Source organism: Stenotrophomonas sp. YJH_SMC_119 (assembly GCF_059368315.1).
Window position 1 is genome coordinate 164918 of record NZ_JCAFRP010000007.1, and the last position, 56738, is coordinate 221655.

50 protein-coding genes and 1 tRNA gene (2 of these 51 running past the window's edge) are annotated in these 56738 nt (G+C 67.0%); 27 read left to right on the forward strand and 24 right to left on the reverse strand.

Translation table 11 applies throughout. The features are described 5' to 3' along the window. Positions 1–186: the end of a nuclear transport factor 2 family protein gene (locus AC5P6S_RS12875; RefSeq protein ID WP_005411213.1), read on the forward strand. It extends 246 nt beyond the left edge of the window; 186 of the gene's 432 nt are visible here — the last part of the coding sequence; the start codon falls outside the window, past its left edge; its stop codon occupies positions 184–186. 5 nt (positions 187–191) lie between these two features. Continuing rightward, complete coding sequence (locus tag AC5P6S_RS12880; protein ID WP_012481379.1) at positions 192–647, forward strand: hypothetical protein; 456 nt, start codon at positions 192–194, stop codon at positions 645–647. Positions 648–738: 91 nt separating this feature from the next. Here AC5P6S_RS12880 and AC5P6S_RS12885 read toward each other — a convergent pair whose 3' ends face one another. Beyond that, positions 739–2019 carry an NAD(P)/FAD-dependent oxidoreductase gene (locus tag AC5P6S_RS12885; protein ID WP_012481378.1) on the reverse strand — a complete coding sequence of 427 codons (1281 nt, stop codon included), beginning with the start codon at positions 2017–2019 and terminating at the stop codon, positions 739–741. A gap of 123 nt (positions 2020–2142) precedes the next feature. On the opposite strand from AC5P6S_RS12885, the gene AC5P6S_RS12890 reads away from it, so the two are divergent. After that, positions 2143–2922 (forward strand): NYN domain-containing protein, encoded by a 780-nt coding sequence (locus tag AC5P6S_RS12890; protein ID WP_005411210.1) that lies wholly within the window; start codon positions 2143–2145, stop codon positions 2920–2922. A gap of 143 nt (positions 2923–3065) precedes the next feature. Beyond that, positions 3066–3686 carry a glutathione S-transferase family protein gene (locus AC5P6S_RS12895; protein ID WP_005414615.1) on the forward strand — a complete coding sequence of 207 codons (621 nt, stop codon included), beginning with the start codon at positions 3066–3068 and terminating at the stop codon, positions 3684–3686. A gap of 96 nt (positions 3687–3782) precedes the next feature. On the opposite strand, the gene AC5P6S_RS12900 is transcribed toward AC5P6S_RS12895, so the two are convergent. Then, a complete protein-coding gene (locus tag AC5P6S_RS12900; RefSeq protein WP_088611291.1) occupies positions 3783–5960 on the reverse strand; it encodes a primosomal protein N' in 2178 nt (725 codons plus the stop codon). Between the two features lie 413 nt (positions 5961–6373). Between AC5P6S_RS12900 and AC5P6S_RS12905 the strand changes: the two genes are divergently transcribed. The 4 genes from AC5P6S_RS12905 (at position 6374) to sppA (ending at position 11640) form a co-directional block, all read left to right on the forward strand. Beyond that, on the forward strand, positions 6374–7378 hold the full coding sequence (locus tag AC5P6S_RS12905; protein WP_099473979.1) for a hypothetical protein: 1005 nt from the start codon (positions 6374–6376) through the stop codon (positions 7376–7378). Further along, complete coding sequence (locus AC5P6S_RS12910; RefSeq protein WP_005414612.1) at positions 7371–7955, forward strand: DUF3106 domain-containing protein; 585 nt, start codon at positions 7371–7373, stop codon at positions 7953–7955. The genes AC5P6S_RS12905 and AC5P6S_RS12910 overlap by 8 nt, the downstream gene beginning before the upstream one ends. Positions 7956–8237: 282 nt before the next feature. Continuing rightward, the gene (locus AC5P6S_RS12915; RefSeq protein ID WP_005414611.1) at positions 8238–9602 is read left to right on the forward strand and encodes an MATE family efflux transporter; all 1365 of its coding nucleotides are present in this window, start codon (positions 8238–8240) and stop codon (positions 9600–9602) included. A 115-nt stretch (positions 9603–9717) separates the two neighbouring features. Next, a complete protein-coding gene (sppA, locus tag AC5P6S_RS12920; RefSeq protein ID WP_049450300.1) occupies positions 9718–11640 on the forward strand; it encodes a signal peptide peptidase SppA in 1923 nt (640 codons plus the stop codon). A gap of 98 nt (positions 11641–11738) precedes the next feature. On the opposite strand, the gene AC5P6S_RS12925 is transcribed toward sppA, so the two are convergent. Beyond that, complete coding sequence (locus AC5P6S_RS12925; RefSeq protein WP_005411203.1) at positions 11739–11951, reverse strand: hypothetical protein; 213 nt, start codon at positions 11949–11951, stop codon at positions 11739–11741. Between the two features lie 111 nt (positions 11952–12062). Between AC5P6S_RS12925 and AC5P6S_RS12930 the strand changes: the two genes are divergently transcribed. After that, on the forward strand, positions 12063–12839 hold the full coding sequence (locus AC5P6S_RS12930; RefSeq protein WP_005411202.1) for an SDR family oxidoreductase: 777 nt from the start codon (positions 12063–12065) through the stop codon (positions 12837–12839). 94 nt (positions 12840–12933) lie between these two features. Here the strand turns inward: AC5P6S_RS12930 and AC5P6S_RS12935 are convergent, their stop codons facing one another. From AC5P6S_RS12935 to AC5P6S_RS12975, 9 genes are all read right to left on the reverse strand, one after another. Then, entirely contained in the window at positions 12934–13680 is a 747-nt protein-coding gene (locus tag AC5P6S_RS12935; RefSeq protein ID WP_005411201.1) for a hypothetical protein, read from the reverse strand. Between the two features lie 22 nt (positions 13681–13702). Continuing rightward, positions 13703–14392, reverse strand: a complete 690-nt coding sequence (locus tag AC5P6S_RS12940; RefSeq protein WP_049396406.1) for a DUF4124 domain-containing protein — start codon at positions 14390–14392, stop codon at positions 13703–13705. Between the two features lie 43 nt (positions 14393–14435). Beyond that, entirely contained in the window at positions 14436–15026 is a 591-nt protein-coding gene (gene tsaC, locus AC5P6S_RS12945) for an L-threonylcarbamoyladenylate synthase type 1 TsaC (RefSeq protein WP_005411199.1), read from the reverse strand. A 129-nt stretch (positions 15027–15155) separates the two neighbouring features. Then, positions 15156–17648: a DNA topoisomerase I gene (locus AC5P6S_RS12950; RefSeq protein ID WP_005411198.1), complete on the reverse strand. Its 2493-nt coding sequence runs from the start codon at positions 17646–17648 to the stop codon at positions 15156–15158. Positions 17649–17841: 193 nt separating this feature from the next. Beyond that, the gene (locus tag AC5P6S_RS12955; protein WP_024957896.1) at positions 17842–18774 is read right to left on the reverse strand and encodes an RDD family protein; all 933 of its coding nucleotides are present in this window, start codon (positions 18772–18774) and stop codon (positions 17842–17844) included. A 49-nt stretch (positions 18775–18823) separates the two neighbouring features. Then, entirely contained in the window at positions 18824–19582 is a 759-nt protein-coding gene (locus AC5P6S_RS12960) for a pilin (protein WP_005414606.1), read from the reverse strand. 39 nt (positions 19583–19621) lie between these two features. Beyond that, complete coding sequence (locus tag AC5P6S_RS12965; RefSeq protein ID WP_005411195.1) at positions 19622–20095, reverse strand: DUF494 family protein; 474 nt, start codon at positions 20093–20095, stop codon at positions 19622–19624. Between the two features lie 43 nt (positions 20096–20138). Beyond that, the gene (gene dprA / locus AC5P6S_RS12970) at positions 20139–21266 is read right to left on the reverse strand and encodes a DNA-processing protein DprA (protein ID WP_241876354.1); all 1128 of its coding nucleotides are present in this window, start codon (positions 21264–21266) and stop codon (positions 20139–20141) included. Positions 21267–21433: 167 nt separating this feature from the next. Continuing rightward, a complete protein-coding gene (locus tag AC5P6S_RS12975) occupies positions 21434–22567 on the reverse strand; it encodes a LysM peptidoglycan-binding domain-containing protein (RefSeq protein WP_005414604.1) in 1134 nt (377 codons plus the stop codon). Positions 22568–22693: 126 nt separating this feature from the next. On the opposite strand from AC5P6S_RS12975, the gene def reads away from it, so the two are divergent. The 5 genes from def to AC5P6S_RS13000 all read left to right on the forward strand — a co-directional run bounded on the left by def (position 22694) and on the right by AC5P6S_RS13000 (position 28737). Next, the gene (gene def / locus AC5P6S_RS12980) at positions 22694–23206 is read left to right on the forward strand and encodes a peptide deformylase (protein ID WP_005411192.1); all 513 of its coding nucleotides are present in this window, start codon (positions 22694–22696) and stop codon (positions 23204–23206) included. 120 nt (positions 23207–23326) lie between these two features. Next, entirely contained in the window at positions 23327–24250 is a 924-nt protein-coding gene (gene fmt / locus AC5P6S_RS12985) for a methionyl-tRNA formyltransferase (RefSeq protein WP_049419093.1), read from the forward strand. 3 nt (positions 24251–24253) lie between these two features. After that, complete coding sequence (rsmB, locus tag AC5P6S_RS12990; RefSeq protein ID WP_049419095.1) at positions 24254–25585, forward strand: 16S rRNA (cytosine(967)-C(5))-methyltransferase RsmB; 1332 nt, start codon at positions 24254–24256, stop codon at positions 25583–25585. 23 nt (positions 25586–25608) lie between these two features. Beyond that, positions 25609–27330 (forward strand): ArnT family glycosyltransferase, encoded by a 1722-nt coding sequence (locus tag AC5P6S_RS12995; protein WP_495204631.1) that lies wholly within the window; start codon positions 25609–25611, stop codon positions 27328–27330. A 132-nt stretch (positions 27331–27462) separates the two neighbouring features. After that, positions 27463–28737, forward strand: a complete 1275-nt coding sequence (locus tag AC5P6S_RS13000; RefSeq protein ID WP_227843413.1) for an O-antigen ligase family protein — start codon at positions 27463–27465, stop codon at positions 28735–28737. Here AC5P6S_RS13000 and AC5P6S_RS13005 read toward each other — a convergent pair. Then, positions 28710–29831 carry a glycosyltransferase family 4 protein gene (locus tag AC5P6S_RS13005; RefSeq protein WP_227843412.1) on the reverse strand — a complete coding sequence of 374 codons (1122 nt, stop codon included), beginning with the start codon at positions 29829–29831 and terminating at the stop codon, positions 28710–28712. The two genes, AC5P6S_RS13000 and AC5P6S_RS13005, sit on opposite strands and share 28 nt — an antisense overlap. A 43-nt stretch (positions 29832–29874) precedes the next feature. Further along, on the reverse strand, positions 29875–30693 hold the full coding sequence (locus tag AC5P6S_RS13010; protein ID WP_088435846.1) for a glycosyltransferase family 2 protein: 819 nt from the start codon (positions 30691–30693) through the stop codon (positions 29875–29877). Here AC5P6S_RS13010 and AC5P6S_RS13015 point away from each other — a divergent pair. After that, positions 30692–31750, forward strand: coding sequence for a CDP-glycerol glycerophosphotransferase family protein (locus tag AC5P6S_RS13015; RefSeq protein WP_033834006.1), 1059 nt, complete (start codon positions 30692–30694; stop codon positions 31748–31750). The genes AC5P6S_RS13010 and AC5P6S_RS13015 overlap by 2 nt on opposite strands. 114 nt (positions 31751–31864) lie before the next feature. Here the strand turns inward: AC5P6S_RS13015 and AC5P6S_RS13020 are convergent, their stop codons facing one another. The 4 genes from AC5P6S_RS13020 to AC5P6S_RS13035 form a co-directional block, all read right to left on the reverse strand. Beyond that, on the reverse strand, positions 31865–33403 hold the full coding sequence (locus tag AC5P6S_RS13020; RefSeq protein WP_049402286.1) for a PH domain-containing protein: 1539 nt from the start codon (positions 33401–33403) through the stop codon (positions 31865–31867). After that, positions 33400–33900, reverse strand: coding sequence for a PH domain-containing protein (locus AC5P6S_RS13025; protein WP_005411183.1), 501 nt, complete (start codon positions 33898–33900; stop codon positions 33400–33402). The genes AC5P6S_RS13020 and AC5P6S_RS13025 overlap by 4 nt, the downstream gene beginning before the upstream one ends. 75 nt (positions 33901–33975) lie before the next feature. After that, the gene (ribA, locus tag AC5P6S_RS13030) at positions 33976–35112 is read right to left on the reverse strand and encodes a GTP cyclohydrolase II RibA (protein WP_099484463.1); all 1137 of its coding nucleotides are present in this window, start codon (positions 35110–35112) and stop codon (positions 33976–33978) included. 65 nt (positions 35113–35177) lie between these two features. After that, complete coding sequence (locus AC5P6S_RS13035; RefSeq protein ID WP_059035534.1) at positions 35178–36098, reverse strand: lauroyl acyltransferase; 921 nt, start codon at positions 36096–36098, stop codon at positions 35178–35180. Positions 36099–36159: 61 nt separating this feature from the next. On the opposite strand from AC5P6S_RS13035, the gene dtd reads away from it, so the two are divergent. From dtd to AC5P6S_RS13060, 5 genes are all read left to right on the forward strand, one after another. Further along, complete coding sequence (gene dtd, locus AC5P6S_RS13040; RefSeq protein WP_005411180.1) at positions 36160–36600, forward strand: D-aminoacyl-tRNA deacylase; 441 nt, start codon at positions 36160–36162, stop codon at positions 36598–36600. An 89-nt stretch (positions 36601–36689) separates the two neighbouring features. Beyond that, positions 36690–38543: an RNA polymerase sigma factor RpoD gene (gene rpoD, locus AC5P6S_RS13045; protein WP_005411179.1), complete on the forward strand. Its 1854-nt coding sequence runs from the start codon at positions 36690–36692 to the stop codon at positions 38541–38543. 448 nt (positions 38544–38991) lie between these two features. Next, positions 38992–39067, forward strand: a tRNA-Ile gene (locus AC5P6S_RS13050). Positions 39068–39157: 90 nt separating this feature from the next. Further along, complete coding sequence (locus tag AC5P6S_RS13055; RefSeq protein WP_049396420.1) at positions 39158–39799, forward strand: hypothetical protein; 642 nt, start codon at positions 39158–39160, stop codon at positions 39797–39799. Positions 39800–39860: 61 nt separating this feature from the next. Continuing rightward, positions 39861–41636, forward strand: coding sequence for a serine hydrolase domain-containing protein (locus AC5P6S_RS13060; RefSeq protein WP_495204632.1), 1776 nt, complete (start codon positions 39861–39863; stop codon positions 41634–41636). Positions 41637–41654: 18 nt separating this feature from the next. On the opposite strand, the gene AC5P6S_RS13065 is transcribed toward AC5P6S_RS13060, so the two are convergent. Further along, complete coding sequence (locus AC5P6S_RS13065; RefSeq protein WP_005411176.1) at positions 41655–42047, reverse strand: DoxX family protein; 393 nt, start codon at positions 42045–42047, stop codon at positions 41655–41657. A 118-nt stretch (positions 42048–42165) separates the two neighbouring features. Here AC5P6S_RS13065 and AC5P6S_RS13070 point away from each other — a divergent pair, with 118 nt between their 5' ends. Both AC5P6S_RS13070 and AC5P6S_RS13075 read left to right on the forward strand, forming a co-directional pair. Next, positions 42166–42585 carry an H-NS histone family protein gene (locus AC5P6S_RS13070; RefSeq protein WP_099561662.1) on the forward strand — a complete coding sequence of 140 codons (420 nt, stop codon included), beginning with the start codon at positions 42166–42168 and terminating at the stop codon, positions 42583–42585. A gap of 49 nt (positions 42586–42634) precedes the next feature. Then, positions 42635–43042, forward strand: a complete 408-nt coding sequence (locus AC5P6S_RS13075) for a hypothetical protein (protein WP_005411174.1) — start codon at positions 42635–42637, stop codon at positions 43040–43042. A gap of 23 nt (positions 43043–43065) precedes the next feature. Here the strand turns inward: AC5P6S_RS13075 and AC5P6S_RS13080 are convergent, their stop codons facing one another. After that, entirely contained in the window at positions 43066–43707 is a 642-nt protein-coding gene (locus tag AC5P6S_RS13080) for a glutathione S-transferase family protein (protein WP_024957910.1), read from the reverse strand. A gap of 85 nt (positions 43708–43792) precedes the next feature. Beyond that, positions 43793–44596: an AraC family transcriptional regulator gene (locus AC5P6S_RS13085; protein WP_043034601.1), complete on the reverse strand. Its 804-nt coding sequence runs from the start codon at positions 44594–44596 to the stop codon at positions 43793–43795. Between the two features lie 7 nt (positions 44597–44603). On the opposite strand from AC5P6S_RS13085, the gene AC5P6S_RS13090 reads away from it, so the two are divergent. Beyond that, complete coding sequence (locus AC5P6S_RS13090; RefSeq protein WP_171956622.1) at positions 44604–45554, forward strand: DMT family transporter; 951 nt, start codon at positions 44604–44606, stop codon at positions 45552–45554. Positions 45555–45581: 27 nt separating this feature from the next. Here the strand turns inward: AC5P6S_RS13090 and AC5P6S_RS13095 are convergent, their stop codons facing one another. Continuing rightward, entirely contained in the window at positions 45582–46610 is a 1029-nt protein-coding gene (locus AC5P6S_RS13095) for a hypothetical protein (protein ID WP_164172944.1), read from the reverse strand. A 260-nt stretch (positions 46611–46870) separates the two neighbouring features. Beyond that, positions 46871–49705, reverse strand: coding sequence for a TonB-dependent receptor (locus AC5P6S_RS13100; RefSeq protein WP_109337002.1), 2835 nt, complete (start codon positions 49703–49705; stop codon positions 46871–46873). 554 nt (positions 49706–50259) lie between these two features. Here AC5P6S_RS13100 and AC5P6S_RS13105 point away from each other — a divergent pair. From AC5P6S_RS13105 to AC5P6S_RS13120, 4 genes are all read left to right on the forward strand, one after another. Further along, positions 50260–50712, forward strand: a complete 453-nt coding sequence (locus AC5P6S_RS13105) for a PA2169 family four-helix-bundle protein (protein WP_005411167.1) — start codon at positions 50260–50262, stop codon at positions 50710–50712. A gap of 344 nt (positions 50713–51056) precedes the next feature. After that, positions 51057–53558, forward strand: a complete 2502-nt coding sequence (locus tag AC5P6S_RS13110; protein ID WP_227415272.1) for an RHS repeat domain-containing protein — start codon at positions 51057–51059, stop codon at positions 53556–53558. Between the two features lie 66 nt (positions 53559–53624). Then, positions 53625–54005, forward strand: a complete 381-nt coding sequence (locus AC5P6S_RS13115; protein ID WP_005411165.1) for a hypothetical protein — start codon at positions 53625–53627, stop codon at positions 54003–54005. Between the two features lie 30 nt (positions 54006–54035). After that, on the forward strand, positions 54036–54392 hold the full coding sequence (locus AC5P6S_RS13120; RefSeq protein WP_225792032.1) for a hypothetical protein: 357 nt from the start codon (positions 54036–54038) through the stop codon (positions 54390–54392). Positions 54393–54507: 115 nt separating this feature from the next. Here AC5P6S_RS13120 and AC5P6S_RS13125 read toward each other — a convergent pair whose 3' ends face one another. After that, on the reverse strand, positions 54508–56738 hold the 3' portion of the coding sequence (locus tag AC5P6S_RS13125; RefSeq protein WP_235643361.1) for an autotransporter domain-containing protein. It continues 1126 nt past the right edge of the window; the window shows 2231 of its 3357 coding nt (coding positions 1127–3357); its start codon lies off the right edge, out of view; the stop codon is at positions 54508–54510.

The window sequence follows — 56738 nt, forward strand, 5'->3', positions numbered from 1 at the left end:
CAGGGCGCGCTGAAAACCCCGAAGGATCAATGGGACCGCCGCTGCACGGTGCTGGACGTGACCGGCAATGCCGCCTCGGTGCGATTGGAAACGCCGTGGTTCGTCGATTACTTCCACATGGGGCGCTTCGACCAGCGCTGGGTCATCGTCAACGCGTTGTGGTACCCGAAACCGAAGGCGAAGTGAGCACGATGCGTGCCGCCGGTAAGGCATGGGTCTCCGTCGTCGTACTGGCCGCCGGCATCGCACTGCTGCCTGGCCTGCTGTACCTGCTCGGGCTTGCCCTGGTGGGCGGTTGGCCGAAGCCAGCAGACCGTGCGCCCAGTGGTGTGGCTGCGTGCAGCAGTGAACCGCGAACAGGATTTCAGCCGATGAATCCCTGGAGTTTCGCCGCGCAGTTCTTCGACGACGACGCGATGAAGAAGAAGGTGCCAGAGGTGGAACGGGAGGCGTTCTGGATTGCCCGCCGCCATCTTTGGCGGCAGCCACGGCACGACATGCTGCGCTGGCATCTGAGCAGCACGGCACTGACGATCTGGATTACCCGCAACTGGAGTGCCGCGCAGATTGCCGACACCGCAAGGAAGGAGGACTTCTGCCGCGCATGGTCGAAACGGCGGGCGCCCGGCGGCCCGATGAAGCGGTAGATCCACGCCATGCATGGATGATGTTGACGGAGTCAGAGCCCTTTCCTGCGGAAAGGGATCGGACCGCGTGGCAGCCGGCCAGCGGCGGGCACTACCGCCTCGGTCGCCGGTCTTCCTGGTCATCGCCGAAGATGATGCGTGCGCTGCGCTGGTAGCTCCAGTACGCCACGGCCCAGTTCAGCAGCACCACGATGCGGTTGCGGAAGCCGATCAGGAAGAACACGTGCGCGGCCAGCCAGAACCACCAGGCCAGCACGCCCGACAGCTGCAGCCGCCCCAGGTGCACGATCGCGGCCATGCGACCGATGGTGGCCAGGTTGCCGTAGTCGGCGTACTTGAACGGGCCGGGCTCGGGCTTGCCGTGCAGGCGTGCGCGGATCACCTCGGCCACGTATTTGCCCATCTGCTTGGCAGCGGGTGCCACGCCGGGTACCGGCTTGCCGTCGGCCTGGCTCAGTGCGGCCAGGTCACCGGCCACGAACAGCTCCGGGTGATCGGGCAGGGTCAGGTCCGGTTGCACCGGCACGCGGCCGGCGCGGTCCAGCGGCACGTCCAGCGTGCGCGCCAGCGGTGAAGCGGCCACGCCGGCGGCCCAGACCACGGTGCGGGCCGGTACGAACTGGTCACCGAGCGTGAAGCCCTGGCTGTCGATGTCGCTCACCGGGGTACCGGTCAGCACTTCCACGCCCAGCTTTTCCAGCTGGCGGCGTGCTTTCAGCGAAAGTACTTCCGGGAACGAGGACAGCACGCGCGGGCCGGCCTCGACCAGCCGCACCTTGGCGCTGGCCGGGTCGATGTGGCGGAATTCGTTGCGCAACGTATGCCGCGCGATCTCGGCCAGGGTGCCGGCCAGTTCAACACCGGTGGGACCGCCACCGACCACCGCGAAGCTCAGCCATGCGGCCTTCTTCGCCGGGTCCGGTTCCGCCTCGGCGCGCTCGAACGCCAGCAGCAGCTTGCGGCGCAGCGCGATCGCATCGTCCAGCGTCTTCAGGCCGGGCGCATCATCGGCCCACTGGTCGTTGCCGAAGTAGGCGTGGGTGGCGCCGGTGGCCAGCAGCAGGCTGTCGTAGTCCAGCGTGCTGCCATCGGCCATGCGGATCTGCCGGGCCTGCTTGTCGATGGCGACCACTTCGCCGAGGCGGACTTCCACGTTGCGCTGGTGGCCGAGGATATGGCGCAGTGGTGCAGCGATATCCGGCGCGGACAGGCCGGCGGTGGCCACCTGGTACAGCAGCGGCTGGAACAGATGATGGTTGCGGCGGTCGACCAGGGTGATGCGTATGCGCTCGCGGGCCAGGGCACGGGTGGCCCAGAGACCGGCAAAACCGCCGCCGACAACAACCAGGTGGGGAACGCGCTCGCGACTCATCGACTCACTCCAGTGGGGGCATTGGGGGAAGCGCCTGGCATCTTCGCACGGCGGCCGCCTGTCACGTCAGCGCCCGCGTGGATCGGCGATACTCGGGTTCAGGCAACCGCCCGCGAGGAGTCCATGAGCGAACCGGAAAAGCGCATCGCCCTGTTGATCGACGCCGACAATGCGCCGGCCTCGAAGATCGACGAGGTGTTGGCCGAAGTGGCCCGCTATGGGGTGGCCAACGTGCGCCGCGCCTATGGCAACTGGAAGAGCCCGCGACTGAAGGGGTGGGAAGCGGTGCTGCATGAGTATGCGATCCGTCCCATCCAGCAGTTCGCCTACAGCAAGGGCAAGAATGCCTCGGACATGGCGATGGTGATCGATGCCATGGACCTGCTGTACGCGCGCAACCTGGATGGCTTTGCCATCGTCTCCAGCGATGCGGATTTCACCCCGATGGTGATGCGCCTGCTGACCGATGGCGTGAAGGTGTACGGTTTCGGCGAGAAGAAAACACCCGAGCCGTTCGTCAACGCGTGCTCGAAATTCACCTACCTGGAAGCACTGGGCCAGACCCACGCCAGCGTGCCGGATACCGAACAGGCATCCAGCGAACAGGCCTCGAACGAGCCGGTGGCCAACGACGATGCGCGCCCGCGCAAGAGCGGTGCGGAAATGCGCAGCGACACGCGGCTGGTGAAGATGCTGCGCCGCGCGGTGTCCGCGGCCGAGGGCGAGGATGGCTGGTCGCACCTCGGCCCGGTCGGCAGCCAGATCGGCAACCAGGCGTCGTTCGACCCGCGCAACTACGGCTACGGCAAGCTCAGCGATCTGCTGGCAGCGATCGGCCTGTTCGAACTGAAGAAGGATGGCAAGTCGTCCTACGTGCGCGCGCTGCCGAAAAAGAACCGGTAATGCCGGCCGCTGGCCAGCGAGGAACCGGTAGTGCCGGCCGCTGGCCGGCAATCCCCGGATGCCAGATTCCGCATCCCGCATGCACACACCCCGCCCGATCAGGGGTATCGTTGCCGCTCGCATTGCCAGCAAGGATTACCCGCATGTTGAAGATCTGGGGCCGTCGCAATTCCAGCAACGTCCGCAAGGTGCTGTGGTGTGCCGAGGAAATCGGCCTGCCGTACGAGTCCATCGAGGTCGGTGGCAGCCACGGCGGCACGCAGACGCCGGAATACCAGGCGATGAATCCCAATGGCCTGGTACCGGTGATCGAAGACCACGGCCTGCCGCTGTGGGAATCGAACGCCATCGTGCGCTACCTGAGTGCGCGCTACGCGCTGGGCACGCTGTACGCCGAAGACCCGATGGAACGCGCCCAGGCCGAGAAGTGGATGGACTGGAGCACCTCGCGCATGGCGCCGCTGTACACCGACCTGATCTGGGGCATCATGCGCACCGCTCCGGCCGACCGCGACGAAGCGCGGATCAATGCCGCCATCGTGCGCGCCGGCGACTACCTGGCGATGGCCGATGCCACCCTGGCCAAGCAGCCGTGGCTGTCCGGCGAGACATTCGCGATGGGTGACATCCCGCTGGGCTCGCTGATCTATGCCTGGTTCGAACTGCCGATCCAGCGTCCGGAACTGCCGCACCTGGCCGACTGGTACGCCCGTCTTCGCGAGCGCCCCGCCTACCAGCGCGGCGTGATGTCGCCGCTGACGTAAGCGAAAGCGTCGGGGGTCAGAGCCCTTTTCTGCGAAAAGGGATCCGACCCCAGGGCATCGGGGTCGGATCCCACCCGACGGGTGGGCTCTGACCCCTCAATAAAGATCCGTCGGATCCACATCCAGCGACCAGCGCACCTTGCGTGCTTCCGGCAGCGCATACAGCTGCGGTACCAGTTGCGAAAGCACCCCGTGCAGCGGTGGCCGCTGCGCGGCAGACAGCAGCAGCTGGGCGCGCTGGTAACCGGCGCGCCGTGGCATCGGCGCCGGCATGGGGCCATAGGCCTCCACCACGTCCTGCTCGCCCAGCAGCTGTCGCGCTGCCAGCAGGAATGCATTGGCATGCTCCACCTGCTGCGCTTCGGCGCGCATCAGCGCCAGATGCGCGAACGGCGGGAATCCTGCGGCCTGGCGCTGGTTCAACTCGGCCTGCGCAAACGGGTGGTAGCCACCGCTGACCAGGGTCTCCAGCAGTGGGTGCCCCGGGTGATGCGTCTGCAGCCAGACTTCGCCCGGGTCGCGCGCGCGTCCGGCGCGACCGGCGACCTGGATCAGCTGCTGCGCCAGTTTCTCGCTGGCGCGGAAGTCGGCCGAGAACAGGCCCTCGTCGATGCCGACCACCACCACCAGGGTCAGCTTGGGCAGGTCGTGGCCCTTGGCCAGGATCTGCGTGCCGACCAGGATGCCGGGCTGGTCGCCCAGTTTCGCCAGCTGTTGTTCCAGTGCATCGCGTCGCGAGGTGGTGCTGCGGTCGATGCGCACCACCGGGAAGTCGGCGAAGGCGGCGGTGAGATGTTCTTCCAGGCGCTCGGTGCCGATGCCCTGCGGTTGCAGCGCCAGACTCCCGCACGCGGGGCATGCCAGCGGCGCCGGTTGCCGCGCACCGCAGTGATGGCACTGCAGGCGACGACCGCCGCCATGCACGGTCATCGGTGCATCGCAGCGGTTGCATGGCGCGGTCCAGCCGCAGTCGTGGCACAGCAGTACCGGCGCATAGCCACGGCGGTTCTTGAACACCAGCACCTGCTGGCCGCGCTGCAGGTGCTCGCCAATGCCGGCCAGCACGTCGGCCGAGAGGCCGTCATGCAATGGTCGCTTGCGCACATCAAGGATGCGCACGCGCGGTGGCCGCGCATCACCGGCACGCTGCTTCAGGCGCAGGTGGGTGTAGCGCCCGGCATAGGCGTTGTGCAGCGTCTCCAGTGAAGGCGTAGCGCTGCCCAGCAGAACCGGAACGCCCAGCGCCTTGCCCCGGACCAGAGCGAAATCGCGTGCGTGGTAGCGGATGCCGTCCTGCTGCTTGTAGCTGCCGTCATGCTCCTCGTCGACGATCAGCAGGCCGGCCTGCGGCAGCGGCGTGAACACCGCCGAGCGGGTGCCGACGATCACCCGTGCCTCGCCGCGCGAAGCCGCCGCCCAGACCCGGGCGCGCTCGTTGTCGTTCAACCCCGAATGCAGTGCATGCACGGCGATGCCGAGGCGGCCGCGGAAGCGTGCCAGGGTCTGCGGGGTGAGGCCGATTTCCGGCACCAGCACCAGCGCCTGCTTGCCTTGGGCCAGGCAGTGGATGATGGCCTGCAGGTAGACCTCGGTCTTGCCGCTGCCGGTTACGCCATCCAGCAGGAACGGTTGGAAGCCCTCGACTGCGTTGATCGCCGCCACGGCCTCTGCCTGCTCCGTGTTGAGGGTGGGGCCAGGCAGTGGCTGCGCGTGCTGCGGAGCGACGCGCAGCGCCACGCGTTCGGCCAGCTCGCGCTTGGCCAGGCTGCGCGCGGCGGTGCGCCAGTCGTCCATGCGTTCGCCCAGCACGTCCTCATCGACGATGGCGTCGGCCAGCAGCTCGGCCAGCTGCCGGGGGCGGCTGCCGGCGCGCAGTTTTTCGCGCTGGGCGCGGCCTTCGGCGGTCAGCTGCCAGCCCCAGTGATGAGTGTCGGGCAGGGCGTCGCCATGGCGCAGCGGGCCCGGCAGGGCGGTGCTCAGCACCTCGCCCAGTGGCGCATGGGTGTAGCGCGCCAGCCACTGCAGGCTGTGCCACAGCTCGCCCTGGAGCAGCGGTTGCGGGTCGCACCAGGCCAAGGCCTGGCGCAGTCCCTGGCCGTCATCGGTCTGGCCGTGCCCCACCACCACGCCGACCAGCTCGCGGTTGCCGAACGGCACCTTCAGGCGGCAGCCGACCGCGACCGTGGGGCCATCGCCCTCTGGTGACAGGTAGTCGAACAGGCGCGGCAGCGGGACGGGCAGGGCGACCTGCAGGGTCGGAATGGGTGAAAGCATCGGGCCAGTGTAACGGGCCATGCGCGCGCGGATGGCAGGGGCCAGAGACTGCCGGGGGGCCCTCGTCGAATCATAAATGTCACCTAAATATCGGTGTCCATTGGAGATTCAGTCTTATCCACATGTTCTGTGGATAACGTTGTGCGTTACCGGTCGACGGGAACGCAGGAGGCCGATGGCGACGAGCTCACGCTTGGGTTGGTCAAAAAATCGCCACACTTCAAAGTCATTCAAAATCAACAACTTGAGTGTGAAACATTGCTGAAACAGAGTGAATTCAGCTGGATGCCGCAGTTTTCCCCGAGGCGGGCGTGGTGCTGTGCACAACCTGCAGCACGAAGTGCCTGCGCGCGCAAGTCCTACGGGTGCCGATGGGCTGCCGCTATCATGCCGGCAGACCTTTGGAGTGACCGATGACGGCTGTGCCCGCCCCTGTTTCCTCGACCGCGGCCGGCGCGCTGTCGGCGTTCCTGCGCGGCGTCGAGCGCCGCGCCCTGGTGGTGGCTGAGCTGCAGTGCGGCGATGCCGCGCGAGCCGAGCAGACCCTGGTGGCGGTGATGCGCGCCTTCGCCGCGGTCGCCAGCGACCTGCCGATGGCGCAGTGGCCGACCCGCTTCTGGACCCTGCTGGGCCAGCGCCAGGCGCTGCGCGAGCCGGTGGGCGGCCAGTGGCTGCCGCCGTTGGCCGCGCTGGGCGAGATGGGGCCGCTGCCGCGCTTGGCATTCCTGCTGCGGGTGGGCGGCAGTCTGGACGAGGGTATCGCCATGCGCGTGCTCGACCAGGACGAAGCGGGCTACCAGCACCTGCTGGCTGATGCCTGCCCCCGTGATGCGCACGGCCAGCCCGATGCGTCGGCATGGCGCCAGCTGGCCGAACAGGTGCAGCTGCGCATCCGCGACCTGCCGGCCAAGCGCCTGCAGCAGCTGCAACAGCCGGCTGCGTCGGCCGCCAGCAATGAAGCTCCCGCGACCAGCTGGCGCGCACCGCAGCGCGATGATCGTGCGACCGCCCAGGGCAAGCGGCGGCGTCCCAATGCCAGGCCGCGCTGGCGCGGCCCGGTGATCCTGCTGGTGACGGTGGCGGTGCTGTTGGCTGCGGCACTGGGCTGGCGCTACTGGCAAGGACATTCATCCGGTAGCGACGCTCCACTGCCGGAAGGGGTAGTGGGCGAAGCTGGCCCGGTCACGGTGGAAGCTCTTCCGCCGAGCAAGGTCAATGCCACGCCGGATGCGACCCCGGCCCAAGCCTCCGACGACGCCATGATGCTGGCCGACCGCGACTATCCGCTGGTGGCCGATGCCGATCTGTATGCCTGGACCGCCGTCGGCGGCCCGTTGCCGGTGGACGAATCGCAATCCAGGCCGAGCCGGCCCGAGCCGGCCAGCGCCACGCTGGAAACCGCTGCCGCCGATGAATAAGACCCTGTTCGCCAGCCTGCTGCTGGCCCTGCCGTTGTCGCTGTCCGCCGCGCCGCAGACCTTGAGCGTGCCGCTGCCGCCGCCAGTGCCGGGCAGTTCACCGGCGGCTCCCGCTCCGGCCACCACAAACACGACGCCCGCTGCGTTCACCCAGCTCGACGCCCAGCAGCAGCGTCAGCGCCGTGCCGACTACGCGGCCTGGCGCGCCCTGCCGGAGAGCGAGCGGGAGCGCATCCGGCAGGCTGCGGCGCGGTTCAATGCGCTGCCGGCGGACCAGCAGCAGCGCCTGCGCGAGCAGTTCCAGGCGCAGGACCAGGCCTTCCGCGAGGGCTGGCGGCTGGGCCCGCAGCTGGGACTGGAGTTCCCCAAGCTGCACGGCCTGTTCGGCTTCGTGCCACCGGAACAGCGCGAGGCCGCGCTGGCCGTGCTGCGCCAGCTCAGCCCGGCGCAGCTGGCCCAGCTGACCCTGGTCGCGCAGCGCACGCCACCGCAGGAGCGTGACACGGTGCGAGGCGCGTTCCTCGCCGTGCCCGCCGCCGAGCGCGATGCCTGGCTCAAGCGCCAGGCGGGTCAGTAAACCGGAAGGCGTAGCGTCCAGGGGTAGCGTCGACTGTTGGTCGACTGCTCTTCATACTGATCCGCGAAAAACCCGCGCTGCGCGCGGAAGTCGACTGACAGTCGACTCTACAGGGCGGGCGGTTTTCCCGGTAACGCGATCGCAACGCGTGATGCCGGGGCCTGCCGGAACCCAGCATTCACGCCATGTCATGGGAATGCGCGCGCTGCGCGCGTAAGATGACCGGCCGCAACCCGGTGCCTGTGCCCTTCGCGCGCAACCGTAGTTCGCGTCAAGCACCTTATGTCTACTGCAACCTCCACGCCGCGCTTCAGCAAGGAAGTCGGCGCCACCGGTCTGCTCGCCCTGCCGCTTGTGCTCGGGCATGTGTCCACCGGCCTGATCTCCTTCGTCGACAACGTGATTGCCGGCCACCATGCCACCGCGACCCTGGCCGCAGTGACCATCGGCACGGCGCTGCTGTGGCTGCCGATGCTGATCCCGATCGGCACCCTGATCTCGCTCACCGCCTCGGTATCGCAGCTGCACGGCGCCGGCCGCGAGCGCGAGATCGGCCCGCTGTTCCGCCAGGCACTGTGGCTGGCGCTGGGGCTGGGGCTGATCATGTTCACCTTCCTCACGGTGGTGCCGCCGCTGCTGCCATCGTTCGGGATCGCGCCGGACATCGTGCCGGGGGCGACCGCGTTCCTGCACGCGGTGCGCTGGGGCGGGCCCGCACTGACCCTGTACTTCTGCATGCGTTACCTGAGCGAAGGCATGCACTGGACGTTGCCGACCATGCTGCTCGGCTTCGGCGGCCTGCTGGTGCTGGCGCCGATGGGCTACGTGCTGGCCAACGGCAAGCTCGGTTTCCCGGAACTGGGTGCGGAAGGCCTGGGCATCGCTTCGGCGGTGATGATGTGGCTGCAGGCCACGGCGTTTGCCCTCTACCTGTGGCGCACCAAGCGCTTCGCCCACCTGCAGCTGTTCTCGCACTTCGAAGGACCGCGCTGGAAGGCGATCTGGGACCTGCTGCGCACCGGCCTGCCGATCGGCATTACCGTGCTGATGGAAGGCGGCCTGTTCATCGTCACCGCGCTGCTGATCGGCCGCCTGGGTGCGAATGAAGCGGCCGCGCACCAGATCGCGATCAACGTGGCGCAGCTGTGCTTCATGATCCCGATGGGCGTGGCCGAGGCCACCACCGTGCGCGTCGGCCATGCGGTTGGCCGTGGCGATGGCTTCGGCGTACGGCGTGCGGCCTGGGCCGGCTACGCGATCATCATGGGCACGCAGACGCTGTCGGCGGCGGTGCTGCTGTTCGGCCACGATGCCATCGTCGGTGTCTACACCAACGACCTGGCGGTGGCCGGCCTGGCCTCGACCCTGCTGCTGTACGCGGCCACCTTCCAGTTCCCGGATGGCATCCAGGTGCTGTCGGCCGGCGCGCTGCGCGGCCTGAAAGACACCCGCGTGCCGATGTTCATCGCCATGTTCGCTTACTGGGGCCTGGGCATGCCGCTCGGCGCCGGGCTCGGCCTGGGTCTGGGCATGGGCCCGCAGGGCATGTGGATCGGCCTGATCGTTGGCCTGACCGCCGCTGCCATCCTGATGGGCTGGCGCCTGCGCCGCAGCAGCCTGCGCATCGGCCAGTCGATGTTGTCCTGACCTTTGCGCCCGTCATGCCGACCCATGGCGGGCGATCCCCTGACTTGTGTCCGATGCTGCATCACGCGGCACCGGCTATGCTGGTACCACGGCAAGAAGCCATCCGGAGCGTTCCATGAATCAACCCGTGCCCCCGCTGCCCCCGGCGCGTCGCAACCCCGTCGCCAGTTTCTTCATCGGGCTGTGGGACGTCATGAACTTCACCCGCCGGTTGATCCTCAACCTGCTGTTCTTCGGCCTGCTGTTCCTGCTGCTGGTGATGTTCGTCATCGCGGCGGGCATGGGTGCCGGTGCCAGCAAGTCACTGCAGGATCGCACCACCCTGGTGATCGCCCCGGAAGGTCGTCTGGTCGAGCAGTTCAGCGCCGACCCGGTCAGCCGTGCACTGGCCAAGGCGGTGGGCGACAACGGCGCCGAAGAGATCCAGCTGCGCGACCTGCTGCGGGTGATCGAGTCGGCCAAGGAAGACAAGAAGATCGAGCGCGTGGTGCTGGAGCTGGACAAGCTGCAGCCGTCCGGCTTCGCTTCGCTGCGTGAAGTGGCCACCGCGCTGCAGGACCTGCGTGCCTCCGGCAAGCAGCTGGTGGCCTACAGCGAGAGCATGGGCCAGTCGCAGTACCTGCTGGCCGCACAGGCCGACGAGGTCTACCTGGACCCGATGGGGTCGGTGGTGCTCGAGGGCCTGGGCCGCTACCGCCAGTACTTCCGCACCGGCCTGCAGGACAAGCTGGGCGTGGACGTGCACCTGTTCAAGGTGGGCGAATACAAGTCCGCGGCCGAGCCGTACGTGCTCGATGCGGCCTCGCCGGCCTCCAAGGAAGCCGACCTGTTCTGGATGAACGACGTGTGGCAGCGCTATCTGGCGGACATCGCCAAGGCGCGTCGCCTGGACCCGGCACAGCTGGCCGCCGGCATCGACACGCTGCCGGAAGGCATCGCCGCCGCCGGTGGCGACCTGGCCAAGTTCGCCCTGCAGCAGAAGCTGGTGACCGCGCTGAAGACCCGCGAGGAGTTCGAGGATCTGATGATCGAGCGCGGCGTGGCCGATGACGATGCCGACGGTGGTTTCCGCAACGTCGACTTCGGCACCTACCTGGGCCAGCTCGATGCGCGCCGCAACCCGGTGGACAACCGTCCGCAGGTAGCGGTGGTTGTGGCCGCCGGCGAAATCAGCGGCGGCGATCTCCCGGCCGGCCGCATCGGTGGCGAATCGACCTCGGCGCTGCTGCGTGCCGCGCGTGACGACGAGAACGTGAAGGCGGTGGTGCTGCGCGTGGATTCGCCAGGCGGTGAAGTGTTCGCCTCCGAGCAGATCCGCCGCGAAGTGGTGGCCCTGCAGGCCGCCGGCAAGCCGGTGGTGGTGTCGATGGGCGACCTGGCCGCCTCCGGTGGCTACTGGATCAGCATGAATGCCGATCGCATCTATGCCGATCCGTCGACCATCACCGGTTCGATCGGCATCTTCGGCATGGTGCCGAACTTCAGCCGCGCGCTGGACAAGATCGGCGTGCACACCGATGGTGTCGGCACCACCCGTTTCGCGGGTGCGTTCGATGTCACCCGCCCGATGGATCCGGCCGTGGGCCAGGTCATCCAGTCGGTGATCAACAAGGGTTACGCCGACTTCACCGGTCGCGTCGCCGACGCCCGCAAGAAGCCGGTCGAGGCCGTCGACGAAGTGGCGCGTGGCCGCGTGTGGAGCGGTGCGCAGGCCAAGGAACGTGGCTTGGTCGATGCCTTCGGTGGCCTGAAGGATGCCGTGGCCGATGCCGCCAGCCGTGCCAAGCTGGGCAAGGCCGATGCCTACCGCGTGCGCTACATCGAGAAGGCGGCGACGCCGTTCGCGCAGTTCGTCAGCGGTTTCGCCGGCAGCCGCGCCGGCGCCTGGATGCTGTCCGACTCGGGCATGGCGCGGATGGTGCTGGCGCGCGCGATGCCGGAAGTGGATACGCAGCTGCGCTTTGTCGAGAACGCGGCGCGCGAGAAGGGCAACGGCACGCCGGTGAAGGCGCTGGCCTACTGCTTCTGCGGGTTCTGATCGGCAGCGGTGACGAATGAAAACGCCCGGCCCTGGCCGGGCGTTTTCGTTGGTGGGGTCGGATCCCTTTGCCCCGCAAAGGGCTCTGACCCCACAGGTCACTGCGTCGCGTCGGCCTCGGCCTTGCGTTCGCGTGCGGCGGCCTCTTCCACGGCCTTCCCTGCGTCCTTCGCACGGTCCAGCGGTTCCTGCATCGCACGCGACATCGCTTTGGGCACCGGTGGCTTCTCCGGGTTCGGCGTCGGCGGCCGCTGGCAGGCCACCAGCAGCACGCCGGCCAGCAGGGACGAGAACAGGGTCAGGATGCGCATGGCGGCTCTCCGCAGTGGGCGTACGTGCAGTGTCGCATCCTCGGCAGAGGGCCGCCGTGAGCGCGTATCCTTGCCGCATCGAAATGCAGCGGGCGCGGCCCCGGAGGAAACATGACCCAGCAACGGTGGCGCCTGGACGGGCAGACCGCCCTGATCACCGGTGCCAGCGCCGGTATCGGCCTGGCCATCGCGCACGAACTGGCCGGCTTCGGCGCGGACCTGATGATCGTCGGGCGCGATATCGACATGCTGGAGACCGCGCGCGACGAGCTGCTGGATGTGTATCCGCAGATGCAGGTGCACGCGCTGGCCGCCGATGTCTCCGACGACGAGGACCGCCGGCAGATCCTGGACTGGGTGGAAGACCACAGTGATGGCCTGCACATCCTGGTCAACAACGCTGGCGGCAACGTCACCAAGGCGGCCACGGAGTATTCAGAGGACGAATGGCGGAAGATCTTCGAGACCAACCTGTTCTCGGCGTTCGAGCTGTCGCGCTACGCGCATCCGCTGCTGGCTCGCCACGCATCGTCGTCGATCGTCAACGTCGGCAGCGTGTCCGGCCTGACCCATGTGCGCAGCGGCGTGGTCTACGGCATGAGCAAGGCCGCGATGCACCAGATGACCCGCAACCTGGCCGTCGAGTGGGCCGAGGATGGCATCCGGGTCAATGCAGTGGCGCCGTGGTACATCCGCACGCGGCGGACCTCCGGTCCGTTGTCGGACCCGGATTACTACGAGGAAGTGATCAACCGCACGCCGATGCGTCGTATCGGCGAGCCGGAGGAAGTGGCCGCCGCGGTGGGCTTCCTGTGCCTGCCGGCAGCCAGCTATGTCACCGGTGAGTGCATCGCGGTGGATGGCGGCTTCCTGCGCTACGGGTTCTGATCTTTCAGGGGGTAGTGCCGGCCGCTGGCCGGCAACTGCAATCATCTGAAGATCCTGTGGTTGCCGGCCAGCGGCCGGCACTACCGGGTGGCGGTCACCCCGGTACCGGGCAGTTGCTGGCCTCCAACACCGCCTGCAGCCGCTCGCGTTCACCGCGCGCGGTATCGCGGTTTTCCGGTGCGGCGAAGCGTTCACGGCCGCGGGCATCACGGAAGCGCTGCTGCCAGCTGCCGCATCGCTGTGCTTCGGGAAGTTCCTCGCAGCGGTCGCGTACGACTTCGCAGCCGGCCGCGTTCATCGGCGTGACCCCGCCCAGGCCCTGCACCGTCATCGGTTCGCAGCGACCAGGTGATGCCTCGTACTCGTGCAGATAACCGCCGCCCTGTCCGTCGGTGCACTGGAAGATCGGGGGAAGCGGCGGCTTCGGTGGACCGTTGCCTGCTTCGGCACGGGCATCGGCATCACGGCGCAGGGTCGCACTGTCGAGAATCTGGTTGGCACCTTCGCGTTCAACCATTCCCGCTTCCATGATGGTGCGTCCTTCGTCCGCACGTCGTGGTTTCGCTGGGGCCGCAGGGGCAACGGCCGGTCCGGCCGGCACCGGCGCGGGTGTTTCGACGGGGGCGGGTGCAGGTTCCGCAGCCACAGGTGCAGCGGCAGCCGGCTGCGGGTTGGCCGGGCCGGGCACGCGCAGCACCTGCTGCTTGCTGCCGGTGGGGCACGGCGTGCGCTGCAGGGTAGGGACGTCACTACTGCTGGAGGTACAGCGGTAGATCACGCCCTCTTCGGCCAACGCGCTTCCGGGCAGCAGCGCCAGAAGCAACCAGATCAGTCTGTTCATGCTCACAGCGTACAGGCTGCGCTCAACGCTGGCAGTCGCGTGACAGGCGCGCGTCGATGCCACGCTGTTCGTTGTTGATGGCGGTGCGCTCGCTCTGCAATGCGCTGTTGTAGCGACGGTCCAGTTCCCAGCGGCGGTCGCGCAGGCGCGCACAGACCTGCTGTGGCGGCAGCGCGTGGCAGCTGTCGCGCACCAGCACGCTGCCGGCCGGGACCTGCACGCCTACGCCGACGGCGGGCGGCCGGTAACCGGGACCCTCGCCGACGGGCGGACCGATCGGTGTGCCGATGGCCGGGCGCGGACCCGGGTACGATGGGCCCCGATGCCCGTGTGGCAGCCAGACGCTGGTCCACAACGGCACCCAACGCGGATTGCCCTCGTTGCTGTCGCTGGTATAGCGCTGGCCATCGTCGCGCACGCATTCGTAAAGCGGCTGGGGCGGCTGGATGTAGACGTGGCGGACCTCGCGGTCACGCATCACCGGAGATTCGTCCGGCGGTGCGGGCGGCGCATCGCTGCGCACCACCCGCGGCGCTGGATCGCGCGGGCGCTGCAGGTCGCGGACTTCCTGGCGGCCGCTGCTGCAGGGCCTGTCCTGCAGGGCCACGGCGCCGTTGCTGGCGACGCAGCGGTAGACCCGCACATCCTCGGCCGCCGGTGCCGTCGATGGCAGCAGCAGGCACAGGCCCAAAGCGGTGCGCAGCAGGTTCATGACGGCAGGGTGCGCGATTGTCCGGGGCAGCGCAATCGGCCGCTCAGGAGCGCAGCACGTTGCCGCTGAGCGCGTCGCGGATCGGGGTGGGCTGGGCCAGGCCGCCGGTTTCGCCATCCAGGATGCCATCAAGCAGGCGCAGCAGGCGTGGATCCAGTTCTTCGCGGCGGCGCGCCGGTGGTTCGCCGGCCAGGTTGGCGCTGGTGGAGACCAGCGGGCCTCCCCAGGCACGGCAGAGTTCGGCCACCAGCGGGTGGGCGCTGATGCGCACGGCGATGCCGCTGTGCTCCCCGGTGACCCACGGCTGGGCACGGGGTCCGGCCGGCAGGATCCAGGTGTTGGCGCCGGGCCAGCTGGCCAGCACCGCGCGCTGGCGTGCGTCCGGCAGGGCCTGCAGGCGCACCCAGCCTTCCAGCTGCGCCAGATCGGCCGCGACCAGAATCATGCCTTTTTCGATCGGGCGTTGTTTCAGTCGCAGCACCATGTGCACCGCCGCCTCGTGCGAAGGGTCACAGCCCAGGCCCCAGACCGCTTCGGTCGGGTAGGCGATCACGCCGCCCGCACGGAGCGTGGCGACAGCAGAGTCCAGGGTGAGTTCTTTCATGGCGGCGACCGGCCCGGCGTGGGCCTTCATTATCCCCCCGCTGCGTGCAGAAGGGGTGGACCCTGGCACCCGGTAGTGCCGGCCGCTGGCCGGCATCTGATGCTTCTGGGGCTGCCGGCCAGCGGCCGGCACTACCCCTCATCCACGTATGGCGTGGAGTTACTTCGCGGCCTTCTTGACGGCCTTCTTCGCCGGGGCCTTCTTCGCGGCGGCCTTCTTTACTGCTTTCTTGGCCGCGGCCTTCTTGGCAGGCGCTTTCTTTGCAGCGGCCTTCTTCGGCGCCGCTTCCTTCTTCACTGCCGCCTTCTTGGCCGGGGCTTTCTTCGCAGCGGCCTTCTTGGCACCGAAGCCCTTGCGCACCGGCTTGCCGGTTTCTTCCATCAACTGCTGCACTTCAGCCAGGGTCAGCGACGCAGGTTCGCGATCCTTGGGGATCTTGCCGTTCATCCTGCCGTCGCTGATGTACGGGCCGAAGCGGCCGTTCAACACCTGGATGTCGCTGCCCTCGAACTCCTTGATGATCCGGTTGCGCGCGATCTCTTCCTTCTCTTCGATCAGGAACACGGCGCGCGCCAGGTCGATGGTGTACGGGTCGTCCTCCTTCTTCAGCGAGGCATAGGTGCTGCCGCGCTTGGCGAACGGGCCGAAGCGGCCGATGCCGACGCTGACCGGCTCGCCGTTGTCCTCGCCCAGTGCGCGCGGCATCAGGAACAGTTCCAGCGCGTCTTCCAGGGAAATGGTGTGCATCGACTGGCCGGGGCGCAGCGAAGCGAACTTCGGCTTCTCCTCGGCATCTTCGGCGGTGCTGCCGATGGCGGCATAGGGCCCGAAACGGCCCAACCGCACGCTGACCGGCTTGCCGGTCTTGGGGTCGGTGCCGAGCTCGCGCGCGCCACTGGCCTCGGCGCGGTCGACCGATTCCTTCTTGTCTTCGACCAGTTCCTTGAACGGTTCCCAGAAGCGCGACATCAGCGGGATCCAGTCTTCTTCGCCACGCGAGACGGCATCGAGCTCGTCTTCAAGCTTGGCGGTGAAGTCGTAATCCACGTACTGGGTGAAGTGGCTGGACAGGAACTTGGACACCGCGCGGCCCACATCGGACGGGCGGAAGCTGCGGCCTTCCATTTCCACGTACTTGCGGAACAACAGGGTCTGGATGATCGAGGCGTAGGTCGAGGGACGGCCGATGCCGTACTCTTCCAGCGCCTTCACCAGCGCCGCTTCGGTGTAGCGCGGCGGCGGCTGGGTGAAATGCTGTTCGGCCTGGATGCGTTCCAGCGGCACGCGGTCGCCGGGCTTCATCGCCGGCAGCTTGCGGCCTTCGTCCTCGTCCTCGGCACTCTTGTTGTCCTTGCCTTCCTCGTACACGGCCAGGAAGCCGGGCACGACCACGGTGGTGCCGCTGGCGCGGAACACGTGTTCGCTGCCGGCCGACAGGTCGACGCTGACCGTGTTGAGCGTGGCCGGAATCATCTGGCAGGCCACTGCACGCTTCCAGATCAGCTCGTACAGGCGGCGCTCGTCGTCGGTGAGGAAGCGGGCGACCTGGGCCGGGGTGCGCAGGGCCGAGGTCGGGCGTACCGCTTCGTGCGCTTCCTGGGCGTTCTTCGACTTGGTCTGGTAGGTGTTGGGCTGGTCGGGCAGCGAGGCGATGCCGTAATCACGGGCGATCACGTCGCGGATCTCGGCCAGCGCATCCTGCGACAGGTTCACCGAGTCGGTACGCATGTACGAGATCAGGCCGACGGTGCCTTCGTCACCAATCGCCACGCCTTCATACAGCTTCTGCGCCACCTGCATGGTCTTGCGGGTGGTGAAGCCGAGCTTGCGCGAGGCTTCCTGCTGCAGGGTGGAGGTGGTGAACGGCGGCGCCGGGCGGCGCTTGCGCTCCTTGCTGGCCACGTCGGTGACGTGCAGCGAGCCCTGCGCGGCCTGCTGGATGCGCATCCGCGCCGCTTCAGCGGTGTCGCCATCGGTGATGGTGAACTGCTCGAACTTCTGCCCGTCCAGCTTGATCAGCTTGGCGTTGAAGTGCTGCGACGGGTGCGCGCACTCGGCGGCGATCGACCAGTACTCGCGGGCGATGAAGGCTTCGATCTCTTCCTCGCGCTCGACGATCATGCGCAGCGCCGGGCTCTGCACGCGGCCGGCGGACAGGCCGCGCTGGACCTTGCGCCACAGCACCGGCGACAGGTTGAAACCGACCAGGTAATCCAGCGCGCGGCGCGCCTGCTGGGCATCGACCAGGTCGCTGGCGATCGCGCGCGGCTGGCTGATGGCTTCCTTGATGGCGCGCGGGGTGATCTCGGTGAACACCACGCGCTGCATCGGCTTGTCCTTGACCAGCCCGCGTTCCTTCAGGATCTCGGCGATATGCCAGCTGATCGCTTCACCCTCGCGATCCGGGTCGGTCGCCAGCAGGATGTCGTCGGCGCCCTTGGCGGCCTTGGCGATCGCGTCGACGTGCTTCTCGTTCTTGTCGATCACGTCATAGTGCATGGCGAACCCGTTGTCCGGGTCGACCGCGCCTTCCTTCGGAATCAGGTCACGCACATGCCCATACGAGGCCAGGACGGTGTAGTCCTTGCCGAGGTATTTGTTGATCGTCTTGGCCTTGGCCGGCGATTCGACGATGAGCAGGTGCTTGGGCATGGCAGCAGGGTCTGTGGGGCGAACCGTGGGGAAGGGGCCGCTAGGGTGGAGCAAATGGCCGCATTAGTGAAGCGGCCACGCGCAAATCCATAAACTGAACGCCCGGTAATGTGCCGGGCGTTCAGGTTTCACCTTATTAGAGGAATCACGCCCGGCCAGCCCGTGTCAAGCAGCCAGCCGTGAGGATGGCCGTTCAGGAGGCCATCTTGGCGATGAAGCCGACCGCGAACACCAGCAGCGCCAGGCCCACCAGCGACAGTACCGCCGTCAACACCAGTACCAGCACGGTGACGGTGCCCAGCTCGCGGCGCTGCAGGTGGGGCTGGTCGGTGTAGGCCCAGCGGTCGACCACCAGAGTGTCGCAGATCATGTCGTGCAGGCCCTGCTTGCGTTCGGTGAAGGCCGCCATCAGGAAGCCGATGCCGAGGGTGAAGCTGCTCAGCAGCATGGCCCAGTAACGACCGAACGCGCGGGCCTTGGTCAGGCGCTCGCCGTTGCCGCGGACGACCTTGATGCCGACCGCCATCTTGCCCAGCGTGGCGCCGCCCTTCGAGGCATGGAACCAGGTGTAGTACGCCATGCCGATGCAGAGGTTGATCAGGGCACTTGCCAGCTGGGCCACGATCTCGATGGCTGATTCGCCACTGCCCACCGCGCCCATGCTGGCGCCCAGGATCGCACCGAGGATGGCTCCTATCATGCTGCCGGGGATGACCAGCACGAAGTAGTCGATCATGTAGGCCGCCACGCGCTTCCAGAAGCCTGCGTAGACCACTTCACCGCCAACCACAGGCTGTGCGTGGCCACCGCTGCCGACGGCGGCTGGAGCGCTGTATGGCGAGCTGCTGAGCGCGCCGGTGCCGGGCAGCGGTGCGGTGCCGCTGTCGATGGCGGCATAGTCGCTGCGCAGGTCGAACCCGCCGCTGCTGGTGGCAGTGGTGGCATCGGCCAGCGTCTGCAGGCCGAGCTCGTCGACCACCTGGCGCAGTGCAGCCCACTGGGCCATGCCCTCGCGCCAGACCAGGGTGTCCAGGTTCAACTGGCCGCGCTGGAAGCGCTGGCGGATCTCCTGGACCGGCAGCGGGCCCTGGCGTTGCTGTCCTTCGGCGTAGTACCACTCAGTCATTGCATGTTCCCTGTTGAATCATCCTTGGAGGTGCTGGCGTGCGCGTGGCTCAGCCGCGGCACGTCGGCGGCAGGTACTTGTCGTTGCTTTCGCCACTGCATTCCCACCGGCCGCTGTCGCGATCGTATTCCAGCCACAGCAGGTCGCCGTCGATGCCCTTGCCTGGTACCGCCAGCGTTGCTTCGATGCCGCAGTGACCGTTGTTGAAGCGGCCGATGTTCACCGCCGACAGGCCCGCGTTGGCGAAGTCGCCCGGGGCCGGGAAGCCGGCGTCATTGGCACCCGGGCAGCGCCCTTCGTCATCGGCGAAATGCTGCACCTGGTCCTTCAGCGGCTGCAGCGCGGCCACGGCGCCGGCGACTTTGCTGCGCACGGTGTAGTCGTTGTAGGCCGGCAGCGCGATGGCGGCCAGGATGGCCACGATCGGGACCAGTACCAGCAACAGGGCACCACCGATGATGGCGGTCAGCGCACAGCCGGACAGCTTCTTTTTCGGTGCCGGCAGGACGGTGGCCGATGCACTGGCGGCGTAGGGCGTGGACGCCGGCAGTACCGGCGGCTGCGGCGGAGGCGGTGCGACGGGTTCCGGTTCCGGTTCGGGTTCGACCGGCGGTACGGCGGCGTCCAGCGCCGGCACGATCAGGCCGAGTTCGTCCACGACGGTGCGCAACGGCTGCCATTGCGGCAGTCCGTCGCGCCAGACCAGGGTGTCCAGGGTGATCTGGTTGTTGCGGAACAGCTCGACCAATTGTTCCGCCGGCAGCGGACCTTGCTGCCGGTTGCCTTCTGCATGGAACCACTCGCTCACGGGGACGCTCCTGAATGCGCTATGCCCCCAAGTGTACGGTCAGTGCAGGGGTTCTGGCTCGTCCATGAACATCTGCGTCTCCATCCAGGCATAGGCCGCTTCGGAGCCAGGCTGGTTGAACAGCACCATCAGTACGACCCACTTCAGGTCGTCCAGGTCCAGTTCGTCCTGGTCCAGGGCCATCGCCCGGTCCAGCACCAGCTCGCGCTGGTCGGCGTCGAGGATGCCGTGCTGTTCCAGGTACAGCAGGAAGCCGCGGCATTCCACGTCCAGCTTGTCCAGCTCGGGGCCGTGGTAGACGCGCACGGGGCCGTCGACCCGTGCCTGGGCCACGCTCGGCCGCTGCGCGGCCAGGGCGTCGAGCCAGTCGAACGCCTTGTTGATCTCGGTTGGGCTGAAACCGGCCTGGATCAGGCCGTTCTGGAGCGAATCGCGGTCACGGATCAGGTCCGCGTCTTCGCTGAAATAGTGTTCAAACAGGTACAGCAGTACGTCCAGGATGCTCTCTTTCATTGCCCCTCGGCCTGCGTCGCGCGACGCTGTGGAGGTGAAGAAACTAGGGAGTTCGACAGTAGCGGCCGTGTACGCACACCACGATTCCCGCCAGTTCCATGGCCAGCAGCATGGAGGACACCTGGGGCGCCGTCAATCCACAGCGTGTGATCAGTGAATCCATACTGCTTGGGTCGTGGTCCAGGGCCCGCCACAAGCACTGGTAGTCAGGGTCGTCGGCCCAGCGCGCCGGCAGGAGCGCCGGCGGTGCCTGTTCAGTGGGGGTGCCCAGCCGTGATTGCAAGCCCGGCAGCTGCTGGCGAAGGGCAGGGGCCAGCAGTTCCAGCACTTCCTCGGGGCGCTCGACCAGTGCGGCCCCTTCACGGATCAGCCGGTGGCAGCCCGCTGCGCGTGGGTTGAGTACCGAGCCGGGCAGGGCACAGACTTCACGGCCCGCCTCGGCAGCCAGCCGTGCGGTGATCAGGGCGCCGGAGCGTTGCGCGGCCTCGACCACCACCGTCGCTAGCGCCAGCCCGGCTACCAGGCGGTTGCGCGCGGGGAAGTGGCCCGGGCGTGCCGGTGTGCCGGGCAGGTACTCGCTGAGCACCGCGCCCTCGGCGGCGATCCGCCCCTGCAACCGTTGGTGGCTGTCCGGATAGGCCCGATCAGGGCCGGTCCCGATCACCGCCACGGTGCAGCCGCCTGCCTCCAGTGTGGCCAGATGGGCGGCCGCGTCGATGCCGGCCGCCAGGCCACTGGTTACGGCCAGTCCGGCCTCGACGAAGCAGCCGGCAAAGCGCGCGGCCAGCGCGCGTCCTCCCGGGGTTGGCGAGCGGCTGCCGACCAGCGCCACCGAGGGGCGCCAGGCCAGGCTCGGATCGCCCGCCACGAACAGCGCCAGTGGCGGGTTCGGGACGTCCAGCAGGGGCGGCGGAAAGGCCGCATCGGCGAAGGACAACAGATGGTGGTCGTCGTCTTCCAGCCAGTGCCGTGCCACGGTCCAGGCGCGGGCGTCGGGGTGTTCCAGTGCAGCGCACTGCTCTGGCGTGCAACCGTGCGCGCGCCAGGTCGCGGCGCCCTGCGCGATCGCGGTCTGCGCGCTGCCCGCGGCCTGCAGCAGGGACCGCCGTGGCGCCAGCGCGCCGCCTGCCATCACCAGGCGCAGCAGCGCCTCATCAGCTTGCTTGGTCATTCCCCCACTATCGAGCGCATGCAACAAAGGCGCCCTAGGGCGCCTTCGCATGTGGCTGTCAGGCTTTGCCGGAGACCGCCCCTGTAGAGTCGACTGTCAGTCGACTACCGCGCGCAGCGCGGGCGATTTCGGGGGGGCGGTGAAGAGCAGTCCACTAACAGTCGACTCTACCGCGCGTCCGGGTGCAGCGCGTTGTACCCCACGCGCACCGGCTTCACGCCCTGCATCACCAGCGCGTAGCTGACATTGTCAAAGGTGCGGAACACCATGGCATGCGCCGCGTACTCGTCCGGCAGCGAGACCCGGCCGGCGCCGGTGCTGAGCGAATCGTCCGTGCGCGACGAGTTCGGGTACTTCATGCGGTGCGCCACATGGCGGCCCGGGCGCCACAGCGAGAACACGGTTCCATTGTCCACGCCCTGCGTGCGACCAGCCGAGATCGCGATCACGTCGCGGGGGCCGCCGGCGGTGAACATGTCGGTGACGGCCAGCACGCGTACGTCGACGCCCTCGACGCCTGCGGCGGGGACATGGGGCACGAACTGCAGGTCGTACGGCCTGGCCTCGATCGGCACCAGGCGGTCGCCGGCACGCACCTCACGGCCGCCTTCGTTCTTGTCCAGCACCAGGGTGGACGCCTCGACCTTGCCTCCGGCGACATGGGTGATGGTGCCGGTGGCGACCTGGGCCAGCTCATAGCCGAGCACGCCGCGGCGGTGGTTGGGTGCGCTGTAGGCGCGCCACAGGTTGCCGCTGCCCGGGGTGACGTCGCCGTTGGCGGTCAGGTCCTCGGTCGGCTTGGGCTGGGCGTAGCGCACGGTCGGGCGGACAACCGCCCAGCGCTGGCCTACCTGGGCGTCGGCCAGGCGCACATAGACGGCGTGGCCGCTGGTGGCGCGCAGGCGTTCCTCTTCCAGGCCGGCCACGTAGGGCAGCTGCTCGATGCTGTCGACCACGCTCAGCTGCTTCAGGAACGGCTCGACCTGGGCCAGCGGAATGGCGTCGATCGGGGCCTCCTGGCGTGGGCCGGGCCGGGCCGCCACGGTCACCCGGTCCAGGTAGGCCAGGCTCAGGACGTCACCGGGATAGATCAGGTGCGGATTGGCGATCTGCGGATTGGCCTGCCAGATCTCCGGCCACAGCCACGGCTTCTGCAGGAAACGTGCGGCGATATCCCACAACGTATCCCCTTTTCGGACCACATAGGTGTCCGGGTGCCCGCCATTCACTTCCACGGCGGTAGCATAGGCAGCCACGGTCAGCATCGCCGCGGCGACGACCGTACGAAAACGAAGCAACATAGGTGTGAAGCCCTGATTCCCCAACAGGTTCGCGCACTATAGTCCAGAAACCGGGGCGCAAGGCAAGCGTTGGAGCTAGAATCTGCGACGTATGCCGGCGTGCCGGCCCCCTATCCGGAAACAGCCATGGCCCTTCTCCCCATTCTCGAGTTCCCCGATCCGCGCCTGCGTACCAAGGCCGCGTTGATCGAAGCTGCCGAAGTCACCACGCCGGCCTTCCAGGAACTGATCGACAACATGTTCCTGACCATGTACGACGCCCCGGGCATCGGCCTGGCCGCCACCCAGGTGGACGTGCACAAGCGCTTCATGGTCATCGACGTCAGCGAAGAAAAGAATGAACCGCATGTGTTCATCAATCCGGAAATCGTCGCCAAGGACGGGGGCCGGGTGTACCAGGAGGGCTGCCTGTCGGTTCCGGGCATCTTCGCCGACGTGACCCGTGCCGACACCATCACCGTGAAGTACCTGGACCGCAACGGCCAGGAACAGCAGATGGAGGCTGGTGACGTGCTGGCCACCTGCATCCAGCACGAGATGGATCACTTGGACGGCAAGCTGTTCATCGACTATCTGTCGCCGCTCAAGCGCGAGATGGTGCGCAAGAAGCTGGCCAAGCAGCGCAAGCACGTGGCGTGATCGCCAATCCGGGCCACCCTTCGGGTGGCCCGTGCCTGCGCGGCTCGCGCGGGCTCTACGGCGCCGGCCGACGGCGCCGTTTTCTTTCCTGCACGAATCCATCCTGCAAGTGGGGTAGCCATGAGGATTGTCTTTGCCGGTACGCCGGAATTCGCGGTGTCGTCGCTGCGCGCGGCTGCGCGCCACCATGAGGTCGTGGCCGTCTATACCCAGCCTGATCGCCCGGCCGGCCGAGGCCGTGGCCTGGCGCCTTCGCCGGTCAAGCTCGAAGCCGTGGCCCGTGGCATTCCGGTCTACCAGCCGGAGTCGCTGAAGGAGGCGGCTGCCCAGCAGCAGTTGCGCGACCTGCAGCCGGACCTGATGGTGGTGGTGGCCTATGGCCTGATCCTGCCCAAGGCAGTACTGGCCATCCCGACCCATGGTTGCTGGAACGTGCATGCCTCGCTGCTGCCGCGCTGGCGCGGCGCTGCGCCGATCCAGCGTGCGATCCAGGCTGGTGACGCGAAGACCGGGGTGTGCCTGATGCAGATGGAGGCTGGCCTGGATACCGGCCCGGTGCTGCTGCACCAGGAGCTGCCGATCGCCGCCACCGATACCGGCGGCCAGCTGCACGACAAGCTGGCCGAGCTTGGTGCCCAGGTGTTGTCCGATGGCCTGGGCCTGCTGCGTGCGGGCATCAAGCCGATCGCGCGACCGCAGCCGGAACAGGGCGTGACGTACGCGCACAAGCTGGACAAGGCCGAAGCCAGGCTGGACTGGGCGCAGGACGCCGACGCGCTGGCGCGTACCGTGCGCGCGTTCAATCCGTGGCCGATCGCCGAGGCAACGCTGGCTGGCGAACGCGTGCGCATCCATGGTGCGGTGGCACTGGAGGCAGACCACGGCCAGGCGCCGGGCACCGTGCTGGCCGCCGGCCGCGACGGCATCGACATTGCCTGTGGCCAGGGCGCGCTGCGCCTGCGCGTGCTGCAGCGTGAAGGCGGCAAGGCGATCACCGCTGCCGATTACCTCAACGCTCGCCGCGACCTGCGCGTGGGGGCATAAGCGGTGTCCAAGCAGAACGATTTCTCCGTCGCCAAGGCTGCACCGGGCGCGGCCACGCGCATGCTGGCCGCACGCGTGCTGGCACAGGTGTTCACCCGTGGCCGTTCGCTGAAGGCCGAACTGGCCTGGGCGCTGCCGAAGCTGGCCGACAGCCGCGACCGCGCGCTGCTGGAAGCCCTGTGTTTCGCTGTGCTGCGCCGTCGCAGCACCTATGACGCGGCCTTGCAGGCCTGGATGCAGAAGCCGCTGTCGGCGCGCGATGCCGACCTGCGCACGCTGCTGATGGTCGGTTTCGCCCAGCTGGACGTGCTCGAACTGCCTGCGCACGCAGCGCTTTCGGCTACGGTCGATGCGGCGCGCGCGCTGGGCCGTGAGCGCCAGGCAGGCCTGGTCAACGCGATCCTGCGCCGCGCCCAGCGCGAGGGGTTCCCCGAGCAGCCTGCGCGCGACGCCTTCCCGGAATGGTTGGCTGATGCGATCGAACGCGACTGGCCGGCGCAGGCCGAAGCGATCTTCAGCGCCAGCCTGCAACCCGCGCCCTTGTGGCTGCGTGCCAACCGCCAGCACGGCGGTCGCGACAAGGCCCTGGCGACGCTGGCCGAGGCCGGCATTGCCGCTGAAGCCACTGCACTGTGCGCCGATGCGTTGCGCCTGGCGACCCCCGTTGCCGTGAACCAGCTGCCGGGTTTCGGCGATGGTGCACTGTCGGTGCAGGACCTGTCGGCGCAATGCGCGGCCGATGCGTTGGCACCCGCGACCGGTGCCCGCGTGCTGGATGCCTGCGCGGCACCCGGCGGCAAATCGGCGCATCTGCTGGAGCGTGACCCGAGCCTGCGCCTGCTGGCGCTGGATATCGACACGCGCCGTCTGGCCCGTGCGCGTGACACTTACACCCGCACCGGTGTGGGCGAGCATGCGCAGACCCTGGTCGCCGATGCCAGCGATCCCGGTTCGTGGTGGGACGGCGTGCCGTTCGACGCGATCCTGCTGGATGCGCCATGTTCGGCCACGGGCGTGATCCGCCGCCAGCCGGATGTGATGTTCCACCGCCGCGCCGAGGACGTCGATGCACTGGTGGGCGTGCAGGCGCGCCTGCTGGAAGCCTGCTGGTCGATGCTGCGCCCGGGCGGCGTGCTGCTGTACGCCACCTGTTCGATCCTGCGCGCCGAGAACATCGATCAGGTGCGTGCGTTCCTGAAGTGGCATCCGGACGCGGTGGCGCAGCCGCTGGGCGATGCGTTCGGCGTGGATTGCGAAGGCGTGGCACGCCAGCGACTGCCTGGTGACAACGATGCTGACGGTTTCTTCTACGCGCGTCTGATAAAAGCAGCCTGACCCCCGCTGCCGTTTCGAGTCCCATGCTGAAGACCCACGCGTCGCGCCAGACGTGGTTGTTCGTGGTGGTGGCCCTGCTGGTGCTGGGGGCCGGGCTCGGTCTCCGCGATCCGTGGCCCTCTGACGAACCACGCTTCGCGCTGGTGGCCAGGCAGATGGTCGACAGCGGTTACTGGTTGTTCCCGCATCGCGGTACCGAGCTGTATTCGGACAAGCCGCCGATGCTGATGTGGTGGCAGGCCTCGCTGTATGGCCTGGTTGGCCACTGGCGCGTGGCCTCCCTGCTGCCCTCGCTGCTGGCCGCATTGGGCACGCTGTGGTGCGTGGTCGATCTGGGGCGCCGGCTGTGGACGCGGCAGGTCGGGCTCTGCGCGGGGTGGGCACTGCTGTTCGCGCTGCAGTTCACCTTCCAGGCGAAGAAGGCGCAGATCGATCCGCTGCTGGTGCTGTTCATCACCCTGGCCAACTATGGCCTGCTGCGCCACCTGCTGCTGGGCCCGGCCTGGCGCTGGTGGTGGCTGGGCTGGTTCTTCGCCGGTATCGGGGTGATCACCAAGGGCGTAGGCATGCTGGCGCTGCTGATGATCGTGCCGGCGGCCATCGCTGCAGCCCTGCAGTGGCCCCGTGTTTCCCTGCACGCGCGCGATGGCCGCTTCTGGCTGGCACCGCTGGCCTTCCTGCTGGCGGTATCGCTGTGGCTGGCGCCGATGCTGCTGGCCGCGCTGGGCACCGGGTCGGACGAGTACCGCGCCTACATCAACGACATCCTGGTGCGGCAGACGGCCCGCCGCTACACGCAGTCCTGGGACCATCACCAGCCGTGGTGGTACTTTTTCGGCGTGATGCCGTCGATGTGGATCCCGGCGTTCCTGGTGCTGCCATGGGCGATTCCCGCATGGCGCAGGCGCCTGCGCCGACGTGACCCTCGCTACCTGCTGCCGCTGGCCTGGTGGTTGCTGGTCGTGCTGTTCTTCTCGATTCCCCAGGGCAAGCGCGATGTCTACATCCTGCCGGCGCTGCCGATGTTCTGCCTGGCGCTGGCGCCGCTGCTGCCCGGGCTGCTGAAGCGGCGCGATGTGCAGCGCGTGCTGGGAGGGTTTGCCGCGTTGCTGGCACTGGGATTGAGCCTGGTCGGGGCGCTCGCGTTGCTGGGTGATCCGCGCTTCGAGGTGAACCTTGCCCATGGACGCGGATTGCCGCCGGGCGCGACCGATGCACTGGCGTGGACGATCCTGGCGATGGGGCTCTGGGGTGGCTTGAGCCTGGTGGTGACCGGCTGGCGTCGAAGCCATCTGGCGCTGCTATCGACCCTGGCCGTGGCCTGGGTGCTTTACGGCCTGTTCGGCTACCCGTTGCTGAATGATTCAAGCTCTGCGCGTGGTCTGATGCGTGACGTTGGCGCGCGTCTCGGGCCAGGCGCGGAACTGGGACTGGTGGCCTGGAAGGAACAGAATCTGCTGATGGCGGACCGCCGCGCGGCGACCTTTGGATTCGAGAACCGCTGGCATGAACAGCTGCAGGCGGCCGTGCGCTGGCAGCGCTTGTCCCCCCGGCATCGCTGGTTGCTGGTGAATGACGATGCCATGCAGGAGTGCATTGATCGTTCGCAGGCGCAGATGGCCGGCATATCCAACCGCCGTCGCTGGTGGCTGGTTCCCGCCAGGGCGGTGTCCGGGGCCTGCGTGCCTGACCTGAAGGAGCTCGAGCGCGAGTACCGGCTGCAGGGGCCACCGGATGCGGACTGAACGAATGAGCGACGGACATGGCCAGTCTGCGTCAACCAGCGGCCTGCTCTGTCCTAGAATGAGGGCCGCTCCCGGCACCGTGCCGGTCTATCGCCATCGACCTGCCGACCGCACCACGTGACTCCGCTTTCCTTGCCTACTTCCCGCACGACGGGCTTCCTGGCCGGCGCCTACGCCGTGGTGCTGGGGGCGTTGCCGACGCTGCTGATGATCACCATGGAGGGCGGCAGCGCGGGGTTCTACCTGGCGATCCTGCTGTCGATCGTCCTGCTGCTGTTGCCCTCGGCCGCTCCGCGCCTGCTGTCCGGTTCCGCCCGGCGCTATGCATGGATGGGCATCGGCATGGCCGTGATGCTGGTCGGCGTGCTGATCAGCCTGGGCGTGCATGGCATCTGGAAGGGATCGGAGGTCGAAAAGGCCGCACGCCTGTTGTCGATGCTGCTGATCCTGTTCGCCGCGCTGCGGGTGCCGCGCAGGATCCTTGCGCGGGCGATGCTGGGCACCCTGCCTGCGGTGTGGTCGGCAGCAGCCATCATTGGCTGGTTGGCGCTGGAAACCGGCGTGCGGCCTGCCACCCAGCAGTTCAATGCGGTGACCTACGGCGACCTGACCCTGTTGTTCGGTGTGCTGAGCCTGATGTCGCTGGGCCTGCCGGTAACCCGTTTCACCCGCATCGAAGCCACGCTGAAGCTGCTGACCGGCATCCTTGGCCTGGTCGCATTCCTGTGGACGCAGACCCGCGGTGGCCTGCTGGCGATTCCCTGCTTCCTGCTGATCGGCCTGCTGGTGATGGGGCGCCGGCTGGGCCGGATGAAGATCCTGCTGGGACTGGTACTCGCGGCCGGCGTCGGCATCGTCGCCACCCATGATGGTGCGTTGCGCGATCGCATCGATGCGGGCGTGAGCGAGTATGGCGATTGCAGTGCCGACCACCTGGCAGATACCTCGGTCTGCATCCGCCTTCAGTTGTGGACCGCGGCTGGCTACATGATCCGCGAGCAGCCGGTGTTCGGTGTCGGTGGTGGCGACCGCTTCCGCCAGGAGCTGGAACGACTTGCCGGACAGGGAAAGGTGTCGGCGATGGTCGCGCGTGATTTCGGCGAGACCCACAACGACCTGCTGTATTTCCTGGCCACCTACGGCGTGCTGGGGGGACTTGGCCTGGTGCTGGTGTACGTGGCCCCGACGCTGGTGTTCGTGCCACGCCTGTGGCGTGGCGACGAACGGTCGCGGTTGCATGCCGCGGCAGGGTTGAGCATCTGCGTGGCATTCGCCGTCTTCGGGGTTACCGAAATGATGCTGCGTGACATGCGGACCGCCTCGTTCTATGCCGCCTGGGTTGCCCTGCTGCTGGCCCTGTCCGAGCCGCGCCGGTCAGATCAGGCTGAGGCCAGCACCGCTTCGTAGCTGGCCAGGGTCGCCCCGGCGAAGGTCTGCAGGCCGAACTCACGCTCTGCATGGCGGCGGGCGGCCATGCCCATCGCCGGCAGCGCCTGGCGTTGTTCATACATCGCCTGCACCTGTGCGGCGATGGCGGCCACGTTGCGGGTGGGCACGACCCAGCCGTCGACTCCCTGCTCGATGTTTTCCGGCAGCCCCGCGTAGTCGCTGACCAGCATCGGCCTGGCGCTGGCCATCATTTCGCGGCAGGCGAAGGAAATTGTTTCTATGTCGTTGGACAGCACGAAGCCGACGTCGCCGGCGGCGATCAGTGGGCGCGTATCGGCCAGCAGTCCGGTGAAGTGGACCTGCGCGGCGACATCGCCGAGGGCCTGTACCTGCGCGCGTTGCTGCGCGTTGGGCAGGTGACCCGCGACCGCCATGTGTACGTGCGGCCGGATCGCGTCGGGGAGCAGGGCAATGGCCTGCGCAAGGTCGATCCAGCCCTTGTAGTCATCGGTGCCGGCGTTGCTGACCAGCAGCAGCGCGTCCGGGTCCTGCGTCCATTGCTGCCGCATTGCCTGGCCGGCGTCGGCCGGCAGCAGCGCGAAGCGGTCCAGGTCGACGCCGTTGCGGACCACATCGATCGGGCAGCGCCGGTACGGGCCCTGCTCCAGCAGACGCCCGGTGTGTGCCGAAACCGCAATCACGCGGTCGGTGGCCCAGCGGGCCCTGAAGGCATTGCCAAGCGTACGGGTGGGCTTGCTGTTGTGCTTGGTCAGGATGATCGGCGGGCGGCGCATGCCGAGCAGTCCCTGCATCACGAAGCGGTGATCACGAGCACCGTTGACGTGGACCAGGTCGATGCCCTCGTCCCGCACCAGCCGGCGCAGCGCATGCTGTTCGGCCAGTTGTCGTGGCAAGGTCGGCAGGCCGCTGCCAAAGGCCATCGGCAGCGGGGTGGCGATTCCTTCCTCGGCCACCGTGCGCAGCAGGCGGCTGTCGGCGGGGGCTGCGACATGGAGCGTGTGCTGGCCATGCAGGGCGCGCGCCAGGGACACGATGTACGTGGTGTGGCCGCCACCGTCGCCATAGTGGAAGTTGGTGTACAGGATTTTCATGGGGGATCTTCAGGCAACGCGCGGCAAGTGTGACACAGCCGGCTCAGGGCCGTTCCACAGGGGCTGGAGGATCGGCCACCGCCTGGCCGTTGCCCAGCATCCACAGCATGATGGTCTTCTGCCGTACGTAGTTGGCACGCACATAGGCATAGACGAGGCCGTGCCAGCCGTCGCGGAAGCCGCCGCGGAACAGGAAGCCACGCCAGAACCGCCAGGCCGGCGCCAGCACCAGCTTGCCCAGCGTGGCGCGCTTGCCACGCGCGAACTCGTGCTCGGCCATCATCCGTGCATACTTCTCGGTCTTGGCCAGCTGCTGCTGCAACGATCGATAGGGATAGTGGATGAGATCGCCGCGCAGGGTGCCGACGCTGCCATCGACGCTGGCCGCCTCGTGGATCTCGCGCTTGCCGCGCCAGCCGCCCTGGCGGCGGTCGAACAGGCGCATCACCCGGTCCGGGTAGGCATTGCCGTGGCGCAGGAACCTGCCAAAGTACTCAGACAGGCGGGCGAAGCGGTAGCCGGCGTGGCCGGCGAAGCCGCCGTCACGGGCCTGTTCGATGGCCGCACGCAGCTCGGGGCTGATGCGCTCGTCGGCATCCAGGCACAGTACCCAGTCGTGGCTGGCCTGCTCGACGCAGAACGCCTTCTGGCTGCGGAAGCCCTCGAACCGATGCTGCAGCACGCGGGCACCGGCAGCCTCGGCGATGGCCACGGTCGCATCGGTGGACTGCGAGTCCACCACCACGATCTCATCGCAGAAGGCCAGCGAGGCCAGGCAGTCGCCGATGCGCCCGGCCTCGTTGAACGCGATAATGCACGCCGAGATGCGAGGCCGTTCGATGGGAGCGGTCGTGGAGGACATGATGGCCGGGTACCTGTTGTTTGCGACGGAGCGCTATGCGCTGCCTATTCTCGCCCCGTTGGCGCAGGCGTTGCACGCGTCCGGGCAGGAGGTTGCGGCCTGGTTCGAAGGCGGCGCGGCCGGCAGCAGCCTGCCGGGGGTGGCCAACGTCGGCCTGAAGCAGGCCCTGGCAATGCGCCCGCGGGCGGTGTTCAGCGCGGCCAACTGGGTGCCGACCTTCCTTTCGGGGGCCAAGGTGCAGCTGTTCCATGGCTTCAATGTGGAAAAGCGCGACAGCGCGCGCGGCCACTTCCGGGTGCGCGGCATGTTCGACCTGTACTGCACGCAGGGGCCGGCCACCACGACGCCGTTCCGCGAGATCGCGGCCCAGCAGGGCCACTTCGCGGTGGCCGAGACCGGCTGGCCGAAGCTGGACCCGCTGTTCCGCGATGACGGTGGCGAGAGCGCCGCACTGCGCGCGCCGGCCGGCGATCGCCCGGTGATCCTGTTTGGTTCCACCTTCACCGAGCGGCTGAGTGCGGCACCGCACCTGCATGCGCAGATCGCCGCCGATATCGCTGCCGGTGGGCGCTACTGGCTGCTGACCCTGCATCCCAAATGTCCGCCGGAACTGTTCGAGCGCTATCGCGCGCTGGCCGGTGCCAATGCCCGCTTCATCGAGCCGGAGCAGGTGATGGCCGCGCAGCGCGCCGCCGATGTGCTGGTGTCGGACACCTCGTCGATCGTTTCGGAGTTCATCGTCCAGCACAAGCCGGTGGTGACCTTCCGCAACCGCGTGCCGAAGCCGCACATGATTGATTTCGACGACCCGGCACAGCTGCCGGCGATGCTGCAGCACGCGCTGCATCCGGACGCCGCGCTGCAGGCGGAAATCGTGCGTTACGCCGATGCCATCCATCCGTACCGCGACGGCCTGTCCAGCGAGCGGGTAATCGCGGCCACCGAGGATTTCCTGTCCGGTGAAATGGGTGCGCTGCGCCGCAAGCCTCTCGGCAGCTGGGTGCGCGATCTGCAGATCCGAAGGGACCTGGGCTATTGGGGCCCCTCGCAGCGATGATGCCTCGCTGACCCTGCTCGCGGTAGTGCCGGCCGCTGGCCGGCAAACCGGGGGATGTGCAGTTGCCGGCCAGCGGCCGGCACGACCTGATTCAGGCCGGGATCCGACCCCGCATCACCAGCGCAGTTTGCGCCGCGCCAGCGCGGCCGCCAGTTGATCCATCGCCTGCTGTGCCTGTGCCTGCGGCAGATGGTGCAGGGTGAGTGCCACGTCGCCATGCGCACCGGCGGTATCCAGTTGCAGGCTGCTGGTGCCCAGCACCTTGTCCAGCGGTGAACGCTGCAGGCGCAGGCCCTGCACCTTGTCCAGCTCGGCCCAGCGCCACCAGCGTTTCCACCAGCCGCCGCGCACGGCCACATAGTGCTCGTCCAGATACCAGCCCATGCGTGCCATCTGCCGGTGTGCGACCAACAACGCGACCGGCAGCCAGGCCAGCACGACCAGGCCCCATGGGCCCCAGCGCCAGTACGCCGCGGCGGCCAGCAGCGGCACCAGCAGCAGCGCGCCCAGGCACAGCCGCCACCAGCCACGTTGCGGGATGGACTGCCATTGCGCCGGTGGCCAGTGCAGCTGGGGGAGCAGGTGCTGCACCAGTTGCGTGCAATGCTCGCGGGTTGCCAGCGGCGCCAGTTCGCGCAGGGCGCGGTCCTCATCACGCGAAGGGCCACCGGCGGCACTGTCGATGCGCAGCTGGCGCAGCCCGAACCAGCGCTGCAGGGTGCCTTCGCGCAGCGTCCAGGCCTGGATGCGGCGACGTGCCACGCTGCTGCGGGTGCGGCTGAGCATCCCGGCCGACACCGTCAGGCGGCGGTCCTGCTCGACGAGGGTGAAGCCGTGGTAACGCAACAGGGTCAGCACCACTGACAGCACGCGCAGCGCCAGCCAGCCCAGCAGCAGGGCCGCCGCCGCCAGCAGCAACGCGCCGGTCACGCCGGGATGCAGGTGGCTGGCATAGCCGAAGGCCTCGCGGCCGCCGCGCTGGATGGCGTCGTCCATCACCGGCCGCGGCACTGTCTGGAACAGGACGCCGAACGCGGCCACTGCCAGTGCCCAGCCGCGGTTGGAGAGCAGTCCCATGCGCACCACGTCCCAGCTGGACAGTCGCAGCAGTACGCGTTCGCTGTCGACGTCGGCAATGGGCGGCGCATCGACGGCGTCGTTGGCCTGCGGCGCCTGCCCGCGCTGGCGGACCAGCCGTTCCAGCGCCAGTGCCTGGTCCAGCTTCAGCACCCGCATCTCCGCTTCAGGGCGCACACCGCCGGCCGATTCCAGGCGCAGCTCGGCCACGCCGAACAGGCGGTGCAGCGGGTTCTGCCGCACTTCCACGTTGTGGATGCGGGCGAACGGGATCTCGCGGCGGTTGCGCGCCAACAGGCCACTGCGCACGGTGATCGCATCGCTGCCGATGCGGTAGCGGTAGCTGAGGTACTGCAGCACCGACACCAGGACCAGGGCGGCAATTGCCGTCAGCGGAATCAGCTGCGCCCACATCGGATCGCGGTCGCCGCGCTGGCCGAACACCAGCAGCGCGACCAGTGGCAGGAAGTAGTGGCGCAGCTGCATCAGCAGCACGAACAGCCACGACCACGGGTGCAGGCGGTGGTCCTCGGTACCGGCGGGCAGCGGTGCAGGCAGGGGCGGCGGCAGGCTCACAGGGCGTCGGCGTCCTGGTCGAGCTGGTGGGACAGGGTGTCGCGCAGGCGCTCGGCATCCGCCTCGTCCAGGCCGCTCACGGTCACCGCGCTCATGCGGGTGCCTGCGGTGTGCACGATCAGCGTGGCCAGGCCGGCACGGCGCTCCAGCGGGCCCCGGCGCAGATCGAGATGCTGCACTCGCGAAAGCGGGATGCGCGTTTCCAGCTGCCACATGAGGTCGCGGCGCAGGCCCAGGCCCTGTGCGTCCAGCCGCCAACGGGTGCGGACCAGGCGTCGACGGCCCAGCCACGCACCAAAAGCCACACCCATCAGCAGCCCGGCTGCAGCGGTCCACAGGCCACCGGGCAGATCGAAGAACCACGCCGCCGCCGCCAGTGGCAGGCCCGGGACGAACAGGCCGCCAAAGGCACCTTCCAGTGCGGCCAGGCGGGCTGCGCGTTGCGGCAGTGACTGCCAGTCGGTGGCGGGTGGTGCAGGAATCGTGGCGTCGGTCACGCGGGCTCCGTCAGGCAGCAGGGCGGGCGGTAGCGGCCGTGGCCGCACCGCGCAGACGGTAGCAGGTCGGCTGCGTTACTGGGCAGCCTGGATCAGCGCATCGACATCCAGCAGGTGGCCGGCACGGTCGGCCTTGGTGCGCAGGTAGTTCTCGTTCTCGGCAGTGATCTCGCCGGTGACCGGAATGCAGTCCAGCACTTCGATGCCGGCATTGCGCAGGCGCTGTGCCTTGGTCGGGTTGTTGCTGAGCAGGGCCACGCGCGAAATGCCCAGGCCATGCAGCATCGCCACTGCACTGCCGTAGCGGCGCTCGTCGGCACCGAAGCCCAGCTGTGCATCGGCATCGATGGTGTCCAGGCCGTCGTGCTGGTAGCCATAGGCGCGCATCTTGGCGGCGATGCCGGTGCCGCGGCCTTCCTGGTCCAGGTACAGCAGCACGCCACCACCCAGGTCCTTCAGCTTGCGCAGGCCACGCCGCAGCTGGTCGCCGCAGTCGCACTTGAGTGAACCGAACAGATCGCCGGTCAGGCACGAAGAATGCACGCGTACCGGCACCACTGCCGACAGGTCCGGCTCGCCGACGATGATCGCGACCTGGTCGCGCTGCGCCACGCCGCCGCGGAAGACTGCAAAGGTGGTCATGCCGACGTCGCGCAGCGGAACCGGCGAACGCGCCACCAGTTCGTAGTCGTGGGCCGCATGTGCTGCGCCTTCGGCCAGGTCGCACAGGGCCACCTCGGCCGCACCGTCGAAAGTGTGGTCATCGACGTCCAGGCGCACCGCGACCATCGCTGGCAGCAGCAGACCCAGGCGGGCAAGCTCCACCGCGCCGGCATCGAAGGCGTCGCCGGCGCTCCAGCTTTCGGGCATCGGCCCGGGTTCGCGCAGGTAGCCCAGCGAGGGCAGGGCCTCGAAGGCCACGCCGCTCAGCGGCAGGCGCGCGCCCTGTGGTGCCTCCACGCCGAGCACGCGGGCGCGGGTGGCGGTCAGGAACAGGTAATGGCGCTCGCGGGCGGCAGCGGCGAAGGCGGCGAAGCTGCTGGTCGTGGCGCTGTCCAGCGCGATCACCGCCAGGCGCTGGCCCTGGCCATCGTGGAGCAGCACCGGACGACCGGCGCGCAGTTCGGCCACCGCGCGTTCGCAGCGGATCGCGGCCGGATCGCCGAACAGGGAAGAAGCAGCAGGCATGGCAGGACCGGGGGAGGCGGACATCGCAGTCTCTATGGGGGCGCCGGCGTCGTATTCAACGTGGTGCGGCCAGTGGTCGCAGGCGGCCGTCAGTGGGGGTGTTCCTCAGTTGCGTACGGGTCTTCCTCGCTACTGCCCGGTGGCCGCAGCGTATAGCGCTTGTAGGTCCACTGGTACTGCGCCGGGTCGCGGCGGGCGATGCGTTCGATACCGGCGTTGAGGGCGGTGGCCGCCACCAGCGGGTCCGGATCGGCCACGGCCGGGTCGGTCGGCTCGATGTGCAGCGCGAACTCCATGTCCGGCCCGATGCGTTCGCACCAGCCATAGAGCACGGTGGCACCCGTGCGTTCGGCCAGCCGGTTGACCAGGGTCATGGTCAGCGCCTGCACGCCGAAGAACGGCACGAACACGCCATCGCCGGCCTTGGGCTGCTGGTCGGGCAGGATGCCGGTGGCGCCGCCGTCCTTGAGCACCTTGAACAGCTGACGCACGGCCGGGCCTTCGGCGCGCACCTGCTGTACGTTCTGGCCGCCGCGCACCAGCTGCAGGAAGGCATCGCTGGCCTCGTCCTCCGGCGGCTTGTAGACGATGGCGATCTGCCCGCGCGAGGCCAGCCACTGGTTCAGCAGCTCCCAGTTGCCGAAGTGCGGCGCGGCCACGATCACGCCCTTGCCGCTGGCCAGGGCGGCGTCGTACAGGGCCTCGCCATGGCGCTGCTTCAGGTGCCGGCGCAGGTTGTCGGCCGGCGCCTGGCTCCACAGCCGCAGGGTTTCGATGGCCTGCAGCGCGGTGGAGCGCAGCAGATCACGGTGCAGGCGGTCGCGCGCGGCGCCATCCAGCTCCGGGTAGGCCAGTTCCAGGTTGCGCCGGGTGACGCGGCTCTCACGGGCATTGAGGGCGATCCACGCCCACGCCAGGGCGCGCGCGAACGCCCGCAGCAGCGGCCAGGGCAGGCGGGCGAACAGGGTGGTGGCGCGGTAGACCAGCCGGGCTTTGCGTTGCGGATTCATCGGCGCCAGTTTAGCCAAGGGCGCTGCTATCGTGGCCGGCCCTGTTCATTGGAAGCCCACGATGCTCGTCCTGATTCAGCGTGTCAGCCAGGCCGCCGTCCATGTCGACGATGAGGCCGTGGGGCAGATCGGCCCTGGCCTGTTGGCCCTGGTCGGCATGGAGCCGGGCGATACCGAGGCCCAGTTGCGGCGGATGGCCGAGCGCCTGCTGGGCTACCGGGTATTCGCCGACGAGGCCGGGAAGATGAACCGCTCGCTGCGCGATACCGGCGGCGGCCTGCTGCTGGTCAGCCAGTTCACCCTGGCCGCCGACACCCGTTCGGGCATGCGGCCGAGCTTCACCACGGCCGCGCCGCCGGAAGAGGCTGAACGCGGGTTCAACCGTTTTGTTGAGATCTGTCGTGAAAATCACGCGCCAGGGGTGGAAACGGGCCGATTTGGTGCCCATATGGTCGTCAGCCTGGTCAATGACGGTCCCGTGACCTTCCTTCTCCGGCCCTGAGCCTGCGGGACCACCGCCCGGCAGGCAGGGCCTCGGGCTGGTATAATGCTACGTTCCCTATTTCTCCCTGCCGGTGGCGCGAGCACTACATGGCCAACGAACGTCCTGCCCAATCCGAAATCAAGCAACTGATCAGCAAGGGCCTGGAACAGGGCTACCTGACCTACGCCGAAGTCAATGACCATCTGCCGGACGACATGGTCGACCCGGAACAGATCGAAGACATCATCGGCATGATCAACGGCATGGGCATCGATGTCCATGAAGTTGCGCCGGATGTGGAAACCCTGCTTCTCAACGATGGCAACACCGGCAACCGCGAAGTCGATGACACCGCGGCTGAAGAAGCTGCCGCCGCGCTGAGCGCGCTCGACACCGAAGGTGGCCGTACCACCGACCCGGTGCGCATGTACATGCGCGAAATGGGCACCGTCGAGCTGCTGACCCGCGAAGGCGAAATCGCCATCGCCAAGCGCATCGAGGAAGGCCTTTCGCAGGTCCAGGCGGCCCTGGGCCAGTTCCCGGTTTCGGTCGAGTCGCTGCTGAACGACTACGAAGCCCACAAGGAAGGCAAGAAGCGCCTGGCCGAAGTGATCGTCGGCTTCAACGACCTGGTCGACGAAGAGCCGGCGCCGCCGGCGGTCGCTGCCGATGACAGCGCCGATGCGGACGCCGAAGGCGACGAGGACGAGGACGACGATGTCGACGGTGGCGATGAAGAAGCCGCACCGACCGGTCCGGATCCGGAGGAAGTCGCCGCGCGCATGCAGGCGCTGAGCGATGCCTTCAACGCCTTCAAGAAGGCCGCGACCAAGGGCGACAAGAAGAACCTGCCGCGCCTGCGCGAAGAAATGTCGGCGGTGTTCGTCACCCTGAAGCTGCCGCTGCCGCTGACCGACGTGCTGACCAAGCAGCTGCGCGACACCATGGCATCGATCAAGGCCCATGAGCGCCGCGTGCTGAACCTGGCTACCGTTACCGCCCGCATGCCGCGCAAGGACTTCATCCGTTCCTGGGAAGGCAACCAGACCAACCTGGAGTGGGTGGAAGACGCACTGAAGCGCAAGCAGAAGTGGTCCTCGGCGCTGCGCGAAGTGAAGGACCAGATCATTGCCGAACAGCAGGCGACGATCGACATCGAGACGCTGACCCAGCTGGACCTGGAAGAGCTGAAGGAAATCAGCCGTGCCATGGCCTACGGTGAAGCCAAGGCGCGCAAGGCCAAGAAGGAAATGGTCGAGGCCAACCTGCGCCTGGTCATCTCCATCGCCAAGAAGTACACCAACCGTGGCCTGCAGTTCCTCGACCTGATCCAGGAAGGCAACATCGGCCTGATGAAGGCCGTGGACAAGTTCGAGTACCGCCGCGGTTACAAGTTCTCGACCTACGCCACCTGGTGGATCCGCCAGGCGATCACCCGCTCGATCGCCGACCAGGCGCGCACCATCCGTATTCCGGTGCACATGATCGAGACGATCAACAAGTTGAACCGCATTTCCCGCCAGATGCTCCAGCAGTACGGCCGCGAGGCTACGCCGGAGGAGCTGGCCAAGGAAATGGACATGCCGGAAGACAAGATCCGCAAGGTGATGAAGATCGCCAAGGAGCCGATCTCGATGGAAACCCCGATCGGCGACGACGAGGATTCCCATCTGGGCGACTTCATCGAGGACACCAACGTGGAGTCCCCGATCGAGAACACCACCAACATCAATCTGTCTGAAACCGTGCGCGACGTGCTGGCCGGCCTCACCCCGAGGGAAGCCAAGGTGCTGCGCATGCGCTTCGGCATCGACATGAACACCGACCACACGCTGGAAGAGGTCGGCAAGCAGTTCGACGTGACCCGCGAGCGCATCCGCCAGATCGAAGCGAAGGCCCTGCGCAAGCTGCGTCACCCGAGCCGCTCGGAGCAGCTGCGCAGCTTCCTGGATATCGATTGATTTCCAGCGGCTGTTGAAGCGTTGAGAGAAACCCCGCCTGGTGCGGGGTTTTTCTTTTTGGGGGGTGTGTGCTTTCTGTAGAGTCGAGCCAGCTGCTGTTTGCGATGACGTATCCAGCAGGTCTTCTCAACGGCTGCGCGTTTGCGCCGCTACTGCATTGGGAAGATGTGATGCGCGACGAGCGCGAGGATTCACTGGGATTTGCCCGAAGAGCGACGCTGGCATTGCTGACGCAGTCTGGTGCTGGATTATTTGCTGGCTTCGGCGGCGGACAACCAGAAGGGGCTGGAAGAGACCAGGAGGACTGTGGCGCTGTTCCACGCGCACCTGCGGCGGCAGGTCTGGTTTGCGGAAGTGGCGGAGAAGCGGTTGGGGCATGTGGCTGAGGCTCTTGCTGCTGCCGGGTAGCCGATCGAGCGCGGCCTCCACTACACTGTGACGCTGCGCCGGGCCTATAGCTCAACGGTTAGAGCAGGGGACTCATAATCCCTTGGTTCCAGGTTCGAATCCTGGTGGGCCCACCAACCGACCTCGCCTGACCGGTCGCAGGTCTCATCGCTCCCCAACGCGACCTGCAGCGTCGGTACCATCTGATCCGCACACAGGGATCGACCATGGCCAGCACCGATACCCCGGTGGAAGACTTCACCAACGAAATCGAAGACAGCCGGCACCTGTTTGCCTGGTGCCTGGTCCACTATGGACAGGTGCCCGAGGCGCTGGCACTTGAACAGGCACGCCAACGCTATCCCGACCAGAGCCCCGGCCGCGATTACGAACACGCGCTGATCTTCCACGACGAGCCCTGGCATTGGGCGATGCTGCAGGTGGCGGGGGAAGGTTATTGGCACCGGCGCCCGGAACTGGCGCAGCCATCGCTGGACTATGAAGCCGAATCGGACGCACTGTGCCTGGCCCGCGGTGAGCGGGTCCCACTGCTGGATGAAGACGAGTACCTTGGCGCGCTCGCGCATGCGCGCCACATGCGTGCATGGACGCTGGTCCATCAGACAGGTCGTTCGCCGGATGAAGCGCGCCAGGAGGCGCTTGGCCACTACGCGTATCATCCGCGCCATCATCGCGGTCGATTTCAGGTTCATGATCCGCGTGATGGCTGGCGTCATGTGATGAGCGTATTGCATGGCAACGATTACTGGGCGCGACCAGAGTTGCAGGAACCGCCAGAGGCCTATTGGAGCGAGTCCCGCGCCTTTGTTTCGGCGCAGGGAATCCGCTTGCCGGACCCTCCGGGCTGAGGCCTGCTCGGCCGGCGAAGGCGCAGCACCGTCGATCACCGCACTCTGTGCCGAATGACACATGCCCCGCCATTTCTGCTGGCGGGAAGATGGCGGCATCCCGAAGTGGAGTGATCTGATGCCTGGTACGCTCAGTCGTCGCGCCTTCCTGGCCAATGTCGCGGCTGTTCCGGCGGCCACGCTCATGCCCACCGGTGTTGCCACGGCGGCGCAGCCCACCGTCACCACCGGGAACCTGATCGAAGCGGAGCGCAGCGTGATCCGCTCGGCCATGCAAGGCAGCGGCATCGGTGCCGCTGCCGTCTGCCTGGTCGAAGGCGGGCAGGTGCGCTGGCTCGAGGGCTTCGGGTACGCGTCGGGTCACGGTAGTGCAGCAGTAGACGCCAGTACGATGTTCAGCATCCAGTCCACCTCGAAGAATTTCGCGGCGGTGGCGGTGCTGTTGGCCGTGCAGGACGGCATCCTTGATCTGGATGCGCCCATTACCCGCTATCTGCCGTCGTTCACGGTGCGCAGTCGCTTCGAGCATTCCCCGCAGGAGCGCATCACCCTGCGCCTGCTGCTTGCCAACCGCGCGGGATTCACGCACGAGGCGCCGCTGGGCAACAATTACGAACCGGCGTCACCGGGCTTTGATGCGCACGTCCGCAGCATCTCGCAGACATGGCTGCGCTTTCCGGTGGGTACGCGCTATCGCTATTCCAACCTGGGCTTCGACCTTGCCGGTCATGTCCTTGAGCAGGTTGCGGGCATTGGCTATCCGGCCTGGCTGCAACGCCGGATCTTCGAGCCGCTGGGAATGCACGACAGTACGGCCGATGCGTCGGTCTACCTGGCAAGCAGGGGTCGGGCACTGGGAACCCAGGAGGGCTATGCGCAGGTGCCGCCAGTGACACCGCTGGTGGTGTCGGGAGGCGTCTGGACCAGTGCCGCCGACATGGCGAAGTATCTTGGCTTCCTGCTCGGTGGCGGCCAAACCGGCGCGCAGCAGCTGCTCGAGCCCCATCTCTGGGACGAGATGCATGGCTTCGGCCTGGGCGGTGACTACGGGCTCGGCGTAATGCGCAGCGAACGGCTCTACGGCAGTACGCCGGTGCGGCTGCTTCACCATCGCGGCGGAGGCTTCGGATTCGGGTGCGTGTTCACCTACTGCAGGCAGGCCAACGCTGGATTCGCCGCGATGTTCAACCGCGCGACGTCCGCGGGGTACGGCATCGGCGAGCGTCTGATCGATCAGCTGCTGTCGGCGCGTTTCGGGCCCCGCCAGCCGCGTGTGCCGCTATCGTCCCTGGCGCCGATCAGGTTGAACCAGGACCAGATGCAGCGGATGGCGGGAGACTGGATAGGGCGCAGCGGCAAGGCGAAGATCGTGGTTGCCGGAAGCGGTGAACTGCAACTGCATCGTGGGGCGCAAGCCGTGGGCAGACGGTTTGCGGCCATCGACGGCGACCAGCTGTTCACCGCGGACACCGATGGAGAGGTTGCGACGTACCGTCACCATGCGGCGACGGAGAGGCTGCCGGCGCACCTGGAATGTACGAACGGCGAGGATAGCCTGGACCAGAACGATCCCATCGATGGGTCCACCGGGCCGCACGCGCCCCATTGGCAACCCTGGCTGGGGCGCTATCGCATCGACCAATGGGGAAAACCGTCGATGTCCGTTGTGCTGGAGCAGCGACAGGGCTGGCTGTACATCGATGGCATCCGCCTGGTCACTGAAGTGGAGCCAGGCCTGCTGTTCACCAGCGATGGCGAAGCGGTGGATTTCCGCAGCTCCCAGCCGACATGGCGCAACCTGCGTCTGCAGCGCGTCCAGCCCGTGGGCCAGGGATGACGGCGGCATGCCGCGTGCTCATCCGCGCCGCCCACGCCCATCGATGCTGTAGCGCCCCGCCCCGGTGCAGGCCAGCAGCAGGAAGCCACCGGCCAGCCCCAGGTTCTTCAGGAACATGATCTGCTGGGTGGGGTCGCCAACGTTGTGGTGGAAGATGAAGGCGGTGACCAGGCTGAAGCCTGCCAGCACGATCGATACCAGCCGGGTCTGGAAGCCCAGCAGGATGCACAGGCCGCTGCCGATCTCAAAGGCGATGGTAGGCCACAGCAGGATGCCGGGTACCCCCATCGCTTCCATGTAGCCCTGGGTACCGCTGAGGTCGCCGAGCTTGCCGATGCCGGACACCAGGAACAGTGCCATCAGCAGGATGCGCGCAAGCAGGTAGGCGAGCGAATGCGATGAGTTGCTCACGTCGAAGTCCTCGGAGATGGCTGCCGAAGGCGATCGGAGCCCACCGGCAGTGAAGCCCGTGTCTACGTACCGGGCAAGGCGGCTTGACAGCTGGCCGGCCGCAGGACACCTTTCCACCATGACGATCGATATTGAATCGCTCAGCCTTCGGGAGCTGGGCGCCTTGGTGGTTGCCGCTGAACAGCGGAGACAGCTCATTTCCAGCCGCCGTCCGGCCAGCGCGGTGCGGCGGATGTTGAAGGCTGCCGCGGCCGAAGCCGGCTACACCCTCGAAGAACTCTTCGGTGGCGAAGCCTCGGAAACACCTGCGCCCGCCCGCAAACCCACCCGCCGTAAATCCGGCAAAGTCGCGCCCAAGTATCGCGACCCGGAATACAAGCGCCTGACCTGGACCGGTCGCGGGCGCATGCCGCGCTGGTTGGCGTCCAAGGTGTCGATGGGCCACAAGGCCACCGATTTCCTGATTCCTGGCTTGGCCAGGCCGACCGCTGGCAAGACCAGCACCATCGGCAAGCGGACTGTCATCAAGAAGGGATGAGGCTGCAGCACTGCTACCCTGCCCGGGTCTTTCAACCAAGGAGCACCGGATGGCACACGAGGGTGGCATGACGATCACGCCGAAAGTCCTGTACACAGCCGCAGGCGTGGCCGTGCTGGTCAGCCTGTTGGCCTGGGCGGTGGAGTGGAGCGGGATGGCCTATGTCTGCCCATACTGCCGCGTACAACGCACTGTCATCGGTGTGCTGGGCGTGCTGACATTGTTCGCGCGGCCGGGGAGCCTCATCGTGCCCTGGTTGTCGTACACAGCGGGCGGCTTCGCGTTCGTGGTTGCAGCGATGCAGCACTTCAACGGCTGGAAGCGCATTTCCGCCGGTGATTTCAGTTTCAACGCGCAGTGGTACATCGACCCGTGGCTGCTGTCAGGCGGCGCGATGCTGATCCTGGTAGCGCAGCTGATGCTGGTGCAGGCTGCCTGCCGGCGCAGCCTGCGCTGAGTGTTTCCACCCATGGCGTGGAACTACCCGTTCTGGAATACCGCCAACTGCGCAGCAAACGCGCGCTGATAGGCGGGACGCTGCGTCGCCCGTGCCACATAGGCCACCAGCAGCGGGTACTCGTCGAGCAGGCCACTGCTCTTCAGGCGCAGCAGCACCGAGACCATCATCAGGTCGCCCACGCTGAACCCGCCGTCCAGCCACGCCGCCGCGCCCAACCACGCGGACAGTTGTGAGAGACGCATCCGCACGCGCTCGTCCAGCATCACCAATCGCCGTGCATACCAGGGCTGTTCGCGCTCCAGCACCCAGGCCATCGAGCGCTCGACGATGGGTGGCTCCACCGTATTCAACGCGGCGAACACCCACATGACTGCGCGCATGCGCGCATCCGGACCGACGGGGAGCAGGCCGGCATGCTGTTCGGCCAGGTGCAGGACGATCGCGCCGGATTCGAACAGGACCTGGTCGCCCTCCTGCCAGGTGGGAATCTGTCCGAAGGGATTCCGCGCCAGGTGGGCAGGTTGCTTCATTTCGGCGAAGGTCAGCAGCTGCACGTCATAGGGCACGCCCAGTTCCTCCAGCGCCCAGCGCACGCGCATGTCACGGGCCAGGCCCTGGCCGCGGTCGGGGGAGGTGGCAAAGGCGGTGAGGATGGGGGACATCGCGGCGCTCCTGCAGGCGGGAAGGCCTGGCTCTTCTGTTCCGACGAACGACGAGGGCGGAAATCGACATCCCTCGATGCGCTCTTCACCCCGCCCGATGCAGTTTCCGGTACTGGTCCGGCGTGCAGTGCGCGTGCCGCTTGAACATCTCTGCGAAGGCGCTGACGCCGGAGTAGCCCAGCTCCTCGGCAATCCGGCTGATCGGCCGGCGTGTGCACAGCGCTTCGGTGGCGCGCACGAACTTAACCCGACCGCGCCAGTCACCAAGTGACATGCCCAGCTCGCTGCGTGCCATGCGCTCCAGCTTGCGTACGCTCATGTGGTGCCGCTGCGCGATATCGGCGACCGACTCGGCTGCGGACAGGTGCTTCTCGATGTACGCCATCACCTGTTTCAGGGCATCGCTGCTGGCGATCGGCAGGAAGCTGGGCAGCACTGCGGCATTGAGGATCTGGTCGATCACCACGGCGGCCATGCGCCGCTGGGCCGGCGTCCGCGGATCGGTCACGCCCTGTCGCGCCAGCTCGTGCAGCAGCTCGCGCAGCAATGGGCTGACTTCCAGCGCACTGCAACGCTCGGGCAGGCGGCGTGACAACGCCGGCGACAGGTAGGCCGAGCGATAGGCCAACCGCGACCGGTTGCGCGAATAGTGGGGCATTCCCGGTGGGATCCAGATCGCGTAATGGGGCGGGGACACCATCCACTCGCCGTCGATCTTCATCTCCATCACCCCTTGTGCGACGAAGTTGAACTGGCCCCAAGGATGGCTGTGCGTGCCCCAGTCGGTGGGCTCCATCGCACCCTGCCGGAAGTAGACCGGACCGGGCAGCTGGCGGAAGGTGGGGATGGGCTCCATCGGTTGCCGCAACCCGGGGTCGGAGTGACGCATTTTCAGGATGTCCTCGATATGCGCCAAGCGTACGCTGGCCATTCCCCCACGTACACCCACGCTCTTGAACTACCTCTTCCCAATCCTTGCCTGCCTGCTGTGGGGCGCGAATACCATCGTGACCAAGCTGGCCTCGGGCGCGGTCGGTCCCATCGATATTGGTTTCTTCCGCTGGCTGGTGGCGGCCATTGTCCTGTTGCCCTTCGCGCTGCCGCGGCTGCGCAACAACCTGCAGACCGTGCGTGCCAACCTTGGCCGCTTCCTGCTGCTGGGGTGCCTGGGCGGGGTGATGTACCAGTGCCTTGCGTACTATGCGGCGCACTTCACCTCGGCCACCAACATGGGCGTGATCCAGGCATTGATTCCACTGCTCGCATTGGCGTTGTCACGCGTGTTCATGGGCCATCCGGTGCGCGGTACCTCCATTGCCGGTGCGGTGATTTCCACTGTCGGGGTGGCGGCGGTGGTCTCGCAGGGCGACCTGGCACGACTGGCCGCTCAGGGCGTGAACCGCGGTGATGCGATCATGCTGATCGGTGCGTTGGCCTTTGCCGCCTACAACGTGCTGATGCAGCGCTGGAAGATCCCGCTGACGGTGCTGGAATCGTTGTTCCTGCAAGCCACCGCCGCGTCGCTGATCCTGTTGCCGGCGCAGCTGCTGGTCGGTACCGGGGTGAACAATCTCACTGCGGTCGGTTGCATCGGGTTTGCGGCAGTATGCGCGTCGATCCTGGCCCCACTGACCTGGATGACCGGATTGTCACGGTTGGGCGCAGCGCGTGTCTCCGGCTTCTTCAACCTGGTGCCGATCGTGACCGCCGCACTGGCCGTGCTGCTGCTGGGTGAATCGCTCAGTGGCTGGGTACTGGCAGGGGGCGTGCTGGCGGTATCCGGTGTGGTCTTCGCCGAGTACGCAGCGAAGCGCGCGACGATGGCGAGTGGGGGCGAAGCGTCCTGACGCGGTCGGGCCGGACCCGCGCGGACCTCAGCCGTGGCGTGTCGTCCCGCACAGCGCCTGCTCCACCTCCTGCTCCAGCGCGTCGGCGTCGTAGCCGCGCTTGCCCTGCAGGCTCAGGTACAGCGACAGCGGGTCCACGCGGTCACCGCTACCGGTGAAGGCAGGCGGATACGACCATATCTGCAACGTTCCGCTGCGCGTGCAGTCGGGGCCGGCTGCAGGCAGTGCCCCCAGCTTCCGCCAGGCATCGATGTACAGGGCGCGCGTGATGCCGTGGTCTTTCGACGGCACCGCAAGCATTGCTTCCGTCCCTGCCTGGGGGGCGGATTGAGCATGTCGGGCCAGAACGTCGGCGACCTGTTCCCAGCAGACCTCCACTTCCTTCAGCACGGGGGAGCGCAGGAACGGCTGCGCTCTCGCCCAGACTTCGCCGCGGCTGCCGGCGAGTCTCAGGAAGCGTTCGCGTCCGCCGGTGGAGCGTTCGGCCAGTCCGCGACCGACCAGTTCAGCGGAGAGCCTCGACGCGGTCATCGAGGTGTATCCGGCAGCACGGCTGACCTCACGCGGCGACCACCAGCGTGCCTGGCCGGACAGGAGTACGTGGATGAGCACGGCCTGCGCCGAAGGCAGCAGCGAAATCGCCTTCTTCTCGTGGTCGGGCGCATCGCGGAACTCGATCGCCAGGCTGGGGGCGTACAGCTGGTTGTGCGGTACCACGAAGTCGATATGGTTCTCGACCAGGAACCTGCGCTGGGTGGGGGTGAGGTACGGCGAGACATACAGCACCATGGCCTTTGCCGCTGAGCGCAGCACTTTCACATCCTGGATGACGCGGCTGCTGGATTCGCCCGGGACGCGTGGAACTGCCAGCATCGCCGGCGTTTCACCATAGAGGGTCAGCTCGGCGATGTGATAGCGCGAGGCCATGATCTGCGGAATGAAGCGTGCCGCAGCCACGGGGCCGACCACCGAGGCCAGGCCGGGCAGGATCCGGCGCAGGTAGCGCTGCGCATCCATGACCAGATCGGTCAAGCCACTGTGTACTGCCGTTGTCATCGCTTGCTTCCCTTGGACCAGCCTCATCCCCGCAGCGGGGAGGGGGTGGTCCATCGCATTCAGTGGTGAATCCGGAGAGGTCGGGCGAGGTGGATGCCGCGCGGGCGATCCTCGCTTGCCTGCTCCATCTGCTGCCGTTGCGCCAGTGTTGCCGGGGATGTTGGAGATTGGGTCGAAGTAGCGTGGAGATTGGGTGGAGGTTGTGTGCGGCGTGGCCGGCGGAACTCCCCTTCCGCCGGCCACGTGCACGGACGCTACGGTCAGAAGCGCTGCGAGTACTTCACGTACACCGTGCGGCCGATATCGAAGCCGCCGTAGTAGGGGAAGGAACTCTGCGGCTTGGAGAACATGATCGGGCCGCGATGGTCGAACACATTGTTCGAGCCCACTGCCACGGTGCCATCCCAGGGCAGCCTGTAGCTGACCTGGATGTCGTGGAACGCGTTCGAGCCGACCCTGCGCACGGCATCCGGTTCGCCGTTGGCGATGCGTTCGGGCGCGGTGCAGGGCCGGTTTGGCATGCAGCCTTCCATCATCCCGGAGTAGTAGCGCACCGTGTACTGGGCCGAGAGGTTGCCCAGCTGCCAGTTGACGCCGATATTGGACCGCAGGCGGAACACCCCCGGGCGTCCAATACGACCGTCCATGATGGTGTCACCTGCCGAGTTCTGCTTCTCCTCGTCGTACTTGGAGACGTAGCTGTTCTGCAGGTCAAGGGTGAAGCGACCGAACGCGTACTCCGGCAGGCGGTAGCGGATGCCCAGGTCCCAGCCCTCGGTCTTCATCGCGCCGAGGTTGGTCAGGCCGTAGAACATGCTGGTGATGTGGCCATCAGCGGCACGCTTGACGCTGCCGCAGCGCGAGGCATTGCCCAGCACGTAGCAGTCACGGAGGATGCGATCGACGTTGTCCTCGATGATCATGTTGGTGATCTTGTAGCTGTACCAGTCCAGGTTGATGTCCAGACCGTTGACCCAGCGCGGGCTCCAGACCACACCGACGGTCTTGCTCTTGGACTCTTCCGGGCGCAGGTTCGGGTTCGAGCCCGTGGTGAACTCGTTCGGGGTCGCGCACGGGTAGCTGGTGCAGGGCTTCAGGCCCTGGGCCAGCTGCTCGTAGCCACGCGGAACACCGGCGGCGTTGCAGGCCGCGTTGCCGTTGACGCTGTTGGTGGCGCCGATGCCGCAGGGGTCCACGTAGGTTTCGAAGCTGGTGCCCAGGCCGCCATACAGGTCGGAGATGCTGGGAGCACGGAAGCCCTCGGCGAAGGTGCCGCGCACCATCAGCTCCTCGACCGGGCGCCAGGCGAAGCTGGCCTTGCTGTTGGTGGTGCTGCCGAAGTTGCTGTAGTCGGAATAGCGTGCCGCAACGTTGACGGTCAGCTCCTTGGCGAACGGAAGGTCACGCAGCACCGGCACATTCACTTCGGCGAAGACTTCATTGAGGCTATAACCGCCTGCAGTGGTCTGTGCCCCCAGTGCAGTGCTCTGGCGCGACTGGGCAAAGGCGTCGGGAACGTAGCGACCTTCTTCCTTGCGGTACTGGTAGCCCATTGCCACCGAGAGCTCGCCCGCCGGCAGTTCCAGCACCGGGCCGGAGATGTTGGCGAAGTAGCTTCGGGTCTTGGTGACGCCGGTATCGGTGAACGTGGGAAACAGGAAGCGCTGCAGTTCCGGGTCGGCAAGCGAGCCGGCGCCAGCAACGCCGTACGGCAGCAGCGGATTCCAGGCCAGGCAGCCGGCGATCGGTGCACCTGCGCTGCCACAGCGTGCTACACCGTTGCCATCAACAAAGGACTGTCCCAGCGCTTGGCGCGAGGCGATCAGGCTCATGTCACCACGGCCGGTCTTGGTCACCTCGTTGCGGTTGAACAGCGCGCCCACCTCCCAGTCGAACGTTTTGCTGGCCAGTTCGAAGTAGCCCGACAGCGTCGGTGCCACGCGCAGCGACTTCAGCTTGCTTTCGGTCGTGCGCGGAAGCTCCCACAGGCGGCGGTTGAAGGCGATGTCATGGCCGACCGGGTTGAACGCACTGTTGCCGGCCAGAGGCGTCCCGAACTTGGTCGATTCGTAGGGGTAGCCGGCAATCTGCTGGTCCGAGATGCGCTCGTTGTAGCCGATATCGGTGGTGAAGGTGATCTGGTCACTCAGTGCATAGTCGGAGCTGAGGAACAGCGACCGGCGCTCGATGCCGGTCTGCACATGCATCTGCTCGTTGCCGTTGGAATACTCGGCCGGCGTGATCGGATGGTAATCGTTCGGGTTCTTCGGGTCGCCACCACGATTGAGTGTCTTGAACACGGAATTTCCGGTGGCACAGTCGTAAAGCGCCGGGTCACACCAGGAGCCGTTCTGGCTGAGGTCGCTCCAGCCCGCGCGCGGATAACCCGGCCCCGAACCACCATGCTTGGAGAACCAGCGGTCGCGGGCGAACACCGGGTCGGCCTTCTGGTATTCCAGGGCCAAGGTGTAGCCACCTCGCTCGCCGCGCGCGCCGGTAACGAGCGAGAACGTGCTGTCCTTGCCGTCGCCCTGGCTGAACTGGCCATGCTGCGCCGAAAGCTCCAGCCCCTCGACGCTCTTGCGGGTAATGATGTTGATGACACCGGCGATGGCGTCGGATCCGTAGAGCACCGAGGCGCCATCCTTGAGCACGTCGATGCGCTCGACCGCGCTCATTGGAATCTGGCTCAGGTCCTGCAGGCCGCTGGTGCTGGCGCCCAGGCGCTTGCCGTTCACCAGCACCAGGGTGCGGGTGGCGCCGAGGTTGCGGATGTTTGCGTAGCTGCCGCCGACGTCTTCGCCGGACGACAGCGTGCGCGAACGTGAGAGCGCTGGTGCGCCGGCCGACGTGAGGTTCTGCAGGACGTCGGCGATGGTGGTGAAGCCCTGCTGCTCGATCATCTTGCGCGAGATGGCAAGCACCGGCTGCTGGGTTTCCACATCCACGCTGCGTATCGCCGATCCCGTCACCTGGATGCGGTCCAGGTTCTTCGGAGACTTCGCAGCATCGTCCTGTGCATTGGCAGCCGGCGAGAAAACGGCAACCAACACGGCGCCGATCCCTGCCGAAAGCAGAGTGTATTTGTAGTGCATTGTTTCTCTCTCCAAATCCGTTGTGTGGTCGCAATGCGCGCGGCGCTACGACCGGTCTGCATTCCGTTACCCGGAATCGAGAGGAACCTAACATCCCGCTCACATTTGAACTGCGTTATGGACGCGTTATCTTCGCGCGCCCTTGGCCGCTGTCCTGCACGGGGAGTGCACGTCGCGTCGACGTTGTGCAATGTCGTTTCGCTTCAGTCTGGCAGCTCCTTTCCCGGCATACACAGGAGGCCGCCGATGAATACGCCTGGCAAGCCGAAACCCAGCTGGAAGCAATGGCATGTGCTGCTGGTGATTCTGGCGATTGCGCTGCTGATCAGTGTGATCATCGTCATCGCGCCATGGTGAGGCAGGCATCGCACGCTTGTTTTCCGTGAACATTCGATGATGCCGGCAATGAAGAAGTCAGCACGTGTTCCGCATGGTGATGTGTACATCAATTCGTACTCACCCGGCCGGCACACGAGGACGATGATAGTGAGGTCGAAGGCAGTGCCGACGCGCTGCCATTCTCCACTGACTTTCGAGCACACAGGAGCGACGCCATGAGCACCCAGTCCACCATCGAACATCGCCTCAACGACCTGATCGAGATCGCCCGTGATGGCAAGTCCTTCTATGAGGAAGCCGCAACGAAGGTAAAGGATGCCGAACTGTCGGCACTGTTCACCCGTATCGCCGGGGTCAAGGCGCGGATCGTCGCGGCGCTCAGCGGTTCGGTTGCCGCCAGCGGCGGCAAGCCGGCCGAGCACGGCACCATGGTCGGTTCGATGCAGCAGTTCTACGGCAAGGTGCGCGCCGCGTTTGGTGATACCAACTACGGCTACGTGGCCGAACTGGAAGAATCCGAAGACCGCCTGCTGGGCGCGTTCAAGGATGTGCTGCAGGACAACGATCTGCCGCCCGCGGTGCGCCAGGAAGTGACCCAGCTGCTGCCGGATGTGCAGGAGTGCCACAACGTCATGCGGGCACGCAAGCACGCCATGAAGGCTGCCTGACGTCCCGCGCCGGGCGGCCGATCGCGGCCGTCGAGCCCCGGAGGCGCGTCATGGCCCGGGAACCTTCGCAGCCCGGCAGGGCTGCGAAGGACCGGGCGTCCGGCCCCGTTCCCATGGTTATACTTGGCCGAGTCCAGGGAACAGGCGCGGCATGACGAAGGGGGCTTCGTCCAGCATCAACGTCAATCGCCAACCGGATGCAGTCGCGTCCGGCTTTGTGCGTGTGCGCGGTTTGCTGTGATGTGCGCTTCGCCGGTCTTTCCGTTGCCTGATCCTGGTTGTCCCATCGCCATCCATTGCGAACAGGCCCACTGACGATGCGTCGAGTCAATGCACTTTCCGCGATGATGTTGCTGGGCACGGTTGTGGGAAGTGCGGGGGCGCAGTCCTACAGCAAGACCAACGTCATCACCTATCACGATGATCTGTCGAAGTGGGTGCTTGGCCAGGTCCGGACGTCGGTCAACCAGGACACGGGCCGGACCGAGTCCCAGGTGGATTATGACCCGGCCACCGCGAAGCCCCAGCGGATCCATGCCTTCGGCCAGCTCCAGCAGACCATTCACTACAACAGCGACGGTACCGTTCGCGCCGTGGTGGATGGGCGTGGCAATACGGTGAGCCTGTCCGGCTGGAAGCGCGGCATCCCCGGGAACATCCAGTATGCGGATGGTTCGACCCAGTCTGCCGGCGTGGATGACAATGGCTGGATACGCTGGATCACCGATGGCCGGGGCAACACCACGCGTTACGACTACGACGCGATGGGGCGCATGTCGCTGGTCGACTACCCCGACGGCGATACGGTGGACTGGGCGTCCACCACGACACAGTTTGCCCAGGTGGGCGGCGCCGAGTACGGCATTCCTGCCGGTCATTGGCGGCAGACGGTCAGCACCGGCAATGCGCGCAAGGTCACCTACTACGATGCGCTGTGGCGCCCATTGCTGGTGCGCGAGTACGACGCGGGCAATGAAGCCGGCACGCAGCGGGCCTCGGTGACCGCCTATGACACGGAGGGGCGGGTCACCTTCCAGTCCTATCCTGTCGCGGGGGTCGGTACGGTCCAGGACGCCGGAACTGGCGTCCGTACGACGTACGACGCACTTGGGCGGGTGGTCCAGGTCAGCCAGGATTCCGAGATTGGCGCGCTGGTCAGCACAACCGAGTACCTGCCGGGGCGGCGCGTGCGCACGACCAATGCCAGGGGTATCCCGACCGTCGTGACCTACACCGGTGCAGATGCCGCGAAGCTTGACTGGCCGGTACGTATCGAACTGGCAGAGGGAGCCGTGCTGGATATCCCGCGGGACGTCTTCGGCAAGCCGACGTCGATCACCCGCAGGGCCAGCAATGGCTCGGTGACGTCGACCCGGCGCTATGTCTACGATGCGGCGCAGCGGTTGTGCAAGACGATCGAACCGGAAACCGGCGCCACCGTAATTGACTACGACGCCGCATCGAACCCGGTTGGAAGCGCGCAGGGGTTGGACCTGTCCGATGCAGGCAACTGCAACCAGGACATTGCCGCGGCGAGCGGGCGCCGGGTGGTGCGTTCCTATGACGCACGCAACCGGCTCGCATCACTGCAGTTCCCCGACGGCAATGGCAACCAGCGCTGGAGCTACTGGCCCGATGGCCTGGTCAAGCAGGTCACCACGTTGAACGCCGGGGTGGAGACGCACAACAGCTATGCGTACAACCGTCGCGGGCTGCTCATCGGTGAGGTGCAGAGCCCCACCGATGGCGAAGCGCTGGCGATGGGGTATGCCTACGACGCACTGGGCAACCTGTCCGCGCATCGCTATCCCTCCGGCAACGTGGTCGCGTATGCGCCCAACGCGCTGGGACAGGCCGGGCAGGCGGGCTCCTACGCCGCCGGCGTGGTCTATTACCCCAACGGGGCGATTCGTCAGTTCACCTATGGCAACGGTATTGTCCACACGATGGTGCAGAACGCGCGCCAGTTGCCGGATGAAAGCCAGGACACGCTTGGCGCAACCCGGATCCTCAGCGACGGCTACGACTACGATGCGGTCGGCAATGTGATGGCAATCACTGACGGTGCCACCGGCCGCAACCAGCGTGGCAACCGCAATCTGGGCTATGACGCGCTGGATCGGCTCGTTTCGGCTTCCTCGCCCATGTTCGGCTCGGCGAGCTACAGCTATGACGCGTTGGACAACCTCACGCGGGTGACGATTCTCGGCCGTGACCATCACTACTGCTATGACAACGCCTGGCGCTTGACCAACGTGAAGATCAACGGGTGCGGAGGGTCAACCGTGGTCGGCCTGGCCTACGATGCGCAGGGCAATCTGCGGGCGAAGAACGGACAGCCGTTCGCCTTCGACTTCGGCAACCGGCTGCGTGCGGCGGCAGGTTCCGAGAGCTACCGTTACGACGCTGACGGTCGCCGCACACAGACAGATTCATCGTTCGGACGGATCACCTCGATGTACGACCACGCCGGCGTCCTCCGCTACCAGGCGAGCGAGCGCGAGGACAAACGGACCGATTACATCACGCTGGGCGGAAGCCTGGTCGCCAAGGCAGCGGTGCCGATGCGGCGTTCGCCGGCCGCGAAGGACTTCGTTGGGTGGTCGCCTGTGGCCTCTGCCGTCCGCTACGTCGTCGAGGAAAGCGTGGACGGGGTGACCTGGACCACGGTCTACGAAGGCAACGCCGCGAACTGGACGTCGGCCGCACGCCCTGCCACCAGCTATGCGTATCGCGTGCTTGCCTGTGGCGCCACGGGGAGCTGCACGCCGGTGTCCGATGTCTCGCATGTCCAGCGTCCGCAGGGTGACATCGTGCCCCTGCTGTACCAGCTGCTGCTGGGCTGAGCGTAGCGGACCGCACGGGCCGCAGTGCACCGTCAACCGGTTGTTCATGACAGGGGAAGGAAGAACATGGCTGGAGTACGTGCTGTATCGCGCCCGCGTGGCGCCATCGGCGGCAAGGTCCTGCTGGCGGTGGTGGCAGTGCTGGGAACTGGCTTGGCCTCAACGGCAAATGCTGAGCCTTACAATCTGGAAGGCCATCGGATCGTATCCGTCGCAACCGGCTGGGGCGGGGAAGGGTTCTACCTGGTGACGCAAGGTGTGCTTCCAGCGGGCTCGGATTGTGGGGGTGGCAATCGCTTCATTCTCCTCAATGATCATCCGATGCAGAGGGAGATGGTCTCGATGCTGCTCATCGCCTGGCAGAACAAGCTGCGTGTCGGATTGCGTGTCGACGGCTGCACCTCCGGAGTAATGCAGCTGAGGGCCGTGACGATGCCTGAGGCCTGATGTCTGAATCCACAGGGGAACTACATGATGATGAGTGACGCGACGCCGGGCTTCCGCAGGAGGTTGGGAGCGGGGCTGGCCTTGACGTTGGCCTTGTGCCTGTCTGCACCACTGAAGGCGGAGCCAACCAGCGATCAGATGACGATTCTGTCGCTGCGGCCGTACATGGACGGCCCGGCGGGAATTGTGTACGTCCATGTTTCGAGTACGGCCTTCTGCAATACCGATACCTTTGCAATCGACATGTCCCGGCCGGGAGCCAAGGAAGCCTACGCGGCGGCGTTGGCAGCGCTGACATCGGGGAAGAATGTCCGGCTCGAGGCGTTCAACTCCACCGGGTGCAATGGCTGGGCGACCCGGCTCCAGTCGATCTTCATTCACGCGTAACGCTCCACGGATGGATCCAGGACGCGATGATCCTGGGGTATCGCGCATGGCCCTGGGGCGTGGATAAAAAAGGGGCGGCCCTGAGGCCGCCCCAAACCGTCAGGAGAACACGCGTCTAGAAGCGAACCGACCAGCGCATGTTGGCGCTGTGGTCGCGGCTTTCACTGCCGTACTGGCCGCTGTAACCCAGCTCCAGCTGCTGGCGCGGGGTCAGCCAGGCCGACAGCCCCAGCTCGGCCAGCACGGCGCTGTCGGCAATCGGGGCGCCTTCGACCGCGAAGGTGGTGCTGCTGTTGGCGAATGCGAGGTCGGCCAGCTGGCGGCGGTCACCCGAGGCACGGCGGTAGCCCACGCCCCCACGCAGGTGCAGCCAGCTGTCCTGCTGGAATGATGCCTTCAGGCCCTTGTCGAAGCGCAGGCCAGCGGTGGCGATCGTGGTGCCGGTGTCGTCCACCTTGCCGTGCAGGGCGGCTGCACCACCGCGCTCGTTGATCGGCTTCAGGTCCACCTCCACGCGCGCGACCTGCAGGTAGGGTTCCAGCCCGGCCTCCGGGCCACCAAAGCGGTAGCCGGCTTCGATGAAGGCCTGGCGGGTATGCGCGTTGTAGCGAGCGCTCAGGCTGTCGCTGAACCCTGCGAAGTCGACATCGCGGGTGCTCTTCACCTTGTGCTTGCTCCAGGCGACGCCGCCACGCAGGCCGAGGCCGCCCCAGTTGTGACTGGCATATGCACCGAAGTGGGTGTTGTCGATCTTCGACTTGGCACGAAGCGCCTGCTGCTTGACGTCGGTGCGGCCGGTGCCAGCCAGGACGCCGACCTGCCAGCCAGAGAACTCGTGGTCGATACCGGCCAGCAGGCCGTTGCTGTTGGCTTCGGTGCGGGCGGTATTGCTGTTGCCGTCCAGCCTGCTGTTGCTGCCCAGAGCCTGCACCCAGGCGCCGGTGGCGTCGCCCGCATCGGCGCCTGGCGCGACTGCACCTGCACGGCGGGACAGCGCGGCATCGCGAACGTAGCGGCTGCCTTCCACCAGTGCGAGCGGCGTGGCTGCGTGCAGTTCGCCGCTGAGGCCGTCGAGCACGCCGCCGACCTGCTGCGGGAACAGCTGGGTCAGCGGCTTGGGCAGGCCCTGGTTGATTGCCAGCAGGTCCGCCGCGGCGGCCACCGCGCGCTGGTTCGGGGTGGTGGCGGCGCTGGCCAGCGAGGCACCGCGTGCCACGTCGATGCGGGTGCCATTGGTGCCGTAGGCGAGGCTGAACTGCAGGAACGGCGAGAACGCGCTGAAGTCGGTTTTCGCGAACTGGCCGTTGATGCCACCGTCAGCGCGGATGAAGTTGAACTGCTCGCCGAGATAGTAGATGCCTGGTTCCGGCAACGCGACCAGCGTGCCGCCGAGGGTGGCGGTACCGGTCACGTGCAACTGGTCGCTGCGCCCGCCAGGCGCGAGTTCGGCGGCGTAGACGCCGGTCGCGCCCTGCACGTAGTCGCCGTTGATGGTCAGCGTGCCGATCGAATTGCCGGGCGCGATGGTGCCGTCCACTCGGGTGCTGCCCAACGTGCCGATACCCTTCAGCAGGCCGTTGCTGCCGACCGTGGTGGTGCCGCCGGTCTGCATGCCATTGAAGGACACCACGCCGCCATTGACGGTCAGGTTCCCGTCCTTCAGAACGCCGTTGGCGCTGACCGTGCTGACGCCACCGGTGGTGGTGAGTGCGGTGGAGACCAGGCTGCCGTTGAGCAGGAACCGGCCGCCTTGCACATCGACCGCCGAGGTGAGGGTGTTGCTGCCGTTCAACTCCAGCGTGCCCTCGCGCAGCACCGCGCCGTTGAAGCTGTTGTCGCCGCTCAGGCGCAGCCAACCGATGCCGGATTTGGTCAGCGTGCCGGGGCCGCCGATGTCATTGGTCCAGTCGTCCCAGGCATCGCCCTCCCACACCTTCAGGCCGCCGGCCCTCTGGTTCATCACGACGTTGGTATCCACGCGCAGCGAGCCATAGCCCTCGATGGCCCTGCGCAGGTCAACCATGCCCCAGCCGTAGATCGGGTCGACGCCTGCCGCACCGAGATCGCGCGCGGTGGTCAGCAGGACGTCGCGCACCTGGGCGTTGTCCAGGTAGGGGAAGCGCTCCATCAACAGGCCGAGTGCGCCGGTGATATGGGGGGCGGCCATGGACGTGCCGGTCTTCAGGCCGTAGTCGTACGTGGGATTCTGGCTGTCGATGAGAAGACGGACGTAGTCTGCGGTCTTCTCCAGCCGCCCCTGGATGTCACCGGAAACGATGGTGCTGAGGATTGCCGTGCCGGGTGCGGAAATGCACCAGTTGGCGGCAGCGCCACAGATGCTCGAGC

Excerpts from the sequence above, each read along its gene's own strand:
- AC5P6S_RS12880 (WP_012481379.1), top strand. The coding sequence starts at position 192 with ATGCGTGCCGCCGGTAAGGCATGGGTCTCCGTCGTCGTACTGGCCGCC.
- AC5P6S_RS12885 (WP_012481378.1), bottom strand. The coding sequence starts at position 2,019 with ATGAGTCGCGAGCGCGTTCCCCACCTGGTTGTTGTCGGCGGCGGTTTT.
- AC5P6S_RS12890 (WP_005411210.1), top strand. The coding sequence starts at position 2,143 with ATGAGCGAACCGGAAAAGCGCATCGCCCTGTTGATCGACGCCGACAAT.
- AC5P6S_RS12895 (WP_005414615.1), top strand. The coding sequence starts at position 3,066 with ATGTTGAAGATCTGGGGCCGTCGCAATTCCAGCAACGTCCGCAAGGTG.
- AC5P6S_RS12900 (WP_088611291.1), bottom strand. The coding sequence starts at position 5,960 with ATGCTTTCACCCATTCCGACCCTGCAGGTCGCCCTGCCCGTCCCGCTG.
- AC5P6S_RS12905 (WP_099473979.1), top strand. The coding sequence starts at position 6,374 with ATGACGGCTGTGCCCGCCCCTGTTTCCTCGACCGCGGCCGGCGCGCTG.
- AC5P6S_RS12910 (WP_005414612.1), top strand. The coding sequence starts at position 7,371 with ATGAATAAGACCCTGTTCGCCAGCCTGCTGCTGGCCCTGCCGTTGTCG.
- AC5P6S_RS12915 (WP_005414611.1), top strand. The coding sequence starts at position 8,238 with ATGTCTACTGCAACCTCCACGCCGCGCTTCAGCAAGGAAGTCGGCGCC.
- sppA (WP_049450300.1), top strand. The coding sequence starts at position 9,718 with ATGAATCAACCCGTGCCCCCGCTGCCCCCGGCGCGTCGCAACCCCGTC.
- AC5P6S_RS12925 (WP_005411203.1), bottom strand. The coding sequence starts at position 11,951 with ATGCGCATCCTGACCCTGTTCTCGTCCCTGCTGGCCGGCGTGCTGCTG.
- AC5P6S_RS12930 (WP_005411202.1), top strand. The coding sequence starts at position 12,063 with ATGACCCAGCAACGGTGGCGCCTGGACGGGCAGACCGCCCTGATCACC.
- AC5P6S_RS12935 (WP_005411201.1), bottom strand. The coding sequence starts at position 13,680 with ATGAACAGACTGATCTGGTTGCTTCTGGCGCTGCTGCCCGGAAGCGCG.
- AC5P6S_RS12940 (WP_049396406.1), bottom strand. The coding sequence starts at position 14,392 with ATGAACCTGCTGCGCACCGCTTTGGGCCTGTGCCTGCTGCTGCCATCG.
- tsaC (WP_005411199.1), bottom strand. The coding sequence starts at position 15,026 with ATGAAGGCCCACGCCGGGCCGGTCGCCGCCATGAAAGAACTCACCCTG.
- AC5P6S_RS12950 (WP_005411198.1), bottom strand. The coding sequence starts at position 17,648 with ATGCCCAAGCACCTGCTCATCGTCGAATCGCCGGCCAAGGCCAAGACG.
- AC5P6S_RS12955 (WP_024957896.1), bottom strand. The coding sequence starts at position 18,774 with ATGACTGAGTGGTACTACGCCGAAGGACAGCAACGCCAGGGCCCGCTG.
- AC5P6S_RS12965 (WP_005411195.1), bottom strand. The coding sequence starts at position 20,095 with ATGAAAGAGAGCATCCTGGACGTACTGCTGTACCTGTTTGAACACTAT.
- dprA (WP_241876354.1), bottom strand. The coding sequence starts at position 21,266 with ATGACCAAGCAAGCTGATGAGGCGCTGCTGCGCCTGGTGATGGCAGGC.
- AC5P6S_RS12975 (WP_005414604.1), bottom strand. The coding sequence starts at position 22,567 with ATGTTGCTTCGTTTTCGTACGGTCGTCGCCGCGGCGATGCTGACCGTG.
- def (WP_005411192.1), top strand. The coding sequence starts at position 22,694 with ATGGCCCTTCTCCCCATTCTCGAGTTCCCCGATCCGCGCCTGCGTACC.
- fmt (WP_049419093.1), top strand. The coding sequence starts at position 23,327 with ATGAGGATTGTCTTTGCCGGTACGCCGGAATTCGCGGTGTCGTCGCTG.
- AC5P6S_RS12995 (WP_495204631.1), top strand. The coding sequence starts at position 25,609 with ATGCTGAAGACCCACGCGTCGCGCCAGACGTGGTTGTTCGTGGTGGTG.
- AC5P6S_RS13005 (WP_227843412.1), bottom strand. The coding sequence starts at position 29,831 with ATGAAAATCCTGTACACCAACTTCCACTATGGCGACGGTGGCGGCCAC.
- AC5P6S_RS13015 (WP_033834006.1), top strand. The coding sequence starts at position 30,692 with ATGATGGCCGGGTACCTGTTGTTTGCGACGGAGCGCTATGCGCTGCCT.
- AC5P6S_RS13010 (WP_088435846.1), bottom strand. The coding sequence starts at position 30,693 with ATGTCCTCCACGACCGCTCCCATCGAACGGCCTCGCATCTCGGCGTGC.
- ribA (WP_099484463.1), bottom strand. The coding sequence starts at position 35,112 with ATGTCCGCCTCCCCCGGTCCTGCCATGCCTGCTGCTTCTTCCCTGTTC.
- AC5P6S_RS13035 (WP_059035534.1), bottom strand. The coding sequence starts at position 36,098 with ATGAATCCGCAACGCAAAGCCCGGCTGGTCTACCGCGCCACCACCCTG.
- dtd (WP_005411180.1), top strand. The coding sequence starts at position 36,160 with ATGCTCGTCCTGATTCAGCGTGTCAGCCAGGCCGCCGTCCATGTCGAC.
- rpoD (WP_005411179.1), top strand. The coding sequence starts at position 36,690 with ATGGCCAACGAACGTCCTGCCCAATCCGAAATCAAGCAACTGATCAGC.
- AC5P6S_RS13055 (WP_049396420.1), top strand. The coding sequence starts at position 39,158 with ATGGCCAGCACCGATACCCCGGTGGAAGACTTCACCAACGAAATCGAA.
- AC5P6S_RS13060 (WP_495204632.1), top strand. The coding sequence starts at position 39,861 with ATGCCCCGCCATTTCTGCTGGCGGGAAGATGGCGGCATCCCGAAGTGG.
- AC5P6S_RS13070 (WP_099561662.1), top strand. The coding sequence starts at position 42,166 with ATGACGATCGATATTGAATCGCTCAGCCTTCGGGAGCTGGGCGCCTTG.
- AC5P6S_RS13075 (WP_005411174.1), top strand. The coding sequence starts at position 42,635 with ATGGCACACGAGGGTGGCATGACGATCACGCCGAAAGTCCTGTACACA.
- AC5P6S_RS13080 (WP_024957910.1), bottom strand. The coding sequence starts at position 43,707 with ATGTCCCCCATCCTCACCGCCTTTGCCACCTCCCCCGACCGCGGCCAG.
- AC5P6S_RS13085 (WP_043034601.1), bottom strand. The coding sequence starts at position 44,596 with ATGCGTCACTCCGACCCCGGGTTGCGGCAACCGATGGAGCCCATCCCC.
- AC5P6S_RS13090 (WP_171956622.1), top strand. The coding sequence starts at position 44,604 with ATGTCCTCGATATGCGCCAAGCGTACGCTGGCCATTCCCCCACGTACA.
- AC5P6S_RS13095 (WP_164172944.1), bottom strand. The coding sequence starts at position 46,610 with ATGACAACGGCAGTACACAGTGGCTTGACCGATCTGGTCATGGATGCG.
- AC5P6S_RS13100 (WP_109337002.1), bottom strand. The coding sequence starts at position 49,705 with ATGCACTACAAATACACTCTGCTTTCGGCAGGGATCGGCGCCGTGTTG.
- AC5P6S_RS13105 (WP_005411167.1), top strand. The coding sequence starts at position 50,260 with ATGAGCACCCAGTCCACCATCGAACATCGCCTCAACGACCTGATCGAG.
- AC5P6S_RS13110 (WP_227415272.1), top strand. The coding sequence starts at position 51,057 with ATGATGTTGCTGGGCACGGTTGTGGGAAGTGCGGGGGCGCAGTCCTAC.
- AC5P6S_RS13115 (WP_005411165.1), top strand. The coding sequence starts at position 53,625 with ATGGCTGGAGTACGTGCTGTATCGCGCCCGCGTGGCGCCATCGGCGGC.
- AC5P6S_RS13120 (WP_225792032.1), top strand. The coding sequence starts at position 54,036 with ATGAGTGACGCGACGCCGGGCTTCCGCAGGAGGTTGGGAGCGGGGCTG.